Annotated in this window: 52 protein-coding genes, 2 tRNA genes and 1 pseudogene (1 of these 55 only partly in view); 32 read left to right on the top strand and 23 right to left on the bottom strand. The window is 65.4% G+C overall.

Annotated features, from left to right (window positions below):
- Window positions 1-221, top strand: partial view of a hypothetical protein gene (locus tag AB0L58_RS12655; protein WP_364385577.1) — the final stretch only. Its footprint begins 229 nt before the window's first position; only the last 221 of its 450 coding nucleotides appear in the window; the start codon falls outside the window, past its left edge; the stop codon is at window positions 219-221.
- Window positions 222-386: 165 nt separating this feature from the next.
- Here AB0L58_RS12655 and AB0L58_RS12650 read toward each other — a convergent pair.
- Together AB0L58_RS12650 and orn are read right to left on the bottom strand one after the other, a co-directional pair.
- A tRNA-His gene (locus AB0L58_RS12650) sits at window positions 387-462 on the bottom strand.
- Window positions 463-517: 55 nt separating this feature from the next.
- The gene (orn, locus tag AB0L58_RS12645) at window positions 518-1,159 is read right to left on the bottom strand and encodes an oligoribonuclease (protein WP_364385574.1); all 642 of its coding nucleotides are present in this window, start codon (window positions 1,157-1,159) and stop codon (window positions 518-520) included.
- A 386-nt stretch (window positions 1,160-1,545) separates the two neighbouring features.
- On the opposite strand from orn, the gene AB0L58_RS12640 reads away from it, so the two are divergent.
- Window positions 1,546-3,360, top strand: a complete 1,815-nt coding sequence (locus AB0L58_RS12640; protein ID WP_364385666.1) for a helicase HerA-like domain-containing protein — start codon at window positions 1,546-1,548, stop codon at window positions 3,358-3,360.
- Window positions 3,361-3,489: 129 nt separating this feature from the next.
- Window positions 3,490-5,133: a S8 family serine peptidase gene (locus AB0L58_RS12635; RefSeq protein ID WP_364385571.1), complete on the top strand. Its 1,644-nt coding sequence runs from the start codon at window positions 3,490-3,492 to the stop codon at window positions 5,131-5,133.
- Between the two features lie 3 nt (window positions 5,134-5,136).
- Here AB0L58_RS12635 and AB0L58_RS12630 read toward each other — a convergent pair whose 3' ends face one another.
- A complete protein-coding gene (locus AB0L58_RS12630) occupies window positions 5,137-6,231 on the bottom strand; it encodes an NAD(P)/FAD-dependent oxidoreductase (RefSeq protein WP_364385568.1) in 1,095 nt (364 codons plus the stop codon).
- Window positions 6,232-6,282: 51 nt separating this feature from the next.
- Between AB0L58_RS12630 and AB0L58_RS12625 the strand changes: the two genes are divergently transcribed.
- Entirely contained in the window at window positions 6,283-6,726 is a 444-nt protein-coding gene (locus tag AB0L58_RS12625; RefSeq protein WP_364385565.1) for a MarR family transcriptional regulator, read from the top strand.
- Between the two features lie 23 nt (window positions 6,727-6,749).
- On the opposite strand, the gene lysA is transcribed toward AB0L58_RS12625, so the two are convergent.
- The 4 genes from lysA to AB0L58_RS12605 form a co-directional block, all read right to left on the bottom strand.
- A complete protein-coding gene (gene lysA / locus AB0L58_RS12620; protein ID WP_364385562.1) occupies window positions 6,750-8,093 on the bottom strand; it encodes a diaminopimelate decarboxylase in 1,344 nt (447 codons plus the stop codon).
- Between the two features lie 151 nt (window positions 8,094-8,244).
- Window positions 8,245-9,048, bottom strand: coding sequence for a mycolate reductase (cmrA, locus tag AB0L58_RS12615; RefSeq protein WP_364385559.1), 804 nt, complete (start codon window positions 9,046-9,048; stop codon window positions 8,245-8,247).
- An 84-nt stretch (window positions 9,049-9,132) separates the two neighbouring features.
- Window positions 9,133-11,163, bottom strand: coding sequence for an NADPH-dependent 2,4-dienoyl-CoA reductase (locus tag AB0L58_RS12610; RefSeq protein ID WP_364385556.1), 2,031 nt, complete (start codon window positions 11,161-11,163; stop codon window positions 9,133-9,135).
- Window positions 11,160-11,777, bottom strand: a complete 618-nt coding sequence (locus AB0L58_RS12605; RefSeq protein ID WP_364385553.1) for a PadR family transcriptional regulator — start codon at window positions 11,775-11,777, stop codon at window positions 11,160-11,162. Before AB0L58_RS12605 ends, AB0L58_RS12610 begins: the two co-directional genes overlap by 4 nt.
- A 147-nt stretch (window positions 11,778-11,924) precedes the next feature.
- Between AB0L58_RS12605 and AB0L58_RS12600 the strand changes: the two genes are divergently transcribed.
- On the top strand, window positions 11,925-13,271 hold the full coding sequence (locus tag AB0L58_RS12600; protein ID WP_364385550.1) for an MFS transporter: 1,347 nt from the start codon (window positions 11,925-11,927) through the stop codon (window positions 13,269-13,271).
- Between the two features lie 36 nt (window positions 13,272-13,307).
- A complete protein-coding gene (locus AB0L58_RS12595; protein ID WP_364385548.1) occupies window positions 13,308-14,066 on the top strand; it encodes an SDR family oxidoreductase in 759 nt (252 codons plus the stop codon).
- Here the strand turns inward: AB0L58_RS12595 and AB0L58_RS12590 are convergent.
- A complete protein-coding gene (locus AB0L58_RS12590) occupies window positions 14,063-14,683 on the bottom strand; it encodes a TetR family transcriptional regulator (protein ID WP_364385545.1) in 621 nt (206 codons plus the stop codon). The two genes, AB0L58_RS12595 and AB0L58_RS12590, sit on opposite strands and share 4 nt — an antisense overlap.
- A 184-nt stretch (window positions 14,684-14,867) precedes the next feature.
- On the opposite strand from AB0L58_RS12590, the gene AB0L58_RS12585 reads away from it, so the two are divergent.
- From AB0L58_RS12585 to AB0L58_RS12575, 3 genes are read left to right on the top strand one after another with little or no spacing between them, the layout of a single operon-like run.
- Window positions 14,868-15,926, top strand: a complete 1,059-nt coding sequence (locus AB0L58_RS12585; RefSeq protein ID WP_364385542.1) for an FAD-binding oxidoreductase — start codon at window positions 14,868-14,870, stop codon at window positions 15,924-15,926.
- A 21-nt stretch (window positions 15,927-15,947) separates the two neighbouring features.
- Window positions 15,948-17,096, top strand: coding sequence for an acyl-CoA desaturase (locus AB0L58_RS12580; RefSeq protein WP_364385539.1), 1,149 nt, complete (start codon window positions 15,948-15,950; stop codon window positions 17,094-17,096).
- Between the two features lie 42 nt (window positions 17,097-17,138).
- Window positions 17,139-17,402, top strand: coding sequence for a hypothetical protein (locus AB0L58_RS12575; protein WP_364385536.1), 264 nt, complete (start codon window positions 17,139-17,141; stop codon window positions 17,400-17,402).
- A 22-nt stretch (window positions 17,403-17,424) separates the two neighbouring features.
- Here AB0L58_RS12575 and AB0L58_RS12570 read toward each other — a convergent pair whose 3' ends face one another.
- On the bottom strand, window positions 17,425-17,958 hold the full coding sequence (locus AB0L58_RS12570) for a DUF4254 domain-containing protein (protein WP_364385533.1): 534 nt from the start codon (window positions 17,956-17,958) through the stop codon (window positions 17,425-17,427).
- A 369-nt stretch (window positions 17,959-18,327) separates the two neighbouring features.
- Here AB0L58_RS12570 and AB0L58_RS12565 point away from each other — a divergent pair, with 369 nt between their 5' ends.
- The gene (locus AB0L58_RS12565) at window positions 18,328-18,678 is read left to right on the top strand and encodes a hypothetical protein (RefSeq protein ID WP_364385530.1); all 351 of its coding nucleotides are present in this window, start codon (window positions 18,328-18,330) and stop codon (window positions 18,676-18,678) included.
- Between the two features lie 167 nt (window positions 18,679-18,845).
- A complete protein-coding gene (locus AB0L58_RS12560) occupies window positions 18,846-19,520 on the top strand; it encodes a DUF4389 domain-containing protein (RefSeq protein ID WP_364385527.1) in 675 nt (224 codons plus the stop codon).
- A gap of 36 nt (window positions 19,521-19,556) precedes the next feature.
- Here the strand turns inward: AB0L58_RS12560 and AB0L58_RS12555 are convergent, their stop codons facing one another.
- Genes AB0L58_RS12555 through AB0L58_RS12545 form a run of 3 tightly spaced genes read right to left on the bottom strand, consistent with a single transcriptional unit; the run spans window position 19,557 to window position 22,106 of the window.
- Entirely contained in the window at window positions 19,557-20,546 is a 990-nt protein-coding gene (locus AB0L58_RS12555; RefSeq protein WP_364385524.1) for an ATP-binding cassette domain-containing protein, read from the bottom strand.
- Window positions 20,547-20,548: 2 nt separating this feature from the next.
- Window positions 20,549-21,382, bottom strand: coding sequence for an ABC-2 family transporter protein (locus tag AB0L58_RS12550; protein ID WP_364385521.1), 834 nt, complete (start codon window positions 21,380-21,382; stop codon window positions 20,549-20,551).
- Window positions 21,375-22,106 (bottom strand): ABC-2 family transporter protein, encoded by a 732-nt coding sequence (locus AB0L58_RS12545; protein WP_364385518.1) that lies wholly within the window; start codon window positions 22,104-22,106, stop codon window positions 21,375-21,377. Before AB0L58_RS12545 ends, AB0L58_RS12550 begins: the two co-directional genes overlap by 8 nt.
- A gap of 397 nt (window positions 22,107-22,503) precedes the next feature.
- Here AB0L58_RS12545 and ectB point away from each other — a divergent pair, with 397 nt between their 5' ends.
- Complete coding sequence (gene ectB / locus AB0L58_RS12540; RefSeq protein WP_364385515.1) at window positions 22,504-23,745, top strand: diaminobutyrate--2-oxoglutarate transaminase; 1,242 nt, start codon at window positions 22,504-22,506, stop codon at window positions 23,743-23,745.
- Here ectB and AB0L58_RS12535 read toward each other — a convergent pair whose 3' ends face one another.
- On the bottom strand, window positions 23,746-24,405 hold the full coding sequence (locus AB0L58_RS12535; RefSeq protein WP_364385512.1) for a L,D-transpeptidase family protein: 660 nt from the start codon (window positions 24,403-24,405) through the stop codon (window positions 23,746-23,748). It abuts the gene before it with no gap.
- Between the two features lie 118 nt (window positions 24,406-24,523).
- Between AB0L58_RS12535 and AB0L58_RS12530 the strand changes: the two genes are divergently transcribed.
- The 4 genes and pseudogenes from AB0L58_RS12530 (at window position 24,524) to AB0L58_RS12515 (ending at window position 26,612) form a co-directional block, all read left to right on the top strand.
- Window positions 24,524-24,901 (top strand): VOC family protein, encoded by a 378-nt coding sequence (locus tag AB0L58_RS12530; RefSeq protein WP_364385509.1) that lies wholly within the window; start codon window positions 24,524-24,526, stop codon window positions 24,899-24,901.
- A gap of 213 nt (window positions 24,902-25,114) precedes the next feature.
- Window positions 25,115-25,350, top strand: a pseudogene (locus AB0L58_RS12525) (DUF4383 domain-containing protein); the annotation flags it as partial.
- A gap of 215 nt (window positions 25,351-25,565) precedes the next feature.
- Window positions 25,566-26,174, top strand: coding sequence for a hypothetical protein (locus AB0L58_RS12520; protein WP_364385507.1), 609 nt, complete (start codon window positions 25,566-25,568; stop codon window positions 26,172-26,174).
- 42 nt (window positions 26,175-26,216) lie between these two features.
- Window positions 26,217-26,612 carry a hypothetical protein gene (locus AB0L58_RS12515; RefSeq protein ID WP_364385504.1) on the top strand — a complete coding sequence of 132 codons (396 nt, stop codon included), beginning with the start codon at window positions 26,217-26,219 and terminating at the stop codon, window positions 26,610-26,612.
- A gap of 36 nt (window positions 26,613-26,648) precedes the next feature.
- On the opposite strand, the gene AB0L58_RS12510 is transcribed toward AB0L58_RS12515, so the two are convergent.
- Both AB0L58_RS12510 and AB0L58_RS12505 read right to left on the bottom strand, forming a co-directional pair.
- Entirely contained in the window at window positions 26,649-27,242 is a 594-nt protein-coding gene (locus AB0L58_RS12510) for a hypothetical protein (protein WP_364385502.1), read from the bottom strand.
- Window positions 27,243-27,458: 216 nt separating this feature from the next.
- The gene (locus AB0L58_RS12505) at window positions 27,459-28,409 is read right to left on the bottom strand and encodes an FAD-dependent oxidoreductase (RefSeq protein WP_364385499.1); all 951 of its coding nucleotides are present in this window, start codon (window positions 28,407-28,409) and stop codon (window positions 27,459-27,461) included.
- Window positions 28,410-28,493: 84 nt separating this feature from the next.
- On the opposite strand from AB0L58_RS12505, the gene AB0L58_RS12500 reads away from it, so the two are divergent.
- The gene (locus tag AB0L58_RS12500) at window positions 28,494-29,921 is read left to right on the top strand and encodes an amino acid permease (RefSeq protein WP_364385496.1); all 1,428 of its coding nucleotides are present in this window, start codon (window positions 28,494-28,496) and stop codon (window positions 29,919-29,921) included.
- A 300-nt stretch (window positions 29,922-30,221) separates the two neighbouring features.
- On the opposite strand, the gene AB0L58_RS12495 is transcribed toward AB0L58_RS12500, so the two are convergent.
- On the bottom strand, window positions 30,222-30,533 hold the full coding sequence (locus AB0L58_RS12495; RefSeq protein ID WP_364385493.1) for a hypothetical protein: 312 nt from the start codon (window positions 30,531-30,533) through the stop codon (window positions 30,222-30,224).
- A complete protein-coding gene (locus tag AB0L58_RS12490) occupies window positions 30,517-31,023 on the bottom strand; it encodes a hypothetical protein (protein ID WP_364385490.1) in 507 nt (168 codons plus the stop codon). The genes AB0L58_RS12495 and AB0L58_RS12490 overlap by 17 nt, the downstream gene beginning before the upstream one ends.
- 191 nt (window positions 31,024-31,214) lie before the next feature.
- On the opposite strand from AB0L58_RS12490, the gene AB0L58_RS12485 reads away from it, so the two are divergent.
- Entirely contained in the window at window positions 31,215-32,441 is a 1,227-nt protein-coding gene (locus AB0L58_RS12485; protein ID WP_364385487.1) for a helix-turn-helix transcriptional regulator, read from the top strand.
- Window positions 32,442-32,451: 10 nt separating this feature from the next.
- On the opposite strand, the gene AB0L58_RS12480 is transcribed toward AB0L58_RS12485, so the two are convergent.
- On the bottom strand, window positions 32,452-32,637 hold the full coding sequence (locus AB0L58_RS12480; RefSeq protein ID WP_364385484.1) for a hypothetical protein: 186 nt from the start codon (window positions 32,635-32,637) through the stop codon (window positions 32,452-32,454).
- A 213-nt stretch (window positions 32,638-32,850) separates the two neighbouring features.
- On the opposite strand from AB0L58_RS12480, the gene AB0L58_RS12475 reads away from it, so the two are divergent.
- Complete coding sequence (locus AB0L58_RS12475; RefSeq protein WP_364385481.1) at window positions 32,851-34,146, top strand: HupE/UreJ family protein; 1,296 nt, start codon at window positions 32,851-32,853, stop codon at window positions 34,144-34,146.
- 662 nt (window positions 34,147-34,808) lie between these two features.
- Here AB0L58_RS12475 and AB0L58_RS12470 read toward each other — a convergent pair.
- A tRNA-Arg gene (locus AB0L58_RS12470) sits at window positions 34,809-34,882 on the bottom strand.
- 222 nt (window positions 34,883-35,104) lie between these two features.
- On the opposite strand from AB0L58_RS12470, the gene AB0L58_RS12465 reads away from it, so the two are divergent.
- The 7 genes from AB0L58_RS12465 (at window position 35,105) to AB0L58_RS12435 (ending at window position 47,557) form a co-directional block, all read left to right on the top strand.
- Window positions 35,105-37,144 (top strand): cytochrome c oxidase assembly protein, encoded by a 2,040-nt coding sequence (locus AB0L58_RS12465; RefSeq protein ID WP_364385478.1) that lies wholly within the window; start codon window positions 35,105-35,107, stop codon window positions 37,142-37,144.
- A gap of 20 nt (window positions 37,145-37,164) precedes the next feature.
- A complete protein-coding gene (locus tag AB0L58_RS12460) occupies window positions 37,165-38,133 on the top strand; it encodes a threonine/serine dehydratase (protein WP_364385475.1) in 969 nt (322 codons plus the stop codon).
- Between the two features lie 158 nt (window positions 38,134-38,291).
- Window positions 38,292-38,816: a single-stranded DNA-binding protein gene (locus AB0L58_RS12455; protein ID WP_364385472.1), complete on the top strand. Its 525-nt coding sequence runs from the start codon at window positions 38,292-38,294 to the stop codon at window positions 38,814-38,816.
- 76 nt (window positions 38,817-38,892) lie between these two features.
- Window positions 38,893-40,569 carry an energy-dependent translational throttle protein EttA gene (gene ettA, locus AB0L58_RS12450; RefSeq protein ID WP_364385469.1) on the top strand — a complete coding sequence of 559 codons (1,677 nt, stop codon included), beginning with the start codon at window positions 38,893-38,895 and terminating at the stop codon, window positions 40,567-40,569.
- 652 nt (window positions 40,570-41,221) lie between these two features.
- Window positions 41,222-46,162, top strand: coding sequence for an NAD-glutamate dehydrogenase (locus tag AB0L58_RS12445; protein WP_364385466.1), 4,941 nt, complete (start codon window positions 41,222-41,224; stop codon window positions 46,160-46,162).
- Window positions 46,163-46,203: 41 nt separating this feature from the next.
- Window positions 46,204-46,626, top strand: coding sequence for a thioesterase family protein (locus tag AB0L58_RS12440; RefSeq protein ID WP_364385663.1), 423 nt, complete (start codon window positions 46,204-46,206; stop codon window positions 46,624-46,626).
- Window positions 46,627-46,891: 265 nt separating this feature from the next.
- A complete protein-coding gene (locus AB0L58_RS12435; protein WP_364385463.1) occupies window positions 46,892-47,557 on the top strand; it encodes a hypothetical protein in 666 nt (221 codons plus the stop codon).
- 410 nt (window positions 47,558-47,967) lie between these two features.
- Here the strand turns inward: AB0L58_RS12435 and AB0L58_RS12430 are convergent, their stop codons facing one another.
- Together AB0L58_RS12430 and AB0L58_RS12425 are read right to left on the bottom strand one after the other, a co-directional pair.
- A complete protein-coding gene (locus AB0L58_RS12430; RefSeq protein ID WP_364385460.1) occupies window positions 47,968-48,288 on the bottom strand; it encodes an AzlD domain-containing protein in 321 nt (106 codons plus the stop codon).
- Between the two features lie 58 nt (window positions 48,289-48,346).
- On the bottom strand, window positions 48,347-49,051 hold the full coding sequence (locus tag AB0L58_RS12425; RefSeq protein WP_364385457.1) for an AzlC family ABC transporter permease: 705 nt from the start codon (window positions 49,049-49,051) through the stop codon (window positions 48,347-48,349).
- Between the two features lie 110 nt (window positions 49,052-49,161).
- Here AB0L58_RS12425 and AB0L58_RS12420 point away from each other — a divergent pair, with 110 nt between their 5' ends.
- Window positions 49,162-49,722 carry an XRE family transcriptional regulator gene (locus tag AB0L58_RS12420; RefSeq protein WP_364385454.1) on the top strand — a complete coding sequence of 187 codons (561 nt, stop codon included), beginning with the start codon at window positions 49,162-49,164 and terminating at the stop codon, window positions 49,720-49,722.
- A 95-nt stretch (window positions 49,723-49,817) separates the two neighbouring features.
- On the opposite strand, the gene AB0L58_RS12415 is transcribed toward AB0L58_RS12420, so the two are convergent.
- A complete protein-coding gene (locus AB0L58_RS12415) occupies window positions 49,818-50,525 on the bottom strand; it encodes an HNH endonuclease (RefSeq protein WP_364385660.1) in 708 nt (235 codons plus the stop codon).
- 226 nt (window positions 50,526-50,751) lie between these two features.
- On the opposite strand from AB0L58_RS12415, the gene AB0L58_RS12410 reads away from it, so the two are divergent.
- The 4 genes from AB0L58_RS12410 (at window position 50,752) to AB0L58_RS12395 (ending at window position 53,827) form a co-directional block, all read left to right on the top strand.
- Window positions 50,752-51,156 carry a globin gene (locus AB0L58_RS12410; protein WP_364385451.1) on the top strand — a complete coding sequence of 135 codons (405 nt, stop codon included), beginning with the start codon at window positions 50,752-50,754 and terminating at the stop codon, window positions 51,154-51,156.
- A gap of 163 nt (window positions 51,157-51,319) precedes the next feature.
- On the top strand, window positions 51,320-52,894 hold the full coding sequence (locus tag AB0L58_RS12405) for an alpha-amylase family glycosyl hydrolase (protein ID WP_364385657.1): 1,575 nt from the start codon (window positions 51,320-51,322) through the stop codon (window positions 52,892-52,894).
- Between the two features lie 206 nt (window positions 52,895-53,100).
- A complete protein-coding gene (locus tag AB0L58_RS12400; protein WP_364385448.1) occupies window positions 53,101-53,376 on the top strand; it encodes a hypothetical protein in 276 nt (91 codons plus the stop codon).
- Window positions 53,363-53,827, top strand: a complete 465-nt coding sequence (locus tag AB0L58_RS12395; protein WP_364385445.1) for a DUF5130 domain-containing protein — start codon at window positions 53,363-53,365, stop codon at window positions 53,825-53,827. Before AB0L58_RS12400 ends, AB0L58_RS12395 begins: the two co-directional genes overlap by 14 nt.
- Before the next feature lie 74 nt (window positions 53,828-53,901).
- Here the strand turns inward: AB0L58_RS12395 and pepN are convergent, their stop codons facing one another.
- Window positions 53,902-56,484, bottom strand: a complete 2,583-nt coding sequence (gene pepN / locus AB0L58_RS12390) for an aminopeptidase N (RefSeq protein ID WP_364385442.1) — start codon at window positions 56,482-56,484, stop codon at window positions 53,902-53,904.
- 138 nt (window positions 56,485-56,622) lie between these two features.
- On the opposite strand from pepN, the gene AB0L58_RS12385 reads away from it, so the two are divergent.
- The gene (locus AB0L58_RS12385; protein ID WP_364385439.1) at window positions 56,623-57,459 is read left to right on the top strand and encodes a phosphoribosylaminoimidazolesuccinocarboxamide synthase; all 837 of its coding nucleotides are present in this window, start codon (window positions 56,623-56,625) and stop codon (window positions 57,457-57,459) included.
- Window positions 57,460-57,671 lie beyond the last annotated feature (212 nt).

Raw genomic sequence — 57,671 nt, 5'->3', positions numbered from 1 at the left:
ACATCAGCTCCTCCGACCGGCTCCGGGAGCAGATCGACAAGAACCTGCCTGGCGTCGTCGGCGGTGCCATCGTGGGCGGGCTCCTCGGGGCATGCTTGCCCCTGATATGGGGGATCAGCATTCCCGTGGGTGTGCTGATCGGTGGCACCGTCGGCGGATACGCGATGGGCGGCCCGGAGTTCCTAGACGCCGTACAGGCGTTCGCCAGCGGCCAGCCGTGATCACGGGCAGGTGAAATAGCAGCCAACTGGTCGGGGGTTGGCGAGCATCTGCGAGAAGTTGGTAATCGCCGAGAATCCACGGAGTTCGGCATATCGACAATGAAGAATCTGCTGGTCATAGTGCGCGAACCGCCCCCGGAGGGATGGTTCGCGCACCGCGACGCTTGGGGTGAGTGACGGGACTCGAACCCGCGACAGCCAGGATCACAACCTGGTGCTCTACCAACTGAACTACACTCACCATCGCCGGTGAATCACCAGCGCGGTCGATATTAGCCTGTCAACCCCTCGAGTCCCTAATCGGTTTCTGACGTGGAGCTTTGCTCGGCCGAATCGGCGCCACCGCTCAGTTCGTCCGCGACGGCGGTAATTTCCGCGGTGGAAGGGCCGGGTGCGGCGACGAAGGCCGTGCGCCGGTAGTACTCCAATTCGCGGATGGATTCCTTGATATCGGCCAGCGCACGGTGGGTCAGGCCCTTCTCCGGCTGCCCGAAGTAGATGCGCGGGTACCAGCGGCGGCACAGCTCTTTGATGGAACTCACATCGATCATCCGGTAGTGCAGATGCGCATCGAGTGCGGGCATATCGCGGGCGATGAAGCCGCGGTCGGTTGCGATGGAGTTGCCCGCCAGCGGGACCGTGCCCGCGGCCGGGGCGTATTCGCGGATGTAGTCGAGCACCTGCTGCTCGGCGTCGGCGAGGGTGACCGTGGAACGGCGCACTTCCTCGGTAAGTCCCGAACGTGCGTGCATATCGGCGACCACCTGCGGCATGGCGGCCAAGGCCGCGTCGTCGGCGTGGATGACGATATCCACGCCGTCACCGAGAATATTGAGGTCGCTGTCGGTCACGAGCGCGGCCACCTCGATCAGCTTGTCGCTGTCGAGGCGCAGGCCGGTCATCTCACAATCCATCCACACCACGTATTTGTCGGACACCCCGCAACATTAGCCCTGTTTGTCCGGGATGCCCGTGGCATCGCGTGTTCGCGGCCCCCGAATATCAGCATCGCGTAGCGATTCGATGAGGGGGCGGCGGTCGGGTGCCGGGTGAGCCCCGCATGCGAGCGGCCGAGACTCGCGACTGCGTCGCAGGCGGTTCGGCCACTCGGATGCGAGACGGGCCGCGAACGGTGGTTGTGCCGGTGCTGTTTGCCTAGGAGTGCAGGTCACCAGTGGGTTGAGCCGTCTCCGTCGGAGCAGCGGCGATAGAGTTTGCGGAGGATCGGCGTATGCGTTTTCGGCACGACAGCTAACACTGCGGAAGCAGTGAGGGTCAGACCCGGACGGAGGACGCGATGAACGCAGGATCGCGAAGCGATTCGATGCGGGGTGGTGGTCGGGAGACGGGCGGGCCAACCCCGCAGGAGAAGGCGGCCGCGGCACGGAAAGCGGCCGAGGAGGCAGCGCGCGTGGCCGCGGCGGCCGCCGCCGCGGCCGAGGCCGCCGAGCGCGAGTTGGCCGAGCAGGAGGCGGCCGCCGCGACCGCGGATCCGAATGCGGCGAATGCGGTGGCACAGGCCGAGGCCGCACAGTCCAGGGCCGCCGCGGCGGCGCAGACCGCGGCCGCGACGGAATCCGCGCGGTTGACGGCGGACGACACCGCGCAGGCCGCGGAACGATCGGTGGCGCAAGGGATCGCTGCCGGGTACGCCTTCGACGGAGCCGCACTGGAATTGGGCACTGTTGTCGTGGACGGTATCGCGGATCCGACTGCGCGCGTGCGGATTCCGATGCGCACCATGAACCGGCACGGACTGGTCGCCGGTGCGACCGGTACCGGCAAGACGAAAACGCTGCAGGGCATCGCCGAACAGCTGTCGCGGGCCGGGGTTCCGGTGGTGCTCGCCGATATCAAGGGTGACCTGTCCGGGCTCGCGCGGCGGGGGGAGGCGAATGAGAAGCTCACCGCCAGGGCGGCCGAGACCGGTGCGCCCGACTGGGCGCCGACCGGCTATCCGACCGAATTCGTCTCGCTCGGCACCGGCGGTATCGGTGTGCCGATCCGCGCGACCATCACCGCATTCGGTCCGGTGCTGCTCAGTAAGGTGTTGGGGCTCAACGAAACTCAGGAGTCCACGCTCGGGCTGATTTTCCACTGGGCGGATAAGGCGGGCCTCGGTCTGCTGGATCTGAAGGATCTGCGTGCGGTCATCACCCATCTCACCAGCCCGGAGGGCAAGAAAGATCTGGAGGGCATCGGCGGGGTTTCGGCGGCGACGGCCGGGGTGATCCTGCGCGCGCTGGCGAATCTCGAGGCCGATGGCGGTGACACCTTCTTCGGTGAACCCGAACTGGATCCGCCCGACCTGCTGCGCATGGCGGGCGGTCAGGGCGTGATCACGCTGTTCGAACTCGGTGCGCAGGCCGCGCGGCCGGTGCTGTTCTCGACCTTCCTGATGTGGGTGCTCGCCGATCTGTTCCAGACGCTGCCCGAGGTCGGCGATGTCGAAAAGCCCAAGCTGGTCTTCATTTTCGACGAGGCGCACCTACTGTTCGCGGATGCCTCGAAGGCATTCCTGGAGCAGGTGGAGCAGACGGTCAAGCTGATCCGGTCCAAGGGCGTCGGCGTCTTCTTCTGTACCCAGCTGCCCACCGATATCCCGAATTCGGTGCTCTCCCAACTGGGTGCGCGCATTCAGCATGCGCTGCGTGCCTTCACCCCCGACGATCAGAAGGCATTGTCCAAGACGGTGCGCACCTATCCGAAGACCGCTGTCTACGACCTGGAGCAGGCGCTCACCTCGTTGGGGACCGGTGAGGCGATCGTGACGGTGCTCTCCGAGCAGGGCGCCCCGACTCCCGTGGCATGGACCAGGATTGCGCCGCCGCGCTCGCTGATGGACACCATCGGCGCGGAGCAGATCAAGTCGTGGGCGCTGTCCAGCGCGCTGGCCGCGAAGTACGGCCGGACCATCGATCGTGAGTCGGCCTACGAGATCTTGGCCGCGAAGGTCGCCGCGGCACCGCGGGAAGCGGAGCCGGCCTCGGCGCCGGGGCGTTCTAAGGCCGCACCCGAGGCGGAATCCGCCGCCGAGCGCATCATGAGAAACCCGGCGGTGAAGAGCTTCCTGCGTTCGGCCGCGACCGCCGCGGGGCGCGAGATCAGCCGCAGCATTTTCGGCACCCGCAAGCGCTGAGTGCGAGCGGCACTCCCGGACCAGCCGCTGCCGCGGTCCGGATTTTCGAGTAGTCGGTACTCGATACATCAGCCCAGGTCAGCGCTAATTTTGCGGTGGTGTTCGGGCGGTCGAGGATAAGGAGTTGTCATGCCTACCGCAAATTTCGGGACCAAGAACGATCCCGGTTTCCGATTGGAACAAAGCCCGGACCTGATCGCGGTCCGAACCCAGGACAGACGCCCGCTGCCCCGCTCCGTCGGGTCGGTCCGCACCGCGCTGAGCGGCGAGCTGGACGACGCGGCACTCGTGGTGTCCTATCCGGAGGCGGGTGTGCGGGTATATCGGGTGCCGCCCGATTCGCGGTCGGTCGCCCGGCGCAAATCCGTGCTCGCCGCCGCACCCGAGGTGCGTTTCGCCGGTCATGTACTCGTGGATCCGGTAGCTGGCGAGCCCGTGCTGTACACCGAGAACGTCTTCGTGAAGTTCACCGATGACGCCGATCCCGAGCAGTGCCGGGCGGCGCTCGACGAGGCCGGTCTGCGGATCAAGGAGACCGTGGACTACGCCGTCAACGCCTACTTCACCGCCGCGCCAGAGGGGACCGGCCAGCAGGTATTCGATATCGCGAACGGGCTGCTCGGCCGCGACGATGTCGAGTACTGTCATCCCGAGTTGATCCGGCGGCGCGCCCGCAAGACGATCTTCCCGCAGCAGTGGCATCTGAAGGCGACGACCATCGGCGGTGTCACGATCAAGGCGCACGCGAATATCGAAGCGGCCCACGAGATAACGCGCGGTCGCGGGGCGACGATCGCGCTGATCGACGACGGTGTCGATATCGACCACCCCGAGTTCGCCGGGGTGGGCAAGGTGGTCGCACCGCGCGACGCGACCGGGCAGACCAACGATCCGCGCCCGCGCGATACGCTCGGGACCGGCCCTCGGGATGGCGACAATCACGGCACCGCATGCGCGGGCGTGGCCTGTGCCAATGGCACCCTCGGTGCTTCCGGGGTGGCTCCCGAGGCCCGGCTGATGCCGATTCGGCTCGCCTCCGAGCTCGGCTCGCAGGCCGAGGCGCGCGCCTTCAAATGGGCCGCCGACCACGGTGCCGATGTCATCTCGTGCAGTTGGGGTCCGGCCGACGGACTCTGGTTCCGGCCGGACGATCCGGCGCACAACCAGGTCGTGCCGCTACCGGCAAGCACCCGGCTGGCGATCGAGCACGCGGTGACGAACGGACGCAATGGCAAGGGGTGCGTCGTGCTGTTCGCGGCGGGCAACGGCAACGAGCACGTCGAGAACGACGGCTACGCGAGTTTTCCGAAGGTCATCGCGGTCGCGGCCTGCAATGACACCGGCAAGCGCAGTGTCTACAGCGATTTCGGCAAGGCGGTGTGGTGTGCCTTCCCGAGTAGCGATCTGGGACATCCATCGTTCCATCACCCCGACCCACTGACCACTGGCATCTGGACCGTCGATCGGCACGGTCTCGCCGGATACAACGTCGGCACGACCGACGACGGTGATGCCGCGGGCAACTTCACCAATAGCTTCGGCGGCACGTCGAGCGCATGCCCGGGGGCGGCCGGTGTCGTGGCATTGGTCTTGTCGGTACATCCGGATCTCACGTCGAGCGAGGTCAAGGATCTGCTGAAGCAGTCGTGCGACATGATCGATCCGCAACACGGTGCGTACGGCGCGGACGGGCACAGTGACAAATACGGCTTCGGCCGTCTCAATGCGCTCACCGCGGTGCGGACGGCCGAGAAGCTGCGCGGACCGCAGTGAGGATCAGGTAACGCTGCGCAGCGAGCGTTCCACCATCGCGAAACCGTAATCGAGCATTTCGGTCTCGTAGGCGTGCACCGCGTCGCGTAGCGAACCGGTCCGCTCGGTAATGCGGCGGCAGAGCAGGGCGGCGTCGCGCAGGGCCGTCCCTGCGCTGCTCCCGGCCGGGATCATCGTGTGGATGGCGTCGCCCATCAGCGTGACCGGCCCGGTTTCCCAGGGCGACAACGGTTTTGCCGTCCGGATCGTGGTGTTCTGGACGGATTCGGGATCGGCGTGGCGCACGAGTGCGGTGAGATTCTCGGGCCAGTCGGCGATGAGTTCCGCGGCGATCTTCTGCAGCCGCGGCTTATCCATGGCGGACAGGTCGGCCGGAACCAGTGCGGTCGGCGCGGCGACCACCCACATGACGTAGTCGTCGCCGTCGCCGGAGGCGAATTCGTGCGCGGCCAGTGACATGAACCGGCCGTCGTCGCCGGCGACGACGCTGAATCCGTCGAGCGCCGCGTCGGGGGTCAGCGTGCGGATCTCGTCGGTCAGTGCTGTCTTGCCGTAGATCTCCGCCTGGCCGGTCTCGATTACCTCGGCATCCGGCAGCCATTGGGCACGGATGCGGGAATGGGTGCCGTCGGCGGCGACCAGCAGATCGGCATCGGTGACCGTCCCGTTGTCGAAGTAGGTCCGGACCCGGCCGTCGTCGAGCAGTTCGAAGCGTTGGAAGGATGCGCCGTGGTGGACGTCTATGCCGGTGAGCAGGATCTTGCGCAGTGTGAGCCGGTCGACGGTCAGGTGTCGTCCGCGCACGTCCTCATCGGCCGTCGGCGGCACCAGCATTTCGCGGACGACGCGCAGTTGCGGGTCGAGGAATCGCACGCCCGTGCCGCGCTTGCCCGCGGTGACGTGGATTCGTTCGTAGCGGTCCGGCGGCAGACAGGCGCGCAGTGCGAGGTCGCCCTCCGGATCGATGCTGATGCGATAGCCCTGGCTGTGCCGGCCCGTGCCTTCGCGTTCGTAGAGCTCGACGGTGATTCCGTTGCGATTGAGGCCCTGGGCGAGCAGGGGGCCGGCCAGCCCGGCCCCCACGATGACAATCTTCATGAAATAAAACTATCTGAATTCAGACGATCTGTCATCGGATATAGTTTGTCCGTGGCGGAAACTTCGGAACGGCTCGGCACCCAGATCGGTGGTCAGCTCTATCTCGCACACCGCTATGCGCGCGCGGCGGCCAATCGTGCACTGCGGGAACAGCAGCTCGAGCTGCGCCATCTCGGTGTGCTCGGCTGTCTCGCGGAGGTGGGGCCGCTGAGTCAACGCGCGCTGGTCGACCGGCTGCAGTTGGACAAGTCGTCGATGGTTTACATCATCGATGAGCTGGAGCGGCAGGGTCTCGCGGAGCGCCGCAAGGATGAGCGGGATCGGCGTAGCTATGCCGTACACATCACGCCGAGCGGGCGGGAACGGCTCGACGCCGCCAATCGCACCGCCGATGCGGCGGTGGTCGAATTGCTCGCGCCGCTCTCGGAAGCCGAACGCCGACAGTTGCACGACCTGCTCGGTCGGTTCATCGAGCACGCCGCCGGACAGGCGTGAGAACGGCGGCGCTTCGGCACGTGTCAGTTGCCGATATCGCGGGCGAGTAGATCGTCGGTGGTTTCCCGGCGGACCAGTTGGCGGGCGCGCCCGTCGCGTACCGCGATGACCGGTGGCCGACCGACGCTGTTGTAGGACGAGGCGAGACTGTGGTGGTAGGCGCCGGTGCACGGCACCGCAAGCACCTCGCCGGGGCGCAGGTCGGCCGGGAGTCGGATATCGGTGGCCAGCACATCGCCCGCCTCGCAGTAGCGACCCGCCACCGTCGCGATCATCTGCGGGCCGCAGGGATGCCGATTGGCGACGACCACTTCGTAATTCGCGCCGTAGAGCGCGACGCGGGCGTTATCGCCCATACCGCCGTCGACGGTGACATAAGTTCGGCCGCCGTCGATGTGCTTGACCGACAGCACGCGATAGAGCGTGACCCCGGCGCGCGCGACGATGGCGCGGCCCGGTTCCAAAGCGATATTCGGGCGCGGGAAGTGGTGGCGGGCGCAGGCCGCGTCCAGTGCGTCGTCGATGATGTCGGCGAGTTCGGTCAGATTCATTTCGGCGTCGCCGCTGCGGTAGGCGACCGCATGTCCGCCGCCGAGGTCCAGATCGGTGAGGATGTGGCCGTAATCCGCCCGGACCCTTGCCATTTCGCCGATCATCCGGCGCACCGCCTCGCCGTAATGGTCCGGATCGTAAATCTGCGAACCGAGGTGGCAGTGGAAACCGATCAGCTCGAGGTTCGGCTGGCGCATAACGCGTTCAACCGCCTCTGCCGCCAGATCGCTACCGAGCGGAAAACCGAATTTCTGGTCCAGCACACCGGTTCGCACGGCCGGATGTCCGTGCACGTCGATGCCGGGCGACAGTCGGAGCAGGACTTGCTGCGGCCGGGTGGCCAGTGCGGAGAGCAGGGTGATCTCGGTCAGCGAATCGACCACGATCCGGCCGACGCCGCTGCGCACGGCGACTTCGAGTTCGTCGAAAGTTTTGCCGTTGCCGTGCAATATGATCCGCTTCGGATCGACACCGGCCGCCATGGCGATGGCGAGTTCACCGGCGGAGCATACGTCGACCGAAAGTCCTTCCTGGCTGACCCATTCCGCGACCGCGCGAATCATCATCGCCTTGCCCGCGTAGATGATCTCGGCCTCCGGGAAGGCCTTCTTGTAGGCGCGGCAGCGGGAACGGACCTCGTGCTCGTCGAGCACATAGGTCGCGGTGCCGTACTGGTCGGCGATATCGGCGAGGGCGACCCCGCCGAGGGTGATTCTGCCGTCGCCGTCGTAATGGGTCTCCCGCGGCCAGACCGCGGAGTCGAGGCGCGAAGGCATTCCCGATCGTAACGACGGGAAGATTTCGAGCAGCGTCACGTGATTCTCCTGGGTGCGCCCCCGCTTTCTCTGGCATGCGGGGCCGATTTCAGGACTACCCGGGTTCCTATTGATCATGGGGGATGCTGACGGATCCTTGACGCACCCGAAACGTTTCCTGACGGGTTGCTGACCAGCTCGTTTTCGGTGCTCAGCCGCCGAGTTTCCGGTAGAACGCACCGGCGACCGGGGCGGTGAGGGCACGGGGGCCGTATTGGCCCGCGACGCTCATGCCCTTGCTGATCAGGCCGGGGACCACGCGCATCTTGTTGCGGGCCAGGGCGTCGATGGAGATCTTGGCCGTGTACTCGGAGGTGACCCACATGAAGTCGGGCACCATTCGGTCGACGATCGACGCGTCGGCCGGATCCGGGGTTTCGGTGCGGACCGGGCCCGGGGCGAGCAGGGTGACGTGTACGCCGGAACCCTTCAATTCGCCGCGCAGCGATTCGGAGAAGGTATTGGCGAAGGCCTTGCTCGCCGCATATGTCGCATTGTTCGGAATCGGCATATTGCCCGCCGCCGAACCGCTGATCAGGATGCCTCCGGCACCTCGTGCGATCATGCCGGGCAGTACGGCCAAGGTGAGGTCGTGCACCGCGACGGCATTGAGCTCCATCTGGGCCCGCTCATACGCCGGATCCAATTCGGCGACCGCACCGAAGGTCGCGATGCCGGCGTTATTGCACAGAATCGAAATATCGCGCGCCGCCAATTCCTCGACCAGTGGCCCCCGCGCCGTCCGGTCGGCCAGATCGACCGCCCGCACCTCCGCGGTGATCCCATGCGCCGACGTCAGCCGCTGGGCGAGTTCGGTCAACACCTCACCGCGCCGCGCAACCAGGATCAACGAATACCCGCGAGCGGCGAGCTCGGCGGCGAGCGCGGTGCCGATGCCGGACGAGGCGCCGGTAACGACCGCGCGATTTTCGGAGGTAGGAGAGGGCAGGCTCACGAGAGGAGCCTAGGGGATACGACTGTGAGATGGCCGCACCACCCGTTCCCGCCCCGAGTCGCGGGCCGCGCCCGCCAGCCGGTGTTACAGGCGGGCTGCCAGGCGGGTGCCCTGGTCGATGGCGCGCTTGGCGTCGAGTTCGGCTGCCAGGTCGGCGCCGCCGATCAGGTGGATATCGGCGCCGGCGGCACGCAGGGGCTCTTCGAGCTCGCGTACGGATTCCTGGCCCGCGCAGATGATGACATTGTCGACCGGAATCAGTTGGGGGCGTTGGCGTTTCTCGCCGAAGCTGATGTGCAGGCCGTTGTCGTCGATGCGTTCGTAGTTGACGCCGCCGACGTGCTCGACGCCCTTCGCCTTCAGTGCCGCGCGGTGCACCCAGCCGGAGGTCTTGCCGAGATCCTTGCCGAACGGGGTCGACTTGCGTTGCAGCAGTACGACTTCGCGGGCGGCGGGGGCGGGCCTGGGCTCGGCGAGCTGGCCGCGGACCTGCTCGTCGGCGGAGTCGACGCCCCACTCTTCTTTCCACTCGTCGAGCTTGAGGGTGGGATGTCCTTCGACGGTGAGGAATTCGCTCACGTCGTAGCCGATGCCGCCCGCACCGATGACCGCGACGCGTTTGCCGACCGGTCGCTCCTCGCGCACCAGTTCGGCATAGGACAGCACCATCGGATGGTCGATGCCGGGAATATTCGGAATACGCGGACGTACACCGGTGGCCAACACGATCTCGTCGTAGCGCGCCTCCAGCAACTCGGCCGCGGTGACCCGCTTGTTCAGGTGCAGGGTCACGCCGGTGACCTCGAGCATCCTGGTGTAGTAGCGGATCGATTCGGTGAACTCCTCCTTGCCCGGAATACGCCGGGCAAGATCGAATTGCCCGCCGATCTTGTCGTCGGCCTCGAAAAGGTCGACCCGGTGCCCACGTTCGGCGAGATTCACCGCGGCCGAAAGTCCGGCCGGTCCCGCGCCGACCACCGCGACGCGCTTGGTGCGCCGAGTCGGCAGCAGCTTCAGTTCGGTTTCATGACCTGCCCGCGGGTTCAACAGACATGAGACCGTCTTGTGCTGGAAGGCGTGGTCCAGGCACGCCTGATTGCACGCGATACAGGTATTGATCTCGTCGACCCGGTTCGCCTGCGCCTTGTTCACCCATTCCGGATCGGTGAGAAACGGCCGCGCCAGCGAAACCAGTTGTGCGTCACCGCGAGTGAGTATCTCCTCGGCGATTTCGGGCATATTGATCCGGTTGGACGCGCAGACCGGAATGTTCACCTGCTCGGTGATCTTCGCGGTGAATTCGACGAAGGCCGCGCGCGGAACCGAGGTGACGATGGTCGGCACCCGCGCCTCGTGCCAGCCGATATCGGTATTCAGAATGCTGGCGCCAGCGGCTTCGAGTTCCTTTGCCAGCGTGACGATTTCATCGAACGTCTGCCCGCCCTCGACCAGTTCGGCCATGGACAACCGGAATACGATGATGAAGTCGGACCCGACCGCCGCGCGGGTACGGCGCACGATCTCGACCGCGAGACGGCGCCGGTTCTCCGGCGAACCGCCCCATTTGTCGGTGCGCTTATTCGTGCGTGGCGCGAGGAATTGGTTGATGAAATAGCCTTCACCGCCCATGATTTCGCAACCGTCATAGCCCGCGAACCGGGCCAGCTTCGCGCAGCGCACGTAGTCGTCGATGGTCTGCTCCACCCCGCGCGCCGAGAGCTTGCGCGGCCGGAACGGATTGATCGGAGCCTTGATCGAGGATGCGGAAACACTACCCGGCATATAGGAATAACGGCCGGCGTGCAGGATCTGGATGGCGATCTTGCCGCCCGCTTCGTGCACGGCCTTGGTGATCACCCGATGCCGGTAGGCCTCGGACCTATTGGTGAGTTTCGCGCCGAACGGCAGCAGCCAGCCGGTGCGATTCGGGGCGTAGCCGCCGGTGATGATGAGACCCACACCGCCGCGGGCCCGCTCGGCGAAATAGGCGGCGAGCCGGTTGGTATCCCAGGCGCGATCCTCCAGGCCGGTATGCATCGATCCCATGATCACGCGATTGCGCAGCGTGGTGGAGCCGAGATCGAGCGGCTCGAAAAGATGGGGGAACGAACTCATCGCCGAGTCTCACCTTTCTCCGGGTCCGCGTGCGGGGCTGTTGCACGAGGTTGCAGGGCTTGCAGTACTTCGTCGCACCATTCGACGAATCCGGACTCCACGCGAATGCCCGCGCGCAGTACGAGGTATTGGTGCAGTGGGGTACCGGAGAGCTGATCCGGTACCGGGCTCTGTCCATCGGGGGGCGCCCCCCCGAACCCCCCGAAATCGCGCTTCTCGATCAGTAGGAACAGCTCGAGGCGCTGGTTGTGTTGCTCGCGATGCCGGGCTACTTCGTCGCAGAGCGCACTGATATCGCCGTGTGCGGCGGCGCGGATCTTCACGCCGAGTTCATTACGCGGTATCGAGGTATCGCTCGGCGCGGCGATCCAGCGCGCCAGCTCGGCGCGGCCCGCCTCGTTCACCGAATAGACCTTCTTATCCGGCCTGCCCTCCTGGGCCACCGCCTCGCTGCTGAGCCAGCCGGATTCCTCCATGCGCTTGAGCACGCGATAGATCTGCTGATGGGTGGCGCGCCAGAAGAAGCCGATGGACTTGTCGAAGCGGCGCGCCAGCTCATAACCCGAACCGGCGCGCTCGGTCAGCGATACCAGCAGCGCATGTTCGAGTGCCATGACGCCAGGCTATCGTTACACCCGGTACTATGCAACTGAGTGCATATCGGGCGGTATCGAGGGTAAGCCCGCCTGCCGATGAAATCCGCATTAGGCTGCGCCCATGAGCGCCGCATCGCGCAGCGATTCGATGAGGGTGGTGGCCAGATGACGGATGAGCCGGAGGTTGACGCGCGGGCGACTGTCGGGCAGGCCGCCGGGCGCGGGCAAGTGGTGGCGTGGGGGTTGTGGGACTGGGGCTCCTCGGCGTTCAATGCCGTGATCCTGACCTTCGTCTTCTCGGTGTACCTCACGGATAAGGTCGGCGACGATCTGCCGGGCGGGGTATCACCGAGCGCGTGGCTCGGCTGGGCGCTCGGCGTCGCGGGTTTCGTGGTCGCGCTCACCGCGCCGATCAGCGGCCAGCGCTTCGACGCGAATGCGAAACGCAAACGCTCACTCGGCGTGCTGACCGCGCTGACCATCCTGACGATGGCACTGATGTTCTTCGTCCACGACGACTACCGCGACTTCTGGTTCGGCCTCATCCTGCTCGGCTTCGGCTCCGCATTCTTCGAATTGGCAGGCGTGCCATACAATGCCATGCTGCGCCAGGTTTCCACGCCGGACGATGTCGGTCGGGTCTCCGGATTCGGCTGGGCCATGGGCTATTTCGGCGGCATCTTCATCCTGCTGATCAGCTACTTCGGCTTCATCTCCGGTCACGGCGACAACCGCGGCCTGCTCGGCGTACCCATCGATGACGGTACGAATATCCGACTGGTCGCGATGCTGGCCGCGGTCTGGTTCGCCACCTTCGCCCTACCGGTACTGTTCGCCGTACCCGAATTGCCGCACACCAATGCCGATCCCGGCGCGGCGAAGGCCGGATTCCTCGGCTCGTACCGGGTGCTCTGGCGGGATCTGCGCGAGCTGTGGGCCGTGGATCGACGTACCGTCGGTTTCCTGGTCGCCAGCGCGATCTTCCGCGACGGCCTTGCCGGGGTATTCACCTTCGGTGCGATTCTGGCGGTGCGGGTATACGGTATCGCCGACTCCGATGTCCTGCTATTCGGCATTGCCGCGAATGTCGTTGCGGCACTGGGCGCGGTCACCGCGGGCCGGTTCGACGATCGCCTCGGTCCGAAGATCGTGATCGTGATATCGCTGGTCGCCATGGTGATCTGTGGCATCGCGCTGTTGATCGTGTCCGGTCCGGTCATGTTCTGGGTGTTCGGCCTGCTGCTCACCATCTTCGTCGGCCCCGCCCAATCCGCCGCCCGCTCATTCCTCACCCGGCTGGCCCCACCCGGGCGCGAGGGGCAGATGTTCGGCCTCTACACAACCACCGGTCGTGCCGTATCCTTCCTCGCCCCAGCACTTTTCGGTTTTTTCGTCTGGTTCTTCGACACCGACCGCGCGGGTATTGTCGGCATTCTGGTGGTCCTCGCCGTCGGTTTGGTGGCGTTGCTCCCGGTCCATAAGCCGGACCGCATTGCCTCGCACGTCGGGTAGGGCCGATCAGCGAGATCGGTTGTCTAACATCGGATTGTGGCTGTTTCCTATGTGGTGACCGGCGGTGGGCGGGGGATCGGGCGGGCGATCGTGCGACGGCTGCTCGGTACGGACAACACCGTCGTGGTTATCGAGCGTGACACGGCGGCGCTGGCATGGGCGGGCGACCGGGTGCTGGCCGTGGTCGGCGACGCATCGTCGGTCGAGACCGCCGAGCGCGCCGCGGATCTCGCGCAGGCGGTGGGCCCGCTGGCGGGCTGGGTGAACAATGCGGCGGTATTCCGGGATGCCGCAGTGCATTCCGCGCCCGCGCCGCTGGTGCTCGAGCTGATCAATGCCAGCCTGGCGCCCGCCGTCGTCGGCTGTACCATCGCGGTGCGCCGGTTCCTCGCGACGGGCCAGGGGGGCGCGATCGTGAATGTCAGCTCGCATCAAGCCCAGCGGGCGGTGCCGGGCGCGTTGCCCTACAGCACGGCTAAGGCGGCGATCGAAGGTCTGACCCGGGCCATCGCGGTCGAGTACGGCCGCGACGACATTCGGTGCAATGCGGTCGCACCGGGTTCGGTGGATACCGAAAGGTATGCGGAATTCCTTGCCGGACTGACGCCTTCGGCATCGGCGAAGGTGGAGCGCGAGATGGCTGCACTGCATCCGATAGGGCGCGTGGCCGGCACCGACGAAGTTGCCGCCGCGGTGGCCTTCCTACTATCGGCGGACGCGAGCTTCATCAACGGGGCGGTGGTCCCGGTGGACGGTGGCCGTTCCGTGCTCGCGCTCGATCCGGAGGCCGACTAACGCTGCTTGGCGGGCAACCAGGCGGCCATGCCGAGTGCGATCAGCCGGACCTGGCGGACGGTGCGATCGATGATGGCGGGTTGGTCGCGTGGGCTGGCGGCGACGTAGTCGGCAATGCAGTCGGCGACTGTGGAGACGATCAGGTCGGCGGCCAATTCGAGGTCGTCGGGGGACCAGGAGTCCAAGGCCGGGATACGGGACAAGTCGACGACCAGTTCGCGCACGATCAATTGTAGTTCGAGCGCGATGGCGTGTTGTAATGCGGCCGAGCCACCGCGGCGTTCGCGAGTGATGAAGCCGAAGAGTTCACCCTTGGTGGCGACCTGATCGAAAACGAAGCGCACGGTCTGCGAGAGCCGGGCGTCGGGCGTGCGGCGCAGTTGCCGCAGGGCCAGGCGCAGCGCCCGGATGCCGTCATCGACCAGGGTCGCGCCGAGATCGTCGAGTGAGGCGAAATGCCGGTAGAACGCGGTCGGCACAATGCCGGCGGAGCGGGCGATCTCACGCAGGCTCAGCGCACCGAAGCCGCGCTCGGCGGCCAATGCGAGCGTGCCGTCGAGCAGGGCCTGCCTGGTGCGCTCCTTGCGCTCTCCTCGGGTAGCTGCGGTCTCGGTCATCACAGTGAGCATACAGCTGTTCACCATTCGTCCATTCCAAGGATGTAGTTCGGGTCACATCAGTTACTGGTTGACACTGGACCCGGTCCATCGGTCACACTAGTTGAGTGTACAGGCGTGCACTGAAATCTTCGCCGAAGAGGGTTCAGGAGTGCGCCGCGGCCCGAAAGCAGAGGCAACTCCCATGGTGGGACTCATCGACCTGGTGCAAACCCTGACCACACCGCACCCGCTCGACCGCTATCTGGAACTCGTCCGCCCCACACTGACGGTGCGGGAGTTGCGGGCGGAGATCACCCACGTCCGCCGCTCGGTGCCGGGTTCGGTAACGCTGACCCTGCGCCCTACCCGGCAGTGGCGCGGCCATGTCGCGGGGCAATATGTGCAGATCGGCGTCGTAATCGACGGCATCCGGCACACCAGGTGCTATTCACCGGTCAATCCGGCGGGCCGGCGCGACCGGCACCTGCAACTGACGGTCAAGGCGCATCCGGGCGGGCTGGTATCGCAATACCTCTACCGCAATGCCGTACCCGGCATGGTGGTCAGCCTGGAACCGGCCGCCGGCGTCTTCCGACTGCCAGAACCACGCCCCGAACGGGTGCTGCTGATCAGCGGTGGCAGCGGCATCACTCCGGTGCTGTCCATGCTGCGCACGCTGGCGGATGAGGGCTATCCGGGCGAGCTCGCCTTCCTGCACTATGCGAAATCGCCGGAGGCGGTGCCGCATCGGGCCGAGATGGAGGCGATTGCGCAAGTGCACGAGAACTTTCGCATCGAACTGCGCTATCCGGGCGACGGTTCCGGCCATTTCGATTACGACCAACTCGAGCGTGTCGCACCGTGGTTCGCCGATGGCGAGACCTACGTCTGCGGGCCACAGGGCCTGATGGACGCGGTGCGCAAGGTCTTCGAAGCGGAGCAGTTGGACGAGCGGCTGCACACCGAGGAATTCACCCTGTCCACCACCCCCGTCGACGCGGACGAGGCCTTCGGCACGGTCAACTTCTCGGCCAGCGGCCGCAGCGTCGAGAACAATGGGGCGGTCCTGCTGGAGCAGGCCGAGGCCGCGGGTCTGACACCGGAGTACGGCTGCCGGATGGGTATCTGCTTCTCCTGCACCGCGGTTCGGCGCACCGGCTGCACCCGCAATGTGCGCACCGGCGAAACCGACAGTGATCCGGATCAGCCCATCCAGCTCTGCATCAATGCGCCCGTCGGCGACGTCGACATCGATATCTGACAAAGCAAGGGGACCACAGCAATGGCAATTCTGACCGAAACCAAAGACGGCCCGCTGGTACTGAGCCCGGAACAGGTCGAGGAACTCGGCCGGGCTCTCGACGACCTGCGCGCCCGCGTCGTCGCCGATCTCGGCGATGCGGACCGCGAATACATCTATTCGATCATCAAGGCGCAGCGCGGTTTCGAGATCGCCGGGCGCGGCCTGATGTATCTCGGCTTCCTGCCGCCGTTCTGGCTGGCCGCGGTCGCCGCGCTGAGTGTGTCGAAGATCCTGGACAATATGGAGATCGGCCACAATGTCATGCACGGCCAGTACGACTGGATGCGCGAGCGTGGCCTGAATTCCCGTGAGTTCGAATGGGATACGGTCTGCCCGGCGGACCAGTGGAAACATTCACACAACTACATGCACCACACCTTCACCAATATCCACGGCATGGACCGCGATATCGGCTACGGCATCCTGCGCATGGACGAGGCCCAGCAGTGGAATCCGCTGCGGCTCGGCCAGCCGCTCTACGCCTTCGCGCTGATGGTGCTGTTCGAATGGGGTGTGATGGGCCATGACCTGGAGGTGGAGAACATCCTCCGGGGCAAGAAGAGTTGGTCGGAGGTCAAGCGATTGGTGAAGGGCCAGTGGCGCAAGGCCGGTCGGCAGGTGCTCAAGGACTACGTCGTCTTTCCGGCGCTGACCGGTCCACTGTTCGTCAGCACGCTCGCCGGAAACGCCGCCGCGAATCTGGTGCGCAACCTCTGGGCCTTCTCCATCATCTTCTGCGGCCACTTCCCCACGGGCGTACAGACGTTCACCGAGGAGGAGACCGCCGAGGAGACCCGCGGTGCATGGTATGTCCGGCAGATGCTCGGTTCGGCCAACATCACCGGCGGCAAGCTGTTCCACATCATGTCGGGCAATTTGTCGCATCAGATCGAGCACCACCTGTTCCCGGACCTGCCTGCCAACCGTTATCCGCAGATCGCGCCGGAAGTTCGGGAGCTGTGCGAGAAGTACGGATTGCCCTACAACACCGGTTCGCTCGGTAAGCAAGTCGGATCGGTATGGCTGAAGATTCTCGAGCTGGCACTGCCACCGTTCTTGGTCGGGAAGGAGTCCACGCCCGGTGTTATCGTGATGCGACAGCGGAACACAACCGAAGTGGGCGTGTGAATGATCGGGAAATTCGAAAGCAACAAGGATCTAATTCAAGAATTGACTTCCTCGGGTGCGCGGCATGTCGGAAATATTGCGAACATCATCACCGGCACCGTCTCGGAGGTCACCCGGGAGATCGGCGAGTGGATCACCGACGCGATCGAGATGAACGAGGCCGCGGCCGCCGCGCGCAAGGACGCCGCGGCGCAGCGTGCGGATGAACTCGTCGGCGACGAGGCCGATGTGTCCTATGACGCGGAGGTCGAGCCGAGCGCCTCGGTCGTCGAGGCGGAAGTGGTCGAACCCGAGAACGATCGATAGGGGGCCGGACAACCCCAGGTGATCACCACACCGGCAGCCTGCGCCGGTGCTCGGTCACATCGGTGACCAGGTCCTTGTATCCGTCGGCCAGTTCGGCCAACCGGCTCCACTGCAGTTGGGCGTCGTCGTCCAGCTGCAGTGGGTGCGGCGGCTCGATCGGTGCCGACATTCCCAAAGCATCTTGTGCCGCAACCCATTTCGCCGCCATTCGATCGATGACGGCGCCCAGGGTCTCGGTGTGCAGCGAGGCGCCGGTGCGGTGCTGCACATTGTTGGCGACCCAATTGTCGATGTGGCCGACCAATTCGGTTCGGTGTGCGTCGAGGTCGTCGACGAGTTGCAGGCACTGGGCGACGCAGCCGCTCGACGCGCCCGGCGCATGTGCCGCCTGCACGGCATTGCGCCTGTGTTCATGGCATTCGACCAGTTCACGCCCCGCGGCCAGGACACAATGGCGGTGTCGATTCGGATCGTTGGCTTCGCGAAATGCGCGCAGTAGCGCCGACGGCGATGGCAGTTCGTCGGCTCCGATACCCGCTGCGTATTCGGTAGGCATGATGCACGCCCCTGCGGTGACGATGGGTGTGTATTTGGATGCGCCAGGGCCGAGGAGGATTTCGGGGAGGGGCACCCCTCGGCTCCGGCGCAGCCCCGCACCCGGATCGCCCTCCGCACAGTCCACCAGCACGGCAAAGAAACCGGGAAATCCGCGACGATGCGATGAGGAGGACGGCCCGAGAAAATCGGGACCTTTTCAGGAAAGCGCGATAGTCGAATCGGCGCAATAGTATGGTGTAAAAACAGATGAGCTGCCGGGAAATCGTTATATTCCGTTACGGATCGGTCACATAACCGCCGACTTTCCTACCTACCTGAAATCGCTGAGCGCATGGGCAGCAACCACTTCCGGCGAGGTGCGCGCACAATGTCGTTCCATCGACTAGCCTCGGTGTTTGTGCCCGCCTATGTGTCTTCGCCCGAGCTGACGTTCGGGTTCATGTTCGCGCTGGAAGATCCGGAGCGAATCGCCGAGGTCGTGCGCACGCTCATCCTCCGCAAGACGGTGTCGGTGTTTCGACTGGCCCGCCTGTCCGACGACGACGGACCGCCCGAACGCTATGTCGTGAACTGGGCGGTGATTCCGCAGATCTCGATCACCACCAGCGCCCCCGACCCGGACGAGCTGGAGGCCGGGCAGATCATGCTGGTGAACGCCTTCCTCGGCGAGGAGGGTGAGGTCAGTCTGTACTCGGCCCAGGGCCAGACGCCGGGCTGAGATCCGCGGCAGGGCCCTTGCGGCACTGCGCGATTCGCCACTTCGGCGGCCACCTTTTCGTTGGCATGTCGGTATCTGAACGTGGTCCGACCGCACCCGCGATACGGGACAATCGGGACATTCCACTCGTTGTCGAGGCATCGAAGCACCTGGAAGGAGCATCGATTATGGAGCCCGAGAACACCGTCGCCGCCGCTGGCCCGGCCAATCCGGTTCGTGTCCGAGGAGATCTGGATCCCGCGCTATCGCGATGGATGTGGTTGGTCAAATGGATCCTGGCCATTCCACACGCCATTATTCTGATATTCCTGTACATCGCGTATGTGATCGTCTCGGTGGTCGCATTCTTCGCGATTCTGTTCACCGGCCGGTATCCGCGTGCACTGTTCGACTTCAATGTCGGCGTCATGCGGTGGGGTTGGCGGGTCGGTTTCTACGCTTACTCGGTGCTCGGCACCGATAGGTATCCGCCGTTCAGCCTGCAGTCGGATCCGAAATATCCGGCGGATCTGGAGATCGACTATCCCGAACAGTTGAGTCGCGGTCTGGTGCTGGTGAAATGGTGGCTGCTGGCCATTCCGCACTATCTGATCCTCGGTGCGATTTTCAGTGCGAGTATGGGCGGCAAGAATGACTGGGGCGCATTCGCGCTGGCCAACGTGCTGCTACTGGTCGCAGTGGTGGCACTGCTGTTCACGGCGGTTTATCCGAAGGGTCTGTTCGATTTCCTGCTCGGCGTGCACCGGTGGGCCATCCGAGTGGTCGCCTACGCCTCGCTGATGCGTGACGAATACCCGCCGTTCCGACTCGACCAGGGCGCTCGCGAACCCGAAAACAACTGAATATCAACCGAATCGGGAGCCGGACACCGGCGTCGGTCACCAGGCGGATTCATAGATCCGCCGGACCACGTCCTCGATGTCCGGCTCCTCTATGGACAGGTCGCGAACCTCGGCGCGATCGGAGACGGCGGCGAGAACCTGTGCGGCGGTGGTCGATTCGGCATCGAAGGCCAAGCGCTGGCGCATACCCCCGCCCTCGCTGCTCAACAGCTCGGCGCTCGGCAGATCGTCGAGATTGCGGGTCGGTTCGGCCAGATCGACGACCAGTACCCGCCGGGCGCCCACCCGCACCGCGAGTCCGGTCAGTGAACCGTCGTACACCAGAGTGCCGCGGTCCACGACGAGCACCCGATCACAGAGTCGTTCGATATCGCCCATGTCGTGTGTGGTGAGCAGCAGTGTGGTGCCGCGCTCGGTGCGCTCGGTGCGTAGGAACTCACGTAGTCGCTGTTTCGACAGCACATCGAGGCCGATGGTCGGCTCGTCGAGAATGACCAGTTCGGGGGAGTGTAGCAGCGCCGCGGCGACCTCCGCGCGCATGCGCTGTCCGAGCGAGAGCTGGCGCACCGGAGTGTCCAGTGTCTCCGCCATCTCCAGCTGTTCGACCAACTCGTAGGTGCGCTTCTGCGCGACGTCGGATTCCAGCCGGTGGATCGCGGCCAGAATCGAAAACGATTCGCGCAGTGGCAGATCCCACCACAGCTGGGAGCGCTGCCCGAACACCACCCCGATCCGGGCGGCGAGTTCGCGCCGCTGTCGCACCGGATCCAGGCCGCAGGTGCGCACGGTGCCCGCGGTGGGGACCAGGATTCCGGTCAGCATTTTGATCGTGGTCGACTTGCCCGCCCCGTTCGCCCCGATATAGCCGACCGCCGAACCTCGTTCGATGCGAAACGTCATCCGGTCCACCGCGGTGAGCGTTTCGCGGGTGCGTCGCCAGCGCTGTCCGTTCCTCCGATACAGAATGAATTGCCTTGTCAGATTATCGATCTCGATGATCGAGTCCGATAACTCGCTATCCGCCACGCTTATCCGCCGCCTCCCTGATAGTGCCGAGTACCTAGTCGCCACAGACCCAACGCGAGCAGCCACACCCACAGCGCCGCCAACGGTGCGCACCAGGCCAGCCAGGTCGGCAGCAGCGGTGGACCGGGCAGGCGCAGAAGTGCGATGGTCGGCAGATACGCCGTGAACGTGACCGGAATGGCGAAGCCGAATACCAGCTTCAGTGATGTCGGAAATACCGAAGCCGGTTGCATGGCGGCGAAGGAGCCGCCGTAGGTGAAGCTGTTGGTCAGTTCGGCACCGTCGATCAGAAAGAACTGCGCACCGGCGGCGCAGACGAACAGGCCGCCGAAGAGGGCGATGCCGCTGAGCAGGGTGGTCGTCAGTAGTGCGAGAGTTTGCGGACCCCAGGCGAGATCGTTGCGGACGAGGCCGAGTCCGAGCACGATGATCGCCACCGAGGCGCGGGCGAAACGGCGCAGCGAGATGTCACTGGTGATCAGCTGCAACAGGAGCGGCTGGGGGCGTAGGTGGTAGGCGTCGAGCACGCCGAGCCGGATGAGTGTCGGTAGTGAATCCAGGTGGCCGAACAGGACTTGGGCCAGTGCGAATCCGGTATTGCTCAGGCCGAACAGCAGCAGCGCGCCGTCCAGGTCGAGCCCGCCGAGCACCCGGACATTGTGGTAGATGACCCATACCTCGGCGAATTCGACGATGCCGATCAGGAAGGCGCTGAATACCTCACTGGCGAAGGATAATCGGTATGCGCGTTGGGCTCGCATCCGCGACCGCAGGACCGCCGCATAGGGAGTGAACCGGGTGCCGGCCGGTGCGGGCGTATACGGGGGCTCAACCACCCTGCACCTCCAGCCTGCGGCGCCCGGCCGACAACAGCGCCCGGCCCAGCGCGCCGACCGCGAGTACCCAGAACACTTGTGCGGCAATGACCGTCACGGCATCCATCCCGGCGACCCGACCCGACAGGATGTCGATCGGTGATTGCAGGATCGACGGGAACGGGGTGGCATGCGCGACGGTGCGCAGCCAGACCGGGAACATGTGGACCGGCACGAACAGCCCGGCCAGAAACGTGCCGCAAATCTGGTATAGCACTCGGAGTCCGCGCGTTTCCACTACCCAGAACCCGATCAATCCGACGGCGAAAAGGCATAGGAATGACAACGAGACGGCCATTACCACGCTGACCAGCCCGAGTACGTAGGGCCCTGGCGTATCGGGCATGACTAGTCCGAAGGTAAACACGCCGACCAGTACGCTCGGCACACCGCGCGGCAGGATTGTGCACGACGCGCGGCCGAGATCGATGGCGAGATAACTGAATTGGACATCGACTGGACGCAAGAAGTCGATCGCGATATCGCCGTTCTTGACCCGATCCACCAGTTCCAGTGGTGGTCCCATGAATTGGGTCGCGCCGATCAGGGCCTGGGACAGCCAGACGTAGGCGCCGATCGATCCTGCGTCGTAGCCACTGAAGCCGCCGGATGCGCGCACCGCAGCCATCATCACTGCCGCGCGCACGAATCCGAAGACACAGTTGGTGAACAGGCCGGCGAACATCGCTAGTTTGTACTGGGATTGGCGCCGGAACCCAGCTCGGATGAGGTACAGATACAGCCGCGTGGTTCGGAGTACGTGTACTGCGGCGAGCTGCGATCTGTTGCCCTCCATACTGCCGCGCACAAGCGGTTAACTCTACGGCGCGTGAGCGGACGCGCGGTAGTTAAGCGCGCGATTTTTGGAAAAGTGCGACAAACCCGCTACACCAATGTTAGAAACACAGTCACTTCAGATTTGCCCCGTGGGCGCTCGCGCACGACAGGAAGGATCGTCGATGACTGTCGCCGCCAGCGACTGCTCGCAGGTCGCTCGAAACAACGCCGCTAGCGACTGCTTGCAGGTCGCTCGAAACAACGCCGCCAGCGACTGCTTGCAGGTCGCTCGAAACAACACTGCGATGACCGTTTTCGAGACGCTCGAGTCGAACGTGCGCGGGTACTGCCGAGCCTGGCCGACCGTCTTCGACACCGGCAGCGGCGCCTGGCTGCGCGATGAGAACGGCAAGGACTACCTGGACTTCTTCGCGGGGGCGGGCGCACTCAACTACGGCCACAACAATCCGGTGCTGAAACGGGCGCTGCTGGACTACATCGTCGGTGACGGGATCACGCACAGTCTCGACATGTCGACCGTAGCCAAGCGGCGGCTGCTGGAGGCCTTGCGCGATACGGTCCTCGAGTCGCGCGGACTGGACTACAAGGTGCAATTTCCCGGTCCTTCCGGCGCTAATGCGGTCGAGGCCGCATTGAAACTGGCGCGCAAGGTCACCGGACGCCAGACCGTTCTCAACTTCACGAACGCCTTCCACGGGATGTCGCTCGGCGCGCTATCGGTAACCGGCAATGCCGCCAAACGTGCCGCCGCCGGTGTGCCACTGCCACATGCGATGCCCATGCCCTACGATGGCTTCCTCGATGAAGCCGACGACCTGCACCGGATGCGGCGCGCACTGGACGATTCGTCCTCGGGTTTGGACATGCCCGCCGCGGTGATCGTGGAGACGGTGCAGGGTGAGGGCGGGGTGAATGTCGCGCGTGCGGAATGGCTGCGGCAGCTGGCCGAATTGTGCAGCGCGCGCGGAATTCTGCTGATCGTCGACGATGTGCAGATGGGTTGCGGACGGACCGGTGGGTTTTTCTCCTTCGAGTTCGCGGACATCACGCCCGACATCGTGACGCTGTCCAAATCGATCGGCGGGTACGGGTTGCCCATGGCGCTGGTGCTTTTCAAGCCCGAACTCGATCAGTGGGCACCCGGTGAGCACAACGGAACATTCCGCGGCAACAATGCGGCATTCGTCACCGCGCGGGTCGCGCTCGAACACTACTGGTCCGATAGTGCGCTCGAGATTTCGACGCTGGCCAAAGGAGAGCGCACGGCGCGCTCACTTGCCGAGATCGCGGCGGCGTTTCCCGGTGTCACCACGCGCGGGCGCGGGCTGGTACACGGCATCGTGTTCGAGGAAGCTTCGCGCGCGGGCAAGGTGAGCCGGCTCGCCTTCGAGCGCGGGCTGCTCGTGGAGACCTCCGGTTCGGCGGATGAGGTGGTAAAGCTGTTGCCGCCGTTGACAATCAGTGCGGACGAACTGGATCATGGGTTGTCGTTGCTCGCCGGTGCGGTGGCGGCGATCTGCGGATAGTTACTTGTTGCCGATATTGATCACCGGGTGCGCGCTCGGATCCAGCCAGCGCATAACAGCTGTGAGGTCGGCAGCTGGGATCGACACACACCCGGCGGTCGGACGGCCGGTCTCGACATGCAGGAAGAACGCCGAACCTGCGCCAGCGACGACGGGTCGGCGGTTGTAATCGATCACGACGGCGTGTTCGTACGCCGGGCCCGCCTCGCCTAGGTTCTCGCTCGCTTTCTCGTCGAATTCGCAAGTGCCGGAGGCGCATTGGGCGTATCTATTGTAACTCGACGAGCCGATATCGGAGACCCACCAGTCCTGTGTGCCGACCTGGCGATAGGGGAGCCGGGTCCCGTCGTTCGGCGCGATCCCGAATGCCTCGCTCAGCGTCCACACACCGGCGGGTGTATGCGCCGAGTCCTCACTGGCGCGGCCGATGCCATCGCGCCCCACATAGGCGCGCACCGGGCCGATCTCGGCCCGCCAGCCACCTGGAATGCGTTGCCACGCAGTCAATGTCGCGCTCGTATCGGCGGCATGCTCGGCGACCACGGTGACGACTTGGTCGGCATTCCCGTGATATGGCAGGGGCAGATCGGATTTGGGTGTGCTTGTGCACGCGGCGACGCCCGCCAGCAGCACAATGAGCAGCATTATGCGTTTCGACAAGTGAAACCTCCGGTGAGCGTCGACCTTAATGCAGACATCGCTCTTCCCACGGCAGGCGGGTTCGAGTGTCCGCCGCTCGAGTACGCGATGAGCATTCCCGTGGCATACAGGAGGTCGAATGATGCCGGAAGGCAAGGTCGGAAGTCTGCGCACCGTCGTATTGGATTGCCCGGATCCGCGTAGGCTCGCCGGGTTCTACGCCCGCCCGCTCGGCGCCGAGCCGACCGATACGCCGGATGACACCTGGGTCGTCATCGAAGAACCCGGCGGCAGGCGCCTGGCATTCCAACGGGCGCCGCGGTATCGACCTCCGCGTTTTCCGGATCCGGAAGCGTCACAGCAGATGCATTTCGATGTGCTGGTGGACAAGATCGAAGCGGCGGAGCCCAAGGCGCTCCCGCTTGGCGCGCAGTTGGTGCAGGCCGATGACGACAAGCAGTTCCGTGTCAATACCGATCCCGTCGGACACACCTTCTGTCTCATCTGGCTGTCCTGAGCACTGGACCTGCGGGTTTGTCTTCGGTGTCTCGTTTGTCCGTGCGACGCGCGGGGATGGCGCAGGTGACTGCGGCAAACCGGGAGTCGCGGAAATCAGTCGCACGAAACGGGCGCCCGTCCGGATGTTGTTCGGGAGCGGAAGCCACCATGGCGCGTTTCAGGCGCACACCCTCAACCGCGCAGTGGACGCCGCTGCCCATCCGCGGCGGCGGTGCTCGGCGCGGTGTTCCTGGTGGTCGGCGTGCTCGGCACAACATCGGCACCTGCTGTTCGGCGTAGCCGGACTGTTGGCATCCCGCACCGCGCGCATCCCCGGGCCTCACCTACCTGGTGCTGTGGTTGTAGGGCATGGTCACCGACCAGCACAGCGGTGCGAACTTCGTCCCGGTCGACAGCGCGGACGACTGGCTGCGCTTCGTCCTCGGCGTAGACATGGTCGCAGGCGGGTCGGCGCTCGGGCTTGCCGGCAGCCGGGGCGTAACCGGATCACCGCGTCATTCGATTCAATGGGTACGAGCCGACGAATTCCGCTCGAACATGCGGGGCGGATTCGTCCATGTTCTGGGATTCCGCCGGTGCATCAACTGGCGACTCGGGGGAATGACCGGAGTAGGAGTCGCGGTCGGGTGTGAACCGTGGCTCGGGCCTAGGAGGTGGTGAAGGTGTCGGAGTCGCGGACGTGGCCGGTGCGGATCTGGCGGATGCAGCCCTGGAATCCCAGTCCGCTGATGCGGGCCTCCGATCGGGTGGAGGGTTTGATCCGCATCCTGGCCGTCCTGGTGCTGCTGATCGCCGTGCCGACCGCCGCCGCGGCGGGTACGGCGGCCTATAGCTCGGCATCCGAGCGTATCCACCGTGAGAACGCCACGAAAGTCGTTGCTACCGGGACCATTATCGGCACCCCCGCTCGAGTCGCCGCCTCGGTCGCGGACCGCAACGGAGCGGTGCGCGACCAGTTCGAGGCGCAGGTGTCCTGGACCCACGACGGCAAGTCCGGCACCGCGGTCGTGGTGGTCCCCGACGGTGCGCAACCCGGCCAGCCCGCCCCCGTCTGGCTGGGCGAGAACGGAAAACCGACCACCCCGCCGGAACGATCCAGTGCCGCCGCCGTCCACGGCATCGGTGTCGCAGTGGCCGTCCTGCTCGAAATCTGGTGCGGTGCAGCAGCAGTCGTCTGGTGCACCGCGTGGGCCCTGAACCACCGACGCCACCTCCGCTTGGATCGGGAGTGGCGTCAGTTCAGCCACCCCACCGGGCAGGGCAGCCAATGATGTGATCGGTGCGCCGTCGTGCCGCCGCCTACGATCCGTCGCGTGACCGCACCGATACTGAAGGCATCCGACGCGAGCGGACGGACGCTGACCGATCCCACCGACATCGAGGTACACGACCTGTTCGCGGACCTGAATGCGAGCTGGCCGTTCGCGATCGTGGAAAGGCTCGATCGTGAGCCGTCGGGGCAGTTCTATTTCCAGATCCACCTCGATTATGTCGGTCACCAGGACCCGAACCGCGACGAGGAAGTCGATATCGATTACGACGTCGAGTTCCGCGACGGTGGTCCGGACCGGCACTACGGCGCCAGGATCACCGGCTTGTACGGCTTCGCCGGAATGGACCTGGTCTACCAGGTGTATCGCGCGTGGCGGGCCGGAGATCCCCGGCTGGCGGATCTGCTGTCGTGGGAATTGCTGGAACTCGACAGCTGAGGTAGCCGAACGGCCCCGCTTGCGGGGCCGCTGTGCTCACTTGCCCAAAGCCTTGCCGCCGTTCGGGGCCACCGCGAACCATGTTCCGCCGACACCTTGGCCGAGCAGGTCACCGGGCTTGGTGTCCTTCGAGAAGTAGTACACCGGCCAACCGCCGATGGTGATCTGGCAGGAGCCGTCGGCACGTTCGATGAATCCGACGAGTTGGGGATCGACACCCGCGGCATAGAGCGCTTGATCGCGGCTGACGGTCAGCGGCGGCCAGGTGACGGCACACTGCCCGGAGCAGTTGGATACCGACGGATTCGCCGTATCCTTGTCGAACCGGTACAGCGACCGGCCGGATCCATCCGAAACATACTGTCCGACAGCAGGATTGCTGGTCACCCGGAGCTGTACCGCATTCGCGGTTCCGGCCGGGGCCTGGCCACCGTAGATCTTGAGCCAGCCTTGGGTTTTCGCGACCGCGGGCGCCTGCCCCGCGACGGGCACTGCTGCCGCAACCGTCGACGTCTGCGCGGTCGCCGCGGGGCTCTTCTCGCTACCGCATGCGCTGAGCAGACCCGCGAGAACGACGGCGGCGGCCGCGACCGGCACGGTTACGCGCTGAAAACGTTTGGCTGAACTCATCTTTCGAACCCTTCGTCGCAATTCGACAAGGTGCACACCGCATCTCGTCCCCCGTACCACGAGCGACCGCAACTATTTGGTTCACCGATTCGCCACCGTTGTGGTGTTTGCTATCTCACAGTGGAGGATCTGTAACGCCGCCCCGGCGCTCGGATATGACGGCAGGTCCGGTTTCGTCGATGAGCCGTCCGGTTCCGCGCTTGCCTGCGCCCCGGCTCACAGCGTGTCGATGAGCGCCGACACCTCGCGGGCGCAGCCGTGCGCGATCGTGATGCCGGAGCCGCCGTGGCCGTAGTTGTGGATCACCGGAATCGACACCGAATCGGCCCCGGCGATTTCGAGGCGAACTTCGGCGCGGCCCGGCCGCAGCCCGACGAGGGTTTCGATGACCTCGGCGCCGGTCAATTGCGGTACGAGATCTCGGCAGCGCCGCAGGATCGACTGTGTCAGTTGCGGATCGGGGGTCCGATCCCACGCCCCGGTCTCCAGCGAGCCACCGAGGATGCAGTCGTGGGTGCGGGGGTGGACGTAGGCACGTCCCAGTGGGTGGGCTTCGTCGCGCACCGACACCGCGATGCCCGGGTTGGTAATGCGCACGATCTGGCCGCGGATCGGGTAGACCTCGGTGTCGTCGGCCAGTGAACCGGCGCGCAGGCCCGCGCAGTTGACGATGACATCGGGCGCCAGGTCGTCGAGCTCGTCGAGGCTGTGGATCGCCCGCCGCACCCGGTACGCGCCCGCCTGGCGGACCTGGGATTCCAACCACGGCAGGAAGATCGGCATCTCGAGCAGGGGAACCGCGAACCGGAACCCGAATCGGTAGTGCGGCGGGAGTTCGTCCGGCCGCGCCCGCCGGAACGCGCGTACCGCCGCGGACCAGGACGGTGTCGCCGGTTCGTCCCGATAGACGGCCAGCGACTCGCACATGCGGGCGCCGGGTGTACCGGCATGGGCGAGTCGTTCCAGATGGGTGAAGGTCTCGACGCTCCAGGCGGCCACGCGGTCGGTCGGCCCGGCGGCGGTGGGGAACCACACCGCGGCGGCGAGAAACGATGTCGTCGAGTCGATCGGCTCCGCGCTCACCACCACGACGTGATGTCCGCCGCGCAGCAGCTCGTATGCCGTTGCCAGGCCGACGATTCCGGATCCGATTACCACCGCTCGCACAGCGATAACTTTAACACTATTGAGTGTGCCGTTATTTGGCGATACATTATTCAGCGATACGATTCGGGGAGCGCTGGAGGCACGGTGACTGACGTATTGCGCGACGAGGATGCCGGGTATCAGAAGAGCCTTCGCCCACGTCAGCTACAGATGATCGCGATCGGCGGCGCCATCGGCACCGGACTGTTCCTCGGTGCGGGCGGTCGGCTTGCCAGCGCCGGTCCCGGGCTGGTGCTGGTGTACGCCGTGTGTGGAGTCTTTGTTTTCTTCGTGCTCCGTGCGTTGGGTGAGTTGGTATTGCACCGTCCGTCGTCGGGGTCGTTCGTCTCCTACGCCCGTGAGTTCTATGGAGAGAAACTCGCGTACGCGGTCGGTTGGATGTATTTCTTCCACTGGTGTATGAGCGGCATCGTGGATATCACCGCCATCGCGACCTACGTCCATTACTGGTCGGCCTTCGGCGCGATTCCGCAATGGGTCATCGCGCTGATCGCGCTGGCCGTGGTAGTGGCCATCAACCTGGTGTCGGTGCGCTGGTTCGGTGAGTTGGAATTCTGGGCCGCACTGATCAAAGTTGTTGCGCTGGTCAGCTTTCTGGTGATCGGCACGGTCTTTCTCGTCGGTCGCTTCCGGATAGCGGGCGAGACGACCGGGCCGAGTGTCCTGCGCGATCACGGCGGGCTGTTCCCGACCGGATTGTTGCCGCTGGTCGTCGTGACGACCGGTGTCGTATTCGCCTACTCCGCGGTGGAATTGGTGGGCACCGCCGCCGGTGAGGCGGAGAATCCGGAGAAGATCATGCCGCGCGCCATCAACTCGGTGATCGCACGTATTGCCGTGTTCTATGTCGGGTCGCTGGTATTGCTCAGTCTGCTGCTGCCGTACACCGCATTCCGGGCGGGGCAGAGCCCGTTCGTCACCTTCTTCGCCAAAATCGGTGTGGACGGTGCGGATTCGGTCATGAACCTGGTCGTGCTGACGGCGGCATTCTCCAGCCTCAATGCGGGCCTGTACTCGACCGGCCGAATCCTGCGCTCGATGTCGATGAGCGGCAGCGCCCCCGCGCGCGCCGCCAAGCTGTCGTCGAATGGTGTTCCGTACGTCGGCATTCTGGCCACCGGTGCGATCGCCCTGGTGGGCGTCGGACTCAACGCGGTGGTACCCGAGCAGGCATACGAGATCGTGCTGAACATGTCGGCCCTCGGCGTGATCTCCGCCTGGGCGGCAATCGTGCTGTGCCAATTGCAGCTGTGGCGGTGGTGGCGCGACGGCCGCGCGACCCGCCCCGCATTCCGCCTGATCGGCACCCCGTACACCAGCATCGCCACCTTGGTATTCCTTGCCGGTGTGGTGGCGCTGATGGCGAGCAGCGGAAGCACCGAGCAGCGCAGCGCGATAGTCGCTGTACCGCTGATCATGGTTCCGGTGCTGGTCGGGGGTTGGTTCCTCAGACGGCGTCGGCATGTGGTCGAGGACCTCGAGATTGCCGAGGACTCCGAAGCGTCGCACTGATCGTCAGGTCTGTTTTTCGAGTGCGCTGTCCACTGCCGAGATCGAGGCGATCGGCACACGATTGACCACTCGATTCGAAAAGTTGGTCAGCCGACGACCGACACCGCCGTTCGCTGAGCTGACGCCGACTGCAGAGCGCGTCCGCGCCTGGATCGCACGCGCTGGCTGCGGGGGTGATCGGTCGATCCCACCGCAAATCCCCGCCGATCTCCACGAATTTCTCGGCCTCGTTCAGACCTACCTGATGTGCCGCCGCCAGCGCATCGCCGCGATCCGGCGGCTACTGCTGGAAGCGCGTCGCTACCGGCAGTGGCTGGGATCCGCACACCTACTGGACGAGCCGTCCACGCGGATGTCTCGGGGGCCGAACAACTCCCGCCAATACGCATGCCGAATCGCATCCCACAACCGTTCTAGTTCGGGGAATTGCTCGCGCATCTGCACGAGGTCGGGGGCCGACGCTGCCGTGAAAGAAACCAACGGCTCGTCAGACCCGTCGCAGACCGAAATCATTCGAATGCCACAGCGGTCGATCCGCCATTCGGCCAGCCAGCCGTCCACCTCGGTGCGGTGCATGCCCATTCGCGGATGCGCGCTATCGGGTTCGCGCATCGCCCGGGTCGTGCGCCAGGGACTCGAGCCGGTCCAGCACCTCGCGTAACGTCCTCGGTGTGGGGCCGCCATGCCTTGGTGCGTCGCCCCTCGGTGTCGGCGGGTAGTCGATACCTCGTACGGCGGCCCGTTCACGCGGGCTCATCGACTGCGGGACCAGTCGACCGGTCAAGAGGAGCGTGTGCTGGGCCGCCGCTTTCCATACGCACTGATGGATACGGCACGCGCGATGCTGTTGCGACAGCTCGTGCGCCAGCTGCACATCCGCGAAATCGCATAACGGCTGCGGCGCAACGAATATCCGTCGCCCGCTTGCGCGGCCGCCGCTGTTCGGGTCGTCGACGATTTCCGGATCCACCTCGACTTCCCATCCCTCGTCGTCGATGAGGGACCACGATCCGTCGATGCGCTGGAGATATCGCGGACTGTTCTCCGGTGCCACCGCCAGTTTCCGGGCATCCTCATCGTCAAGTCGCGCTGGGTCTTTCATCGCCTGCCCCCTTACGTCGTCCGGTTGGTGAGCACCCGCCGCCGGGGGTGTGGCATCGACCCGGCGGCGGGGCTGGGAAGCACGCTAGGGGCCCGTTTCTGGGTGGTCGGGTACGGTTCGTACCCCCACCGGTGCGCCCACGTCCGGCTACGCTGGAACCACTGGAACGAACCGGGTGAAGGGGTGAAGCGATGTACAGCCCTGACGACAGCGCGCCAGTCGGCGAGCGGATCAAGTGGCAGCGTGAGCGCATCGGTATGTCACGGCCCGTACTGTCGGGGATGGTCGGCCGCTCGGCCGAGTGGCTGAAGGCGGTAGAGAACGGCCGCATCCAAACTCCCCGGCTGCCAATGCTCTTGCGGATCGCGCGAGCACTCGAGCTCGAAGACCTGGCCGAGCTGACCGGCAACGATCATGCCGTGCCGGTGTCGGTGTTCGCTGGTGAGCGACACTCCGCACTGAACGAGGTGCAAGCGGCGCTGACCGACTTCCGGCTCAGCCCAGCCGAACGCCCGGTAAGCGCCGAGCACGTGGCTGAGCGGCTGCGGCAGGCGTGGCGTGTGCGCCACGCCAGCCCGGATCACCGCAGTCAGCTCGGCGCGCTACTGCCCGGATTGATCAGGGACGCGCAGCGCGCGGCTCGCTCGACCGGGGACGAACGCCGGGCGGCCCGGCGTGTGTTGGCCGGTGTCTATCAACTCGCGGACTTCTACGTCGCGTATCAGCCTGCGCCCGAGCTGGTTTGGCTCGTTGCCGACCGTGCGCTGAACGAGTCGTATGAAGCCGACGACCCGTACATCATTGCGTGTAGCGCGTGGGCAATGGTGCAGGCATTGCGCGACTCCGGCCGCTGGTTCGAGGCAATAGTGTTGGCGCGCAACGCGATAGACAGAATCTCGCCGTACCTGGACGGAGACGAGACTCCCGACGACTGGCACGGAATCGCAGGTGCTCTCGAGGCCGAGATCGCCTACGTGCACGCGCGCCGAGGCCGCTACGGCGAAGCCTGGGAACACTGGGAACGCGCCGACCGGACTGCTCGCCAGCTGGGGCCTGGGTATCGGCATGTGCAGACTTCGTTCTCGATGCCGGTGATGGCGGCACATGCGACCACGCTCGGTGTAGAGCTGCGCCGACCCGGAGAAGCATTGCGTGCATCCAACGAATTCGACGCTGACCGGATAGTTTCGCTGCCGCGTCGGAGCCGCCATTTCATCGAGGTGGCCCGCGCCCATTTCCAGCGCGACGAGTCGACCGCCGTCCTTGCCATGCTCGATAAGTCGGAGCGCACCGCATCCGAAACGATCCGGTACAACGGCCACGCCCGCGAGATGCTGCGCGGCCTGGCGAAGCGCCCTCCGTCAGGGATGCGCGACGACGTCCGGGAACTGTGTCAGCGCGTCGGCGTTGCTGGCTAGCCGCCATCCGTCAGGTACCTATTCCCGCACAGCTGTAGAGCGCCGGCAGGATGCTGCTGACCAGGATGTTCCAGGTGAAGATCGGCAGCCGGAACATCGTCGTACCACGCTCTCTCGCTTCGAGAACGGTCGCCGCAAACCCTCTCCGGGAGGGCATTTCGAACTCCGACTGCGAAAATGCGAGCAGCGCCGCCACCAAATGTCGACACCGGGCTTTGACCAGAACTCTCACCGGCCCAGCCGCCACGCTGTCGCCAGGCCCCTCGGGCCTAAGAGGCTCTCCGCATGCGGGCCTTGCAGGCCGACGCGAATATAGGTAAATCGACCGATTCGGACGTACCTGTGGAACGCGCACCATTGGCCCGTGACACGAACGCTACGAAGAGCATTGGTCGTGCTCGGTTGTGCAGTGATTGTCTTGCTGTACAACCCGATTGCCGCACCAGCGCATCCGATGCCGGGCACCAAGGTGCTGCTCGATGTGCGCGAGACGGCGATCAATGCCGAATTGTTGATACCCACAACCAATCTCGCTGAGGCCAGCGGTATCGATGTCGACTTGCGCACGCACCTGTCGGTTGAGGACTCCGCCGGACTGGCGAGCTATTTGCGCGGCCATCTGCGGCCCACCACGCCGGACGGCGTGCCGTGGACCGTCCAGATCAGCGATATGCATCTGGACTATGCGGACCAGACGGCCACCGGTTCTTACAAGGAACTCGTCGCCCGTGCGGTGTTGACCCCGCCGACGGGCCTCGATATGCGCCGATTCGTGTTGGGCTACGACGCCGTCATCCACAAGGTCGTCACGCACACCGCCATCGTCTCGGTCCGTCAGGACTGGCGAGCCGGGCGAGTCGATGCCGGAAACGACGCCAGGCAGGTCGGCGTCGTACGCATGGACGCCGAGTCCATGACCGTGCCACCCCTGTCGGTGGATCTGACCGATGCCAATGCGTGGCGGGGATTCGTCGGGATGGTGAGACTCGGTGGCCATCACATTCTCGAGGGCACCGACCACCTGCTGTTTCTGTTCACCCTGCTATTACCAGCTGTGCTGATAGCCAAGACCGGTCATTGGCACCCGGACAACCGCTCGCGTCGCGCTGTGCGGCACATCCTCACTGTCACAATCGCATTCACCGTGGGGCACTCCGCTGCGCTCGTGGTCAGCGCCCTGAGTCGGCTGGAGATCCCCGCGCGCCCGATCGAAACACTCATCGCCGCGACGATCCTGGTGGGCGGCGCACACGCCGTCCGGCCGCTGTTCCCGGGCCGAGAAGCCGTCGTCGCCGGAATATTCGGGCTTGTCCACGGTATGGCGTTCTCGTTCAGCCTGGCCGAACTGAAGTTGTCCACCGGCCAACTGGCGCTCAGCGTGCTCGGGTTCAATCTCGGCATCGAGGCCATCCAGTTGTTGCTGGTCGCGCTCGCCCTGCCACCACTGCTGGTACTGGCCACCACCCGAGCTCAGCCAGTCCTCCGCGTCGGCGGCTCAGTCCTGGTGATCATCGCCGCCCTCGGCTGGGCATTCGACCGACTGGGTTTCGCCAACCCGATCGCCCGTGCGGCGGACCGGGGCGGCACCATGATTCTTCCGATCATCATCACCGCGGCCGCCCTCGCTGTTATGGTCTTGGCCGCCCAGGCGCTGAGACAGCGGTCACCGGTCACGTCGACCGCAACTGCTGGGGTCGCCAATTGAGATCGGGCGGCTCGATCGCCGGTCGGCGGGTGTGACGGATCGGTCAGTGCGCTGTTTTCGCGATCCCCTGTTCCGTCTGCGCGGGTTGCTTGGGCGACAGGCGAGATCGGCGCGGTATGCGACCGACATGGTCGGTGTCGTTGGCCGCCGGTCGATGCTCGCGCACTCCGCCAGCAACTTTTGCAGATCATCACTCGGCGGAACCGGCATCGGCTGCTCCGGCGCGGATGACGACACGATCTTGTCGCGTCGAGTTGTGATGAGAATCTCGTCCAGCTACAGATCGACAGAACTGTTGGAGGATCTGGCACCGCCGTTCGACGAACTCGGGAGTCACCGGGCGGCCGGTGCGTCGGCCGTTCACTCGGCGGTGTCCGCGATGTAATTGCCCAGGTCGTCGCCGATCTGAGCGCGATCGGCGGGACTAGTGCCTTCCGGAAAGTAAGGAAGAACCCGATGTTTCTGCGGTCGGCGTCGATCGTGCCAGCAGAGCTGTCCCGATGTCGAAGCTCGATTTCGAAGTCTCCCAACAGCTTCGAGATCGCCCCCGAATACCGCGCCACGCTGCGATTTCAAGCGCGTGATCGCTATGTGTTTGAGTACTGTTCGGGATGGGTATTCCCGCTCTGACCTGGTGTACGTACAGGTCAGAGCGGGTGAGGCGCCCCCGGCAGGAATCGAACCTGCGACCTAGGGATTAGAAGGCCCTTGCTCTATCCAACTGAGCTACGGAGGCAGTGGGTTCCACCATGGCCGACATTGGCCGTGCTGTCCAGCGCGCCAAGTATAGCGACCGTCCAGATGGCTAGGTTCTTAGCCTCAGCAACATTTCAGCCACCCGCGGTGTGCGGGCCGAGCGAGTCGCGGCATGATCGACATCGCACCTCCGATCCGCTAGCCACCATATCGGCCCAAACCCCGCCGGGCCACGCATTAAGGGCCGACTACGCTCAGTGCCATGTCGTCACCGCAGGACCCGTCCGTCACCCCCGAGCTCGAAGCGGGTAGGCCGGGCTCCGGGGCGACCTTCGCGACACTGACGATGCTCGCCGGTGCGATCGCGGCGGTGGTTGCCGCGATGATCGTCGGACTGTCGGCGGCGCAGGCACTGAGTCTGCTCGGCATTCCGGATCCGGGACCGCTGACCACCTATGGCCTGCCTGCGGTACGCGCACTCGCCGATCTGTCCGCTGCGCTGACCGTCGGCGCACTGCTGCTCGCCGCATTCCTGGTGCCGCCGCAGGCCAATGGGCTGTTCGACGTCGGCGGCTATCGCGCGGTGCGACGCGCCTCGAACTTCGCATTGATCTGGGCGTGTTGTGCGGTGCTGCTCATACCGCTGACGGTGTCGGACACGACCGGGCAGCCGGTGCGGCAGATCTGGCGGCCGGAGCAGTTGTGGCACGCGATCGGCCAAGTGGAACTGGCCCAGGCATGGCGTACGACGGCGGTGTTCGCGCTGATCGTCGCCGTAGGGTGCCGACTGGCGCTGCGTTGGGGATGGGCCCCGGTGCTGTTCGGCGGCGCGATCGTGACCATGATGCCGCTGGCGCTGACCGGGCATTCGTCCGCTGGCGGCGCGCACGACCTGGCCACCAACAGTCTGATCCTGCACCTGGTTGCTGCCGCGGTATGGGTCGGCGGATTGTTTGCGGTGCTCGCGCACGCGATGCGCGGCGGCGAGCACACCGATATGGCGGCTCGGCGGTTCTCACTCACCGCCACCATTGCCTTGGTCGTGATCGGTGTCAGCGGTGTGATCAATTCCTGGGTGCGGGTGCCGTGGAGCGATCTGTTCAGCACCACCTACGGCCGGCTCGTGATCGCCAAAGCCGGTGCACTGGTAGTGCTCGGCGTATTCGGATATCTGCAGCGTCGCGCCAGCCTCCCGGCACTTGCCGCGAATCCGCGTGACCGTGCCGCGCTCATCCGATTCGGTGGACTGGAGGTGCTGATCTTCGCGGCGACCATGGGGCTGGCCGTCGGCTTGGGCCGCACACCGCCGCCACCGCCGACCAGTGTGCCGACACCTGCCGAGGTGGAACTCGGCTACAACCTCGACGGTCCGCCGACCGCGTCGCGAATACTGTTCGACTGGCGCTTCGACTTGATCTTCGGCACGCTGGCCATCGTGCTCGCTGTGCTGTACCTGATGGGGGTGCGGCGGTTGCGCGCGCGGGGCGATGCCTGGCCGATCGGGCGGACCATCGCCTGGTTGTCGGCCTGCGCAATCCTGCTTTTCGCCACCTCGTCCGGGGTGGGACGGTATTCACCCGCGGTCTTCAGCGTGCATATGGGACAGCACATGGCGTTATCCATGCTCGCGCCGATTCTGTTCGCGCTCGGCGGTGCGGTCACTCTGGCGCTGCGGGCGTTGCCCGCGGCCGGACGCGGCGGCGTTCCGGGGCCCCGGGAGTGGATTCTGGCCGCGGTGCACAATCCGGTCTCGCGCTTTCTGACTCATCCGATCGTCGCGTCGGTGATCTTCGTCGGCGGGTTCTACGCCCTGTATATGGGCGGTATCTACGACTCGTTCGTCGATTCCCATGCCGCGCATCTGCTGATGAATCTGCATTTCCTGCTCAGCGGCTATCTGTTCTATTGGGTGGTCATCGGCATCGACCCCAAGCCACGCCAGGTGGAGCCGCTGACCAAGCTCGGCATGGTGTTCGGTTCCCTGCCCTTCCACGCCTTCTTCGGCATCGCGTTGATGAGCATGACCACCGTGATGGGCGGATGGTTCTTCCGCAGTCTTGCCCTCGGCTGGAATAGCGACCTGCTCGGTGATCAGCGCACGGGCGGTAGCCTGGCCTGGGCCAGCGGTGAGGTGCCGTTGGTCGTGGTGATGTTGGCGCTGCTCATCCAGTGGTCGCGCAGCGATGCGAAACTCGCGAAGCGGACCGACCGGGCGGCCGACCGTGACCACGACGCGGAGTTGGCCGCCCACAATGCCATGTTCGCCGAACTGGCCAAACGTGATCGAGGAATACGTCATTGAGCTCCCATCGAGGTGCAAACGTGAGTGAGCGGAGTACCGCGGTGGTCGAGAACAGGCACGCCCGACGGGTATATCGATCCGATGTGCGTGCGGCCCGCAGACGGCTGGCCGGCCAGGTGCGCAAGACGCCGGTCTTCCATACCTCGATCATCGGACCGAACGGACCTGTGCCGGTCACGCTGAAACTCGAGTACCTGCAACACGGTGGGACATTCAAGGTGCGCGGCAGCTTCAATGCGCTGCTGGAGTCACCCGCTCAGGTCGACCACGTGGTCATCGCCTCTGGTGGCAACGCCGGAATCGCGGCCGCGCTGGCATCGGCTCGCCTCAGCAAGACGTGCACGGTGGTGGTTCCGGAGTCGGCGCCGCATACCAAGGTGGCCGCGATGTGGTCCTACGGCGCCGAAGTGCTGTGGCACGGAACGACTTACGCCGAGGCCTACACGTACGCGAACGAACTCGCCGAAGAGCGGGGCGCGCTGCAACTGCATGCCTACGACCTGCCTGCCGTGGTTGCCGGTGCGGGTGTGGTCGGGCTGGAGTTGGAGGAGCAGGTGCGCGGGCGGCCGCCGGTGCTGGTCGCGGTCGGCGGCGGCGGGCTGGTCGCCGGGATTGCGGCCGCGTTGGGGCGGCGCCAGCAGGTGGTCGGGGTCGAGCCGGAGGGCATTCCGACGTTGAACGCCGCGCTGCTCGCGGACCGGCCGGTGGAGGTGAATGTTCGCAGCATTGCGGCGGATTCCTTGGGCGCCAATCGAATCGGGGATATCGCCCTGGATGTCGCGCGGCGTTATGAAGTCCGGTCGCTGCTGGTGACCGATGACGCCATCTCGACCGCTCGCGAATATCTGTGGCGCGAGTTCCGGATCGTGGTGGAACTTGCGGGGGCGGCGGCCTTGGCCGCCGTGCAGAGCGGTGCGTATGTGCCTGCCGAGGGGGAGCGGCCGGTGATCGTGCTGTGTGGCGCCAATACCGATCTGTCGGTCCTCTGACTCACCAGCCACCCCGAAGGTATGAAGCGGCGACTGTTCACATGAGACGAAGTTGTCCACATTCGGGAATCGGGGCGGCCGGAGGGGTTCGGAGCCGTCAGGCTGAAAGGGAGCAACACCCGAGAGCCTGATGGATCGAAATGTTAAGGGGCGGAACGATGTATGAAGCGATGGTTACCGTGATCGGGACCGTGGTGACCCATCCGGTGAAGCGCGACCTGACCAACGGCGAGCAGGTGGTGACCTTCCGGATGGCGAGCAATTCGCGGCGGTTCAATCCGGAGACGAGCGAGTGGGTCGACGGTGGGACCCTCTATCTCACCGTCAGCTGCTGGCGTCGGCTGGTGGTCGGGGTCGACGCTTCACTGCGTCGCGGCGATCCGATCATCGCCTACGGGCAACTGCGCACCCACGAGTACCGGGCCAGGGATGGTGTGGATCGGCGTGATGTCGAGATGCGCGCCACCTCGATCGGCCCGGACCTGTCCCGCTGCACCGCACAGGTGGTCCGGCGCGCGGTTTCGGGCGCGGCATCCGGACCCAGTACTCTGGCACGGAATAGTTGTGACCGATCCAGCGCTGAAGACCGTGCACGTGTCGAAGGGGAGGGACCGGGGGAGGACGCGACGTCCCTCACTTCCGCACCGCCTCGGCTCGCGGATACCGAGCCTGTCGACGCTTGAGCACAGGCCGGACACCCCGGCGACAGTGATGGCTCTGCTGCATTCCACCGATACCCACACCGATAGGCTTTCCCGTATGGCTGAGTTCATCTACCAAATGAAGAAGGTTCGCAAGGCGCACGGCGACAAGGTCGTGCTCGACGATGTCACCTTGAACTTCCTTCCCGGCGCGAAGATCGGCGTCGTCGGCCCCAATGGCGCGGGTAAATCCAGCGTGCTGAAGATCATGGCCGGACTGGACCAGCCGAACAACGGAGACGCCTTCCTCGCACCGGGTGCCACGGTGGGCATCCTGCAGCAGGAGCCGCCGCTGAACGAGGAGAAGACGGTTCGCGGCAATGTCGAGGAGGGCCTCGGCGAGGTCAAGGTGAAGCTGGATCGCTTCAATGAGATCGCCGAACTCATGGCCACCGACTACTCCGACGAGCTCATGGACGAAATGGGCAAGCTGCAGGAGTACCTCGATCACGCCGATGCCTGGGATGTCGACTCCCAGCTCGAGCAGGCCATGGACGCCCTGCGCTGCCCGCCGCCGGATGAGCCGGTCACCAACCTCTCCGGTGGTGAGCGCCGCCGCGTCGCACTGTGCAAGCTGCTGCTCAGCAAGCCCGACCTGCTCCTGCTCGACGAGCCCACCAACCATCTCGATGCCGAGAGCGTGCTGTGGCTCGAGCAGCACCTGGCCTCCTACCAGGGCGCCGTACTCGCCGTCACGCACGACCGGTACTTCCTCGACAATGTCGCCGAGTGGATCCTCGAACTCGACCGCGGGCGCACCTTCCCCTACGAGGGCAACTACTCCACCTATCTGGAGAAGAAGGCCCAGCGTCTCGAGGTGCAGGGCAAGAAGGATCAGAAGCTGCAGAAGCGGCTCAAGGAGGAGCTGGCCTGGGTGCGCTCCGGCGCGAAGGCCCGCCAGGCCAAGAACAAGGCCCGGCTCGGCCGGTACGAGGAGATGGCGGCCGAGGCTGAGCGGCACAGGAAGTTGGACTTCGAGGAGATCCAGATCCCGGCGGGTCCGCGCCTGGGCAGCGTGGTCGTCGAGGTCGCGCATCTGGACAAGGGCTTCGGGGACCGTCAGCTCATCAAGGATCTGTCGTTCACCTTGCCGCGCAACGGCATTGTCGGTGTCATCGGTCCGAACGGTGTCGGTAAGACCACGCTGTTCAAGACGATTGTCGGGCTCGAGTCGCCCGACAGTGGTGAAGTGAAGGTGGGCGAGACAGTCAAGCTGAGCTACGTCGACCAGAACCGCGCGGGCATCGACCCCAAGAAGAACGTCTGGCAGGTCGTTTCCGAAGGGCTGGACTTCATCGAGGTCGGCAACCAGGAGATGCCGTCGCGCGCCTACGTCAGTGCCTTCGGCTTCAAGGGGCCGGACCAGCAGAAGCCCGCCGGGGTGCTCTCCGGTGGTGAGCGCAACCGCCTGAATCTCGCGCTCACCCTCAAGCAGGGCGGCAACTTGATCCTGCTCGACGAGCCCACCAACGACCTCGACGTGGAAACGCTGAGTTCGTTGGAGAACGCGCTCGAGCAGTTCCCGGGCTGTGCCGTGGTCATCTCCCACGACCGCTGGTTCCTCGATCGCACCTGCACCCACATCCTGGCGTGGGAGGGCGATAACGACAACGAGGCCAAGTGGTTCTGGTTCGAGGGCAACTTCGAGGCGTACGAGGCCAACAAGATCGAGCGCCTCGGCCTGGAGGCAGCCCGCCCGCATCGGGTGACCCACCGCAAGCTCACCCGCGACTGAGTCCGGCGTTCGGCGGGGCGGTCGCAGTGCACTGCCCCGCCGGACGAGCTGTTTTAGTGCGGCGACGATTGTTTTGTATACCGCGCCCTCGGCACTGTCGGCGTTCGAACCGGCCAGCCGGTTGCGGCTGAGTAGACCTGTGGGGGCGATGATTTGTTCGGGGAGAGCGTCGCGTTCGGACTGCAGGCGCTGTGCGAGCAACCCACGGTCGCCCACCGCCGAAGACCCTTCGGCACCGAGCCGCAGCACTGGGTTGCGGACCGGAGCGGAGGCGATCACATCTGTGCATGATGGTGTCGAACGGTCGTTCTGCCGAAGGAAGTGCGGCGAACGGGCACCGCGCAGTGTTTCCATCGAAGGAAATACGGTCGACCGACACTGTTCCAAAGATCTGACTATGGTGGGGACCGTGCATGCGCAGGCGCAGTCCGGGCATTGGGTCGCTACCACCGCGATTGCGTCTACGTGACGTTGCCGGTCCGATCGGGTGCTGTGCCGGGACCAACCACCTCGGCAATCAAGCGGCGAACGCTGCGGTATCGGTGAACACCCTGCATTTAGAAGGGAATTCACCCACGCGTCAGCATGGCACAGCTACTCTCGGACCGGCGTCACTTTGTTGCGGAACCGAATCCGAGGAGTTGGCGAAAAAATGACGGTCTCGTCCGAATTGTCCAGTGCGGCGTGGGCCGCGGGTTTGCCGCAGTCGCTGCGCGGTGAACTCGCAACCCTCGAGGAGGCGTATTTCCGCCACGTCGACGCGGGCGATGTGGACTGCGCGATCACCGGGATCACTCAGATCTTCCGGCGGCATATGGAACTCGCGATGACCCGCCCCGTCGGGCGGGCGCTAGTGCGGGTCTACCACCCCGACGACGGCTCCGGCCTCGGCGCCGCGGTGCAGTTGGTCACCGACGATATGTCGCTACTCGTGGAGTCGATCACCTCGTCGCTGAGCCGGATGGGCGTCAGCGTGAGCGAGGTGATCCACCCGATCTTCGAGGTGACGCGCGATCCGGACGGACGGCTGATCAGCGCCGCACCGCATGAGGTCGACAGCAACGGCACCGACGGCCTGCGCGAATCGTGGATGCACCTGCAACTGCACCCGTCGACCAGCCGGGCCCTGCTGGATCGGATCGAGCAGTCGATGCCGGATGTGGTCGCGGATGTGCGCCAGGTCATCGGTGATGCCGAGGCCATCAAACAGGTGCAGAGCAATCTGGCCGATGAGTTGGAGGTGGCGGCGAAATCCGGCCACGCGCCGTTCTCCGATACCGATCTGGTCGATACCGCGAATCTGTTGCGCTGGTTGGCCGGTGGCAATTTCACCGTGCTCGGCTATGCCCGCTATCGGCTCAGCACCGAGCACGAACAGACGATCTCGAACAACCCGCTGCCCGGTACCTGCCTCGGCGTGCTACGCCCGGATGTCGGCACCGACTTTCGGGTGCCGATCAACGCCGGCGACCGTCCGCTGCTCATGCTCACCCAGGGCCTGGTGCCCGCCACCGTGCACCGCTCGGTGTACCCGTACTTCATCGGTGTCGCCGACTTCGACGAGTCCGGCACGATCGTCGGTGAGCACCTGTTCATCGGTGTCTTCACCGTGACCGCGGTACACGAGAACGTCATGGATATCCCGGTGATCGAGCGCCGGGTGCGTTCGGTGATCGAGGAGAGCGGCTTCGATCTGGATTCGTTCTCCGGGCAGGCCATGCTCGAGGTCATCCAGTCTTTCCCGCGCACCGAATTGTTCTCCTCGGATGCCGAGACCATGCGGCGCACCGCGACCGCGGTGCTGAATGTCGGTCTGCGCCGACAGGTTCGGCTGTTCCTGCGCTCGGATGGCTACGGCCGGTTCGTCGCGTGCCTGGTCTATCTGCCTCGGGATCGCTACACCACGCGGGTGCGGTTGGAGATGCAGGAAATCCTGGTGCGCGAACTGGGCGGTGTCTCCATCGACTACTCCGCCAGGGTCAGCGAAAGCGAGCTGGCCAGTGTGTATTTCACGGTGCGCATGCCGGAGTCCGAGTTCGGGGTGCCGCGCGAATCGGTGACCCAGGCCGACACCTCCGAGGCCAATCGGCTCCGCATCCAGAACCTGCTCGCCGAGGCGACGCACACCTGGGACGATCGCCTCAACGATGCGGTGAACACCTCGACCGTACTGGATCCCGGCGTCGTGCAGCGCTACGCCGAGGCCTTTCCGGAGGCGTACAAACAGGATTTCGCCGCCGAGCGCGCACTGGCCGACGTGGTCCGGCTGGAGGGCCTCGCCGCGGGCTCGATCGACCAATACCTCTACCGCCGTGCGGATTCGGTGCCGGGTTCGTGGCGTTTCACGCTCTACATCGGCGGCGGCGGCGTCTCGCTGAGCCAGGTGCTGCCGGTGCTGCAGAGCCTCGGTGTGGAGGTGGTCGACGAGCGGCCCTATCAGATTCTCTCGGATCCGACGCTTGGCGATGACGGCGGCGAACGCTGGATCTACGACTTCGGCTTGCTGGCTCGGCCGGAACTGCTGCGCAGTTCGCTGGACCGGGATCTGGACGCCGAACTGTTGGAGTCCTCGGCCAGAGCCGATGCGCTGGAATCCGAGGAGCGGGGCCTGCACAACCGGTTTACCGAGGCCTTCGAAGCGATGTGGTTCGGGCGTGCCGAAGCCGACGGGCTCAATGAACTCGTGCTGCGTGCCCGGCTGTCGTGGCGTGCGGTATCGATCCTGCGGATGTACGCGAAGTACCTGCAGCAGGCGGACTTCCCGTACAGCCAGGCGAATATCACCAGGGTGCTGCTCGCCTATCCGGATATCGCGCGGCTGTTCGTCGATCTGTTCACGGCGCGCTTCGATCCGGATACCGAATCGGCCGAGCACGCGGCCGATTTGGAGACCCGAGTCCGCGGCCGCATCGATGAGGTCGTCAGCTTGGACGCGGACCGGATCCTGCGTGCGATCCTGTCGCTGGTCAAGGCGACGCTGCGGACGAACTACTATGTGACCGATGCCAAGGGCATTTCGCGCGGGTACATCTCGGTGAAGGTGGAACCACGCGAAATCGCCGAGTTGCCCAAGCCGAGGCCGCAATTCGAGATCTTCGTGTATTCGCCGCGGGTCGAGGGTGTGCATCTGCGCTTCGGTCCGGTCGCGCGTGGCGGGTTGCGCTGGTCGGACCGTTTGGAGGACTTCCGCACCGAGATCCTGGGCTTGGTGAAGGCGCAGGCGGTCAAGAACGCGGTCATCGTGCCGGTCGGCGCCAAGGGCGGATTCGTCGTCAAGCAGCCGCCCGCGGCCACCGGGGATCCGACCGCGGATCGGCAGGCACTCGGCGCGGAGGGCGTCGAATGCTATCGGACTTTCATCTCCGGTCTGCTCGATGTCACCGATAATGTCGACCGCGCGACCGGCGCGGTACTGCCGCCCAAGCGGGTGATCCGCCGCGACGGCGACGACACCTACCTGGTGGTCGCGGCCGATAAGGGCACCGCCACCTTCTCCGATATCGCCAACGATGTGGCCCAGCGCTACGGGTTCTGGCTCGGTGACGCCTTCGCCTCCGGTGGTTCGGCGGGGTACGACCACAAGGCGATGGGCATTACCGCCAAGGGTGCGTGGGAGAGCGTGAAACGCCACTTCCAGGAGATGGATATCGACACGCAGACAACCGATTTCACCGTGGTCGGGGTCGGCGATATGAGCGGTGACGTCTTCGGCAACGGCATGTTGCTGTCCGAGCACATCCGATTGGTCGCGGCCTTCGATCACCGGCACATCTTCCTGGATCCGAATCCCGATGCGGCGACTTCGTTCCGGGAGCGGCAGCGGATGTTCGCCTTGCCTCGCTCGTCGTGGGCCGATTACGACACCTCGCTCATCAGCACCGGCGGTGGTGTCTGGGATCGCACGGTGAAGTCGGTGCCGATCAGCCCGCCGGCGCGAAAGGCATTGGGACTGGCTGACGATGTGGTCGCGCTGTCGCCGCCGGAACTGGTCCGGGCGATTCTGCTCGCGCCGGCGCAGCTGTTGTGGAACGGCGGCATCGGCACCTACATCAAGGCGAGCACCGAGACCAATGCCGAGGTCGGCGACAAGTCCAATGACCCGGTGCGCGTCAATGGGAATCAGCTGCGGGTCAAGGTGATCGGCGAGGGCGGCAATCTGGGTGCGACCGCACTCGGCCGAATCGAGTTCTGCCGCAACGGCGGCAAGATGAACACCGACGCACTGGACAACTCGGCCGGTGTCGACTGCTCCGACCACGAGGTCAATATCAAGGTGCTGCTCGACGGTGTGGTCAGCGCGGGCGTACTGCCCGAGACCGAACGCAATCCGCTGCTCGCCTCGATGACCGATGAGGTCGCCCAGATGGTGTTGCAGGACAATGTCTCCCAGAACTTCCTGATGGGCATCTCCCGGACCGAGGCGCCTCGGATGCTGAATGTGCACCAGCGGCTCATCGAGGATCTGGAGGTGCGTCGCGGGGTGGATCGCGAGCTGGAGGCGCTGCCCTCGGAGGTCGAGATCAAGCGCAGGATCGAAGACGGCACGGGTCTGGCTTCGCCGGAGTTGGCCAATCTCATGGCGCATGTGAAGCTTTCGCTCAAGGCCGATCTGCTCGAAACCGATCTACCGGATATCGCGTACTTCGCCACCAGGCTGCCGGAGTATTTTCCGACACCGCTGCGCGAGCGTTTCGGCACCGCCATCAAGCGGCACCGACTGCGTCGCGAGATCACCACCACCATGGTGGTGAACGAGATGGTCGACTACGGCGGCATCTCCTACGCCCATCGGCTCAACGAGGAGATCGGCGCCAGCTCGACCGACGCCGTGCGCTCCTTCGCGGCGGCCAGCGAGATCTTCGATCTGCACGATATGTGGGCGCGGATCCGGGCCACCGACGCCGCGGTATCGGTGCGCGACGAACTCGAGCTGGAGACCAAGCGGACGCTGGACCGCGCCTCGCGCTGGTTGCTGAGCAATCGCCCGCAGCCGATCGCGGTCGGTGCGGAGATCAACCGATACAGCCGGGGCGTGCGGGAGCTGGCGCCGAAGGTGCCCGGCTGGCTGCGCGGACATCACGTCTCGACCCTGACCGATCAGTCCGCCGAGGTGATCGCCCGCGGCGCGCCGACCGACCTCGCCACCGAGGTCTTCGGACTGCTGAATCTGTTCCCGCTGCTCGATGTGTTGGATATCGCAGATATCACAGATCGCAGCGGTGAGGAGGTCGGCTCGCTGTACTACGCGCTCAACGATCACCTCAAGATCGATTGGCTGTTGCAGGCGGTCAGCCACCTGGAACGCGGCGATCGCTGGCATGCGCTGGCCCGCCTCGCGCTGCGTGACGATATGTACGGATCGCTGCGCTCGCTGACCCTCGACGTACTCTCCGGGGGCGACCCGGAGGAGACCGCGGACGAGAAGATTGCATACTGGGAGTCGAAAAACCAGTCCCGGCTCGGGCGTGCTCGGGCCGCGCTGTCGGAGTTGTTCGAGTCCGGAACCCACGATCTCGCCACGCTGTCGGTTGCAGCGCGGCAAGTGCGAAGCATGGTGAGCGGGGTGGGCGCTCAATCGGAGGTACCGCGTTGACCAGTTCGCTGAACGGTAACGGAAGGGCGCTTGGCGGCAGCTTGCTGCTACCCAAGCGCTTCCACGCCAAGGTAGACGTCAGGTGGTCGGACATGGACGTGTTTCAGCACGTCAACCATGCCCGCATGGTGACGCTGCTGGAGGAGGCGCGGATTCCGTGGCTTTTCGAGGACGGACGCCCGACCGCGCCGTTGCGCGAGGGCTGTGTGCTGGCGGACCTTCGGGTTCGCTACCGCGGCCAGCTGCGCCACGAGGACACCCCGCTCGATATCGCCATGTGGATCGAGCAACTGCGTGCGGTCGACTTCACCATCGGCTACGAGGTCCGGGCCAATGGCTCGGCCCCGGACTCGCCGCCCGCGGTGATCGCCTCCACGCAGATCGCGGCCTTCGATATGCGCTCGCAGCGTCTGCGTCGGCTCACCGATACCGAACGGGATTACCTCGCCGAGTGGAAAGAGTGAGCGATTGCCGGGGTCGGGCGGCCGAGTCGGATTGCTGCGCGGTAGTGGCCGGCTTCGGTTCTCGAGCAGCGGTCGTCGGCGTCGGCTCGCGTGGTGATGGCTGATTCCGGTTGCGCAGCGGTGGTGACGGACTGCGGTCGTCGTGCGGCGGCGGCCGCGGTGCGGGGGCCGATCCGGGCGTGTTCGACTCGGTTGCGCGGCAGTGGTGGAATGGTCGCGTGGTGATGGCTGAATCCAGTTGCGGCGCAGGGGTGGTGGCGCGCTGATGTCGGGACAGCGAGTCCTCGATGTTGCCGATCCGGCCGAGCGGGAGAATCTGGCGACCTTCTTGAGTCGAGCCGTTCGGCTGGATCCCGCGGCGGTGGTGCGCCTGCGTCGTCGCGGGGAACGGTACGTATCCGCTTGGGTGGCAACGGGTTTCGAGGCGCTGGCGGTGCGCACCGTGGTCGCCGAGCTCGGCGTCGACGATGTCACCGTCGGTGCCGATCTGGTGTTGGCCGGTCTGCCGTCCGGCAGTCCGATCGATCTCGGCTACTCGATGGATTCGGCTTGGCGCGGTGCGCTTCCCCCGGATGTCGGCTTCGAACATGTCGACGATGTGCCCGCGCGCACCCTCGTCGAACTCGCCGAACAGGGCGCGGCACTGGCCAAGGAACACGGCAGCAACCATGGCCCGCCCGCCGCCCTGCTCGACCAGACGGTGCTCACGGTATCCGGGGCCGCGGCTCAGGTGCAGGTTCCGATGCGCGTCGTATTTGCCCTCACTGCAATGGATTTCATCCCGCATGCCGGTGACAAGGCCGACTCCCGCCGCATCCTGCCCACCGAAATCGTTCGGGTCCGTGCCACGAAAACCTGGCTCCGCATCGACGCCCGCTACGGCTCTGTGGCCCGGCGCCGCGGCGGCGGCATCCCATTAACCCCAAGCTGACCCAAACCCTGTCGCTGGTGGCTGTCTGGAATTCTTGTCGCTGGTGGGCTGCTCGGAATCTCTGTCGCTCTGAGCCGCCCGGAACCCCTGTCGCTGGTGACCTGCTCCGACCTGTGTCGTTGGTGAGCTGACCCAAATCCCTGCCGCTGGTGCCTGTCGCGCAAGCTCGTGTACCGCCTGTCGGGATCGGCGCCCGGCAAGGAGGTGCGGATCTCGAGACGCTGCGGATGATCGCGTTCGGCATTGCCGACCCTGTGGTTTCCACGCCAGGCAGCGCTATCGCGCACACCTACCAGGGATTTCGGGACCCCGTTGCATCGAGCATCCCGAAGGTGCGTCTACGCACGCCTTTGTCGTAATGCACACCCGTACATCGGGTGTACAGCCGCTGTACCCGGGGTGTGGCGGGGTCAGGTGAGGCCGACCAAACGCAGCAGGGCGGTCGTACCCGCCGCAGCCAGGATGACCACCAGCATCGGCTGGTTGCGCCAGGCGAGGAGCCCGCCGACCAAAACCCCTGCGGGTAAGGCGAATCCGAGGTGGCCGGAGCCGGTGGGCACCGTGGTGACGGCGACCATCGCCGCGAGCAGGACGACCGCGCCGATCTCCAGCAGTTTTGTTGCTCGCTCCGGGAAGCGGATGCGGTTGCGCAGTGCCGGTCCCGATGACCGGAAGGCATAGGTTCCGGCGGAGAGTGCGGACATGGCCACCAGCAAGATCGGGGTGCTCACGTCCGCGCCTCCTCGGTCCTCGGTTCGGCCGGATGTGCTCCGCCGAAGAATCGCTTAATCATGCCGTCTGCGCCTTTTCAGGCTCGGCCGTGCTGTCGCTGTTCCTCGAGATCGCGAAGAACAGCCCCGAAAGTGCCACCAGCACGGGCATTCCCGCTGGCAGGAACGGCGCGCTCGCCACCGCGGCGGTGGCCCCGAGCAACGCAGCTCGGAGGGTGCCGCGGGCTCGTAAGGCAGGCATGATCAGCGATAACAGCACCGCCGGGAACACCGCGTCCAAACCGATCGCACCGGTATCGGGTACCACCGCGGCGATCAGCGCGCCGATCGCCGCACCGCCCGGCCACGCGATGAGCACGCCCAACCCGCTCACCCAGTACGCGGCCCGCCGACGTGTCACGTCGGGCTGGGCGAGTGCCAGCGCGACGGATTCGTCGTTCATCACGTGTACTCCGATGCGCCGCCGCCATCCGGTGCCGACTACATCGGGCACCGACAGCCCATATGGCAGATGCCTGGCATTGACCAGCAGTCCGGCCAGTATCGCGGCGACCGGGCTGCCACCGGCGGCCATGATTCCGATGAACAGGAACTCCGCCCCGCCCGCGAGCACCACGACCCCGAGCACAATCGGTACCCAGAGCGGAAAACCGGAAGTGACAGCGGTCGCGCCGTAGGAAACACCGATCAACCCGACCGCGAGCAGTACCGCCGCGATGCCGGATAGTGTGTCCCGATCAAGTGTTCGCCATATCGAACGCATGTAGCTTATAATGAACATGGCGGGGCGATTCGTCAATATGGTTCGCTGTTGGGCGGTCAGCTGTAGTCACTTCGGCCGGCCTGCCATCCCCCTAGTCGACGGGAGCGGACATGGAGCAGAGTCCGACGACGCCACAGGCGGTGATCGCCGCTGCCCTGCGCCGCGAGCGCACCCGTGCTGGGCTATCGCTCACCGAGGTCGCCAACCGCGCGGGTGTGGCGAAATCCACACTGTCCCAGCTGGAGTCCGGTACCGGCAATCCGAGCCTGGAGACCTTGTGGGCGCTGTGCGTCGCACTGGATATGCCCTTCTCGCGACTGCTCGAACCGCCGCGCCCGATCGTTCAGGTGATTCGCGCGGGGGAGGGACCGGTACTGGCCGCCGCGGAATCCGATTACCGTGCCACCCTGCTGGCGGCCGGACCGGCCAACACCCGCCGTGACTTCTTTCGGATCACCGCCGAACCCGGCCACGCCCGCAGATCCGAACCGCACATTCCGGGGGTGATCGAGCATGTACTGCTGGCCAGCGGCCGTGCGCTCACCGGCCCGATCGACGCACCTGTCGAGCTCGGACCGGGCGACTACATCTCATACCCGGGTGACGCCCCGCACGTGTTCGAAGCCCTGACACCCGATACCTGGGCGGCACTCGTCGTCGAATACACATAGTCGGTCGCGGCTGCTCGACCCCGATTCGTGCACGCAGGCGAAGACATGCGCGGCGGAACGAAGGCGAGTCCCGGCCGGACCGCACCCACCCGGAGCTAGGCAGCGCCCTCGCCGAGATACTGCAACCACACCGGATCCAGCTCCGCGGTGGTCGACAACAGCCGCCAATGTGGCCCCTTCGGCGAGACCAGCGGCGAACGCAAGGTCCACCCCAGCTCGCTGAGCAGCTTGTCGGCCTTGCGGTGGTTGCAGGGCGCGCAGCTCGCGACGCAGTTCTCCCAGGAATGTTCACCGCCGCGGCTGCGCGGGATGACGTGATCGATGGTCTCCGCCTTACCACCGCAATAGCCGCAGCGGTAGCGGTCGCGATGCATGAGGGCGGCGCGGGTCATCGGGACGCGCGCCCGATAGGGCACGTGCACATAGCTGCGCAGCCGGATGACGGACGGAATCGTGACGGCGGATTCGGCGGAATGCACCACCGAACCCTCGGGGTCGTGGTGGACGGTATCGGCTTTATCGCAAATGAGAAGTACCACGGCGCGGCGCGCGGACAATGCGGTGAGCGGCTCGTAGGTGGCATTCAGAAGCAACACCCGGCGCTTCAACCAGCTGGCGGCCTCGTTCTGGACGGACGTGAGGTGCGGGATGTGGTGAGCAGGCTCACCGGTGCGATGGGCACCCGGATGGTGGTCGGACAAGATGTGCAGCGGAGTAGCCCCCGACCCACGATTGTGGACGTCGGCGGGCTGGAGTTGTCGGTGCGTCCTGGCCTCATGTGATCGGCCGTGCCGCTGCTTCATGGTGACCCCGGTTTCTTCGTAATCAAGATCATGTGGTATCTCGGCAGAGACTGCCACCCAGTTGACCATGGAACGCCCGCCATTGCACGGTGATTTCACACAATGTCGGATGAACTGTGGTTGAAGGGCCGCCCGTTCGTAACGCGGGCACAATGGACGGCGGGCCGCTAGCGATCGCTTGCGGGTCGCTCGAAACAACACAACTTGGCCCGATCGAGAGGACCTGATGAGTTCCGGCGAGCAGACAGCCACGTCGTTCTACGAGGCGATCGGCGGGGCGGAGACGTTCCAGCGGATCGTCGCCGCGTTCTATCGCGAGGTGGCGGCCGATGAGGTGCTGCGCCCGCTGTACCCGGAGCAGGACCTCGCACCGGCGGAGCGACGCCTGCGCATGTTCCTCGAGCAGTACTGGGGCGGTCCGCGCACCTACTCCGAGGAACGGGGGCACCCGCGGCTGCGGATGCGGCATATGCCGTTCACGATCGGTCCGGTGGAGCGTGACGCATGGCTGCGCTGCATGCGCATCGGCGTGGCGGAGATCGAACCGGCAATTCTGGATGACGAGCATCGCAAGGCGTTGCTCGACTATTTGGAGATGGCGGCAAATTCGCTGATGAATGCGGCTTGGTGAGATCTTTCCGGCTGGTTCAGGGTCAGCGACAGGGTTTCGACTCGGGTCGCGGAACGCTGGATATTTGCCGGATGTCGATGAATATCGCTGAGCCTGGGCGAATTTACCGAAATTATTTGGCACTATTGCGGATGTGACTGATACACCTGCCGTGCCGGCGCCGGTGGATCGCACCGCCCAACCTTGGTGGCGGTCGGCCGTGTTCTACCAGGTTTATCCGAGGTCCTTCGCGGACTCCGACGGTGACGGGGTCGGCGATCTCGGTGGCGTTCGGGAGAAGCTCGGCTACCTCGAACTACTCGGGGTAGATGCGCTCTGGATCTGTCCGGTGATGCGCTCGCCGATGGCCGACGGCGGCTACGACGTCGCCGATCCGCGCGATATCGACCCGCTGTTCGGCGGTATGGCGGCAATGGACGAGCTGATCGCCGAGGCGCACGACCGCAACCTCAAGGTCACCATGGACCTGGTGCCGAATCACACCAGTGACCAGCATCCCTGGTTCACCGCGGCGCTGGCCGCCGCGCCCGGCAGCCACGAGCGCGAGCGCTACATCTTCCGCGACGGCCGCGGACCCGACGGCGCCACGCCGCCGAACAACTGGCCGAGCATCTTCGGCGGACCCGCCTGGACCCGCATCACCGAGGCCGACGGCACCCCCGGCCAGTGGTATCTGCACATTTTCGCGCCCGAACAGCCGGACCTGAACTGGCAGAATCCCGAGGTCGCCGCCGACTTCGAGCAAACGCTGCGGTTCTGGCTCGACCGCGGCGTCGACGGCTTCCGCCTCGATGTGGCGCACGGCATGGCCAAACCGGACGGCCTGCCCGATATGGAGCGTGTCGAGACCAAGATGCTCGTGCACGACGACAGCGATCCGCGCTTCAACAATCCCAATGTGCACGAGATCCACCGCCGCATCCGCAAGGTGCTCGACGAGTATCCGAACGCGGTCTCGATCGGCGAAGTGTGGGTCGACGACAACACTCGCTTCGGCGAGTACGTCCGGCCGGACGAACTGCACCTGGCCTTCAATTTCCGCCTCGCCGAGACGGAATTCGCCGCCGATACGGTGCGGGCCGCCATCGATAATTCGCTCGCGGCCGTCGCGCCGGTGGGCGCCTCACCCACCTGGACTCTGTCCAACCATGACATCGAGCGCGAGGTCACCCGCTATGGCGGCGGCCCGGTCGGGGTGGCGCGGGCCCGCGCGATGATCATGGTGGAGTTGGCGCTGCCCGGTGCGGTGTTCATCTACAACGGTGCCGAACTCGGACTGCCGAATGTGGACGATCTGCCCGAGTCGATGCTCCAGGATCCGGTTTGGGAACGCTCCGGACATACCGAGCGTGGACGCGACGGCTGTCGCGTGCCGATTCCGTGGGAGGGTGCGGCGCCGCCGTTCGGCTTCACCAGGGCCGCGCGGTCCTGGCTGCCGATACCGCCGGAGTGGGCGTCATCGTCGGTCGAGGCGCAATTGGAGGCGCTGGGCTCGACGCTGTCGCTGTACCGCTTGGCGATCGAATTACGCGGTGTCCGACCGGAATTCGCGGGCCCGCGGATCGAATGGTACGGCAGTCCGGCGGGTTGCCTGGCCTTCCGGCGTCCCGGTGGACTGGTCTGCGTACTGAATACCTCGTCCGCGCCGATCTCCCTCCCACCCGGTGAGGTGCTGCTCGCCAGCGCCCCGCCGGTGAACCGACAGTTGCCCGCGAATGCCGCCGCCTGGCTGGTATGAGCGAGCGAACCGAAGTCACCGCGCACATCGCGCACGACGGAGTCGAGTGCCAGCGGGGACAGTCGTCAGCGGACACACGAGTTCGACCAGAGCGCGAACTACTACACGCGATCGTCTACCGTGATTCTCGTGAGTGAGCGAAGCGAGCGAACCATGTGCCAGCGCGCAATGCGCATGACGGAGTCGAGTGCCAGCGAGGCGCAGTCATGAGCATTCTCGAGACAGTGCTGATCTTCCTCGGCATCCCGCTGGTGATCTACGGCGCGATCGCCGGATTGTCGTTTCTCGGCAAGCCACTGCCCGGTGAGAAGCCGGTCCACTTCGACCTCGGTCAGAAATGGACCCAGCCTGCCGTGCTGTGGAGCGCGACCGACGAGGTGACCGGATCGGGTCACCACACTGCTGAGTCGCATGGGCACCATGCGGCAATCGAATCCACCGACGTGGAGCTGATCGGAGGCCGGGCAAGTGGCAAGTTCTAATTGGCCCGCGGTAGTCGAATCCGAACTGCCGCACGGTTCGGTGGTCACCAGCAGCGGCCGTGTCTCCGGCGTGCACGAGGCCGGCGCGGTGTTCAAGGAGGCTCCGTTCAGCGATGACGAGCGGCTCGCCATGGATAACGTACTGACCGAGGCGACCCGCGCGACCAAGGTGCGCTTCAACATCTACATCGGCGATCTCGGCGCGGATCCGGCCGCCGGTGCGGATGCGGTCTTCCCCGCGACCCCCGAGGCCGCGCGGTCGGTGCTCATCGCGGTTTCGCCCAATGACAAGGCCATCGAGGTGCGCTCCGGTCGCGAGGTCGCCGATCGCGCCAACGACCGCGTCTGCCAGCTCGGCGTCACCGCCGCGCTGAGCTCGTTCCGGCAGGGGCAGCTCATCGACGGTCTGGTTTCCGCGGTTCGGGTGATGGCCGCGGCCATCGGTCGCTGATCGTTACCCGAACGGCGCGTTCACCTCGGTTGAGGTGAACGCGCCGTTTGCGTTTCAGCGCTGGGCTGTGTGTTTCAGTTCCGGGCGTCGAAGGCGCGGGCGCGCAGCGAGCGTTCGATGCCCGCCTTACCCTCGCTGACCAGGCGGCGCAGGGCCGGGGGATGGTCGTCGGCGAGGAATTTGTCCGCCGCCGCCACGGCTTCCTCGCTGATCGCCCACGTCGGGTAGAGCCCGACCACCACGGTCTGCGCGACCTCGCTGGAGCGGCGCTCCCAGACGGCGGGAACCTCGGCGAAATAGCGCTCCACATACGGCGTCAGCAGCTCACCCTGGCCGTTGGGTGCGAAGCCGCCGACGATCGAGCGGGCGGTGATATTCGGAACCGAATCGTCGGTCATCACCGTCGTCCAGGCCTGCTCCTTGACCTCGGCGATCGGACGGGCCGTCGCCGCGGCGGCGGCGTGCCGCTTACCCGCCGCGGTCGGATCGTTGTCCAACTCCACATCGATCGTCGGGGTCGCGAGACCGTCGGCATCGATCTCACCGGCGGCGGCGAGCGCGGTGACGAGCCGCCAACGCAGATCGGTATCGACCACCAGACCAGGGAGCCCGACCTTCGCCGGATCGCCGTCGAGCACTTCGCGCAGCACCTCGGTATGCCAGGCCGACAGCTTTGCGCCGACGAGCGCGTTGACGAACGCGAGCTGGTGATCCGAACCCGCCTCGGCCTCGCGGGCGAGTTCCAGCAACCGGTTGGCGTATTCGGGCCAGCCGGTGGTGGTGGCCCATTCCGGATCGGCGTAGCTGCCGATCGCGGTGTTGGCCTGCATCAGGAGTCGTTGCACCACACCGATTTCGGATTCGGCGCCGATGCCGCGCTGGACCAGTGCGACGAAATCGCGGGCCCGGAACTCGGCCTGCCTGGTCATCTCCCAGGCGGCCGACCACGCAAGCGTGCGGGGGAGTGGTTCGGCGATATCGGCGATGCGGTTCACCAGCACGTCGAGCGAATCGGCATCCAGCCGCACCGAGCAATAGGTGAGGTCGTCATCGTTGACCAACACGAACTTGCCGCGCGGCACGCCGACCAGTTCGGCGACATCGGTGCGCTCGGCGGCATCGAGATCGAGCTCGACGCGCTTGGTGCGCACCAGCTTCCCGTCCTGGTCGTCGTAGACACCGATGGCGAGGCGATGGACGCGACGTTCGCCGGCTCCGGGTGCGGCGCCCTCCTGCACGACGGCGAACGAGGTGAGCTTGCCCGCGGCGTCGACCTCGAAGTCCGGCCGCAGGATATTCAGGCCGGTGGTCTTGAGCCACTGTGCGCCCCAGCCGGAAAGATCACGGCCCGAGGCTTGCTCCAGCGCCGACAGCAGATCGTCGAACGTGGCATTGCCGTAGGCGTGTTCGGTGAAGTAAGTGCGCAGACCCGCGAGGAACGGCTGCAGACCGACATACGCGACGAGCTGCTTGAGCACGGAAGCGCCCTTGGCATAGGTGATTCCGTCGAAGTTGACCTCGACCGCATGCAGGTCCGGAATGTCCGCCGCAATGGGGTGGGTGGACGGCAGCTGATCCTGGCGGTAGGCCCAGGACTTCTCCACATTCGCGAAAGTGGTCCAGGCACTGGTGTATTCGGTCGCCTCGGACTGGCACAGCACCGAGGCGAAGGTCGCGAACGACTCGTTCAGCCACAGGTCGTCCCACCATTTCATGGTGACCAGATCGCCGAACCACATATGCGCCATCTCGTGCAGGACGGTCTCCGCGCGCCGCTCGTAGGACGCCCGGGTCACCTTGGACCGGAAGACGTAGTCCTCCAGGAACGTAACGGCACCCGCGTTCTCCATCGCGCCCGCATTGAACTCCGGGACGAACAACTGGTCGTATTTACCGAAGGCGTAGGGCACACCGAAGTGCTTGTGGTAGAAGCCGAATCCCTGTTTGGTCTCGGTGAACAGGCGCTCGAAGTCCATATGTTCGGCGAGCGAGGCGCGGCAGTAGATGCCGAGCGGGATGGTGCCGTGATCGTCGGTGTAGGCATCGGTCCATTCCGCGTACGGTCCCGCGATGAGCGCGACCAGATAGGTGCTCATCCGCGGGGTGGTGCGGAACAGGTGCTTGCCGGGATCGGCGAGCAGCGTATCGACCACGGCGGCGTTGGAGATGACCTTCCAGCTGGGTGCGGTCGTGACGCTGATATCGAAGGTGGCCTTGAGATCCGGCTGATCGAAGCAGGCGAACATGCGCTTGGCATCGGCGGTTTCGAACTGCGAGTACAGATAGACCGCATCGTCGGTGGGGTCGACGAAGCGGTGCAGGCCCTCACCGGTGTTGGAGTATTCGCAGTCGGCCTCGACGACGAGTTCGTTGCGCTCGGCCAGACCGGTCAGGGTGATGCCCTTGGCTTCGTCGTAGTCGGCGACGTCGATCGGCGTGCCGTTCAGCACGGCGGAGCGAACCCCGCGGGCTACGATATCGATGAACGTGCTTGCGCCCGCGGTCGCGGTGAAAGCGACCGTGCTGCGGGAGAAGAAGGTCTGCTCGCCCGGCCGCCCTGCCCCGTCGGTCAGGTCGAGCTCGATGCGATAGTTCTCGACCTGGACTGTCGAGGCGCGTTCGATTGCCTGGTCGCGAGTCAGGTTCGGTGCGGACATTGGACTCCTTCGTGGTTCGAAGAACGTGCGTGGGCGGCCCCCCGGCGGGCACAACACTCACCACAATGCCACCTCGGTAAGGTTGCCCGCGCGGGACTTTTTCCCTTGAACCCTATCGACCAGGATCGGAGCTGCGACGTGAAGCACATCCACGCCGGAAAGGTGCGCGACCTCTACGAGGACGGCGACACCCTGCTGCTCGTGGCGTCGGACCGGGTATCGGTCTACGACGTAGTGCTGCCGACGCCGATACCGGATAAGGGCGCGCTGCTGACCCAGCTGTCGAACTGGTGGTTCGAATACTTCACCGATGTGCCCAACCACGTGGTCTCCGCGACCGATGTCCCCGCGGAGTTCGCCGGTCGCGGCATCCGGGTCAAGCCGCTGAAGATGCTGCAGGTCGAATGCATCGCGCGCGGCTATCTGACCGGGTCGGGGCTGAAGGAGTACGAGCGCACCGGGACCGTTTCCGGTGTCGCACTGCCGGCCGGCCTGCGCGATGGCGACAAGCTGCCCGAGCCGATCTTCACCCCGACCAGTAAGGCATCCGAGGGCCACGACGAACCCATCACCTTCGCGGATGTGGTGAATCAGGAGGGCCGCGAGGTCGCCGAGCGACTGCGCGACCTGACCCTCCAGATCTACACCCGAGGCGCCGCACACGCCGCCGTGCGCGGCGTCATAGTCGCTGACACCAAGGTCGAATTCGGTTGGAACGGTGACGTTCTCACCCTCGGCGACGAGGTGCTGACCTCCGACTCCTCCCGCTTCTGGCCTGGCGCCGAATGGGAACCGGGGCGTCCGCAGCGCTCCTTCGACAAGCAGTTCGTCCGCGACTGGTCCACCTCCACCGGTTGGAACAAGGAGTACCCCGGCCCAGAGATCCCCACCGAAATCGTCGATGCCACCCGCCAGAAGTACATGGAGGCATACGAACTGATCACCGGGCAGACCTGGAGTGACACACCGCGCTGACATCTGATGTGCGGCTTCTGCGGTTGGATTGTTGAGTGGTGTGCCGCGCTGATGGGGGGATTTCTGGTCGCGTGCGGTGTTGATGCATGGGTGCCCGAGTGCGCTGGGCACCCTGCGCCGAGACCGGGCAACTTTGTGTGGGGTGCCAGGTTGCTGCACCGGGTGCCCAGTGGGGTGCGCGATGCACGTATCGGGTGCCGGGCACCCTGTGC

It is taken from the genome of Nocardia sp. NPDC052112 (genome assembly GCF_040680135.1).
Classification (GTDB): Bacteria; Actinomycetota; Actinomycetes; order Mycobacteriales; family Mycobacteriaceae; genus Nocardia.
The sequence above is the reverse complement of the archived record's forward strand: the minus strand, read 5'-3'. Positions and strand labels throughout refer to the sequence as shown.

Bases quoted from the DNA above. Each gene is read 5' to 3' on its own strand.
- AB0L58_RS12400 (WP_364385448.1), top strand. From the start codon at position 53,101: ATGAGCATTCTCGAGACAGTGCTGATCTTCCTCGGCATCCCGCTGGTG.
- AB0L58_RS12580 (WP_364385539.1), top strand. From the start codon at position 15,948: ATGGCAATTCTGACCGAAACCAAAGACGGCCCGCTGGTACTGAGCCCG.
- AB0L58_RS12495 (WP_364385493.1), bottom strand. From the start codon at position 30,533: ATGCGCGAACCCGATAGCGCGCATCCGCGAATGGGCATGCACCGCACC.
- AB0L58_RS12455 (WP_364385472.1), top strand. From the start codon at position 38,292: ATGTATGAAGCGATGGTTACCGTGATCGGGACCGTGGTGACCCATCCG.
- AB0L58_RS12635 (WP_364385571.1), top strand. From the start codon at position 3,490: ATGCCTACCGCAAATTTCGGGACCAAGAACGATCCCGGTTTCCGATTG.
- ectB (WP_364385515.1), top strand. From the start codon at position 22,504: ATGACCGTTTTCGAGACGCTCGAGTCGAACGTGCGCGGGTACTGCCGA.
- ettA (WP_364385469.1), top strand. From the start codon at position 38,893: ATGGCTGAGTTCATCTACCAAATGAAGAAGGTTCGCAAGGCGCACGGC.
- AB0L58_RS12435 (WP_364385463.1), top strand. From the start codon at position 46,892: ATGTCGGGACAGCGAGTCCTCGATGTTGCCGATCCGGCCGAGCGGGAG.
- AB0L58_RS12490 (WP_364385490.1), bottom strand. From the start codon at position 31,023: ATGAAAGACCCAGCGCGACTTGACGATGAGGATGCCCGGAAACTGGCG.
- AB0L58_RS12630 (WP_364385568.1), bottom strand. From the start codon at position 6,231: ATGAAGATTGTCATCGTGGGGGCCGGGCTGGCCGGCCCCCTGCTCGCC.
- AB0L58_RS12570 (WP_364385533.1), bottom strand. From the start codon at position 17,958: ATGCCTACCGAATACGCAGCGGGTATCGGAGCCGACGAACTGCCATCG.
- AB0L58_RS12585 (WP_364385542.1), top strand. From the start codon at position 14,868: ATGGTGGGACTCATCGACCTGGTGCAAACCCTGACCACACCGCACCCG.
- AB0L58_RS12605 (WP_364385553.1), bottom strand. From the start codon at position 11,777: ATGGCACTCGAACATGCGCTGCTGGTATCGCTGACCGAGCGCGCCGGT.
- AB0L58_RS12600 (WP_364385550.1), top strand. From the start codon at position 11,925: ATGACGGATGAGCCGGAGGTTGACGCGCGGGCGACTGTCGGGCAGGCC.
- AB0L58_RS12560 (WP_364385527.1), top strand. From the start codon at position 18,846: ATGGAGCCCGAGAACACCGTCGCCGCCGCTGGCCCGGCCAATCCGGTT.
- AB0L58_RS12485 (WP_364385487.1), top strand. From the start codon at position 31,215: ATGTACAGCCCTGACGACAGCGCGCCAGTCGGCGAGCGGATCAAGTGG.
- AB0L58_RS12425 (WP_364385457.1), bottom strand. From the start codon at position 49,051: ATGCGTTCGATATGGCGAACACTTGATCGGGACACACTATCCGGCATC.
- AB0L58_RS12465 (WP_364385478.1), top strand. From the start codon at position 35,105: ATGTCGTCACCGCAGGACCCGTCCGTCACCCCCGAGCTCGAAGCGGGT.
- AB0L58_RS12610 (WP_364385556.1), bottom strand. From the start codon at position 11,163: ATGAGTTCGTTCCCCCATCTTTTCGAGCCGCTCGATCTCGGCTCCACC.
- AB0L58_RS12420 (WP_364385454.1), top strand. From the start codon at position 49,162: ATGGAGCAGAGTCCGACGACGCCACAGGCGGTGATCGCCGCTGCCCTG.
- AB0L58_RS12530 (WP_364385509.1), top strand. From the start codon at position 24,524: ATGATGCCGGAAGGCAAGGTCGGAAGTCTGCGCACCGTCGTATTGGAT.
- AB0L58_RS12590 (WP_364385545.1), bottom strand. From the start codon at position 14,683: ATGACCGAGACCGCAGCTACCCGAGGAGAGCGCAAGGAGCGCACCAGG.
- AB0L58_RS12510 (WP_364385502.1), bottom strand. From the start codon at position 27,242: ATGAGTTCAGCCAAACGTTTTCAGCGCGTAACCGTGCCGGTCGCGGCC.
- AB0L58_RS12445 (WP_364385466.1), top strand. From the start codon at position 41,222: ATGACGGTCTCGTCCGAATTGTCCAGTGCGGCGTGGGCCGCGGGTTTG.
- AB0L58_RS12640 (WP_364385666.1), top strand. From the start codon at position 1,546: ATGCGGGGTGGTGGTCGGGAGACGGGCGGGCCAACCCCGCAGGAGAAG.
- AB0L58_RS12545 (WP_364385518.1), bottom strand. From the start codon at position 22,106: ATGTTCGCCGGCCTGTTCACCAACTGTGTCTTCGGATTCGTGCGCGCG.
- AB0L58_RS12415 (WP_364385660.1), bottom strand. From the start codon at position 50,525: ATGAAGCAGCGGCACGGCCGATCACATGAGGCCAGGACGCACCGACAA.
- AB0L58_RS12410 (WP_364385451.1), top strand. From the start codon at position 50,752: ATGAGTTCCGGCGAGCAGACAGCCACGTCGTTCTACGAGGCGATCGGC.
- pepN (WP_364385442.1), bottom strand. From the start codon at position 56,484: ATGTCCGCACCGAACCTGACTCGCGACCAGGCAATCGAACGCGCCTCG.
- AB0L58_RS12565 (WP_364385530.1), top strand. From the start codon at position 18,328: ATGTCGTTCCATCGACTAGCCTCGGTGTTTGTGCCCGCCTATGTGTCT.